The sequence below is a fragment of the Plantibacter sp. Mn2098 genome (assembly GCF_049319745.1).
Lineage (GTDB): Bacteria > Actinomycetota > Actinomycetes > Actinomycetales > Microbacteriaceae > Plantibacter.
Genome location: NZ_JBMOUH010000010.1, coordinates 57,157 through 114,827, shown reverse-complemented (window position 1 = coordinate 114,827; position 57,671 = coordinate 57,157). Strand labels below are relative to the sequence as shown.

The 57,671-nt window shown below is 68.2% G+C and carries 50 protein-coding genes (2 of these 50 only partly in view); 14 read left to right on the top strand and 36 right to left on the bottom strand.

From position 1 onward, the window contains the following. Positions 1–874, bottom strand: partial view of a phosphodiesterase gene (locus ACL9RL_RS16055; protein ID WP_422781284.1) — the 5' portion only. 95 nt of this gene lie to the left of the window's left edge; 874 of the gene's 969 nt are visible here — the first part of the coding sequence; the start codon lies at positions 872–874; its stop codon lies off the left edge, out of view. Between the two features lie 154 nt (positions 875–1,028). Beyond that, on the bottom strand, positions 1,029–2,507 hold the full coding sequence (locus ACL9RL_RS16050) for an NCS2 family permease (RefSeq protein ID WP_422781283.1): 1,479 nt from the start codon (positions 2,505–2,507) through the stop codon (positions 1,029–1,031). A gap of 248 nt (positions 2,508–2,755) precedes the next feature. Between ACL9RL_RS16050 and ACL9RL_RS16045 the strand changes: the two genes are divergently transcribed. Then, positions 2,756–4,033, top strand: coding sequence for a uracil-xanthine permease family protein (locus ACL9RL_RS16045; protein WP_422781282.1), 1,278 nt, complete (start codon positions 2,756–2,758; stop codon positions 4,031–4,033). A 131-nt stretch (positions 4,034–4,164) separates the two neighbouring features. On the opposite strand, the gene ACL9RL_RS16040 is transcribed toward ACL9RL_RS16045, so the two are convergent. The 4 genes from ACL9RL_RS16040 to ACL9RL_RS16025 all read right to left on the bottom strand — a co-directional run bounded on the left by ACL9RL_RS16040 (position 4,165) and on the right by ACL9RL_RS16025 (position 8,780). Beyond that, positions 4,165–4,497 carry a peptidase gene (locus tag ACL9RL_RS16040; protein ID WP_422781281.1) on the bottom strand — a complete coding sequence of 111 codons (333 nt, stop codon included), beginning with the start codon at positions 4,495–4,497 and terminating at the stop codon, positions 4,165–4,167. Further along, on the bottom strand, positions 4,494–5,648 hold the full coding sequence (locus ACL9RL_RS16035) for an inorganic phosphate transporter (RefSeq protein ID WP_422781280.1): 1,155 nt from the start codon (positions 5,646–5,648) through the stop codon (positions 4,494–4,496). The genes ACL9RL_RS16040 and ACL9RL_RS16035 overlap by 4 nt, the downstream gene beginning before the upstream one ends. Positions 5,649–5,872: 224 nt before the next feature. Continuing rightward, entirely contained in the window at positions 5,873–7,834 is a 1,962-nt protein-coding gene (locus ACL9RL_RS16030; protein ID WP_422781279.1) for a DUF2207 domain-containing protein, read from the bottom strand. 88 nt (positions 7,835–7,922) lie between these two features. After that, positions 7,923–8,780 carry an aldo/keto reductase gene (locus ACL9RL_RS16025; RefSeq protein ID WP_422781278.1) on the bottom strand — a complete coding sequence of 286 codons (858 nt, stop codon included), beginning with the start codon at positions 8,778–8,780 and terminating at the stop codon, positions 7,923–7,925. A gap of 110 nt (positions 8,781–8,890) precedes the next feature. Between ACL9RL_RS16025 and ACL9RL_RS16020 the strand changes: the two genes are divergently transcribed. Beyond that, the gene (locus ACL9RL_RS16020; protein ID WP_422781277.1) at positions 8,891–11,056 is read left to right on the top strand and encodes a S9 family peptidase; all 2,166 of its coding nucleotides are present in this window, start codon (positions 8,891–8,893) and stop codon (positions 11,054–11,056) included. Positions 11,057–11,342: 286 nt separating this feature from the next. On the opposite strand, the gene ACL9RL_RS16015 is transcribed toward ACL9RL_RS16020, so the two are convergent. After that, entirely contained in the window at positions 11,343–12,371 is a 1,029-nt protein-coding gene (locus tag ACL9RL_RS16015; RefSeq protein ID WP_422781276.1) for a 6-phosphofructokinase, read from the bottom strand. A 129-nt stretch (positions 12,372–12,500) separates the two neighbouring features. On the opposite strand from ACL9RL_RS16015, the gene ACL9RL_RS16010 reads away from it, so the two are divergent. Continuing rightward, positions 12,501–12,767: a mycoredoxin gene (locus tag ACL9RL_RS16010; RefSeq protein WP_422781275.1), complete on the top strand. Its 267-nt coding sequence runs from the start codon at positions 12,501–12,503 to the stop codon at positions 12,765–12,767. An 88-nt stretch (positions 12,768–12,855) separates the two neighbouring features. Beyond that, positions 12,856–13,101, top strand: a complete 246-nt coding sequence (locus tag ACL9RL_RS16005) for a hypothetical protein (RefSeq protein WP_422781274.1) — start codon at positions 12,856–12,858, stop codon at positions 13,099–13,101. 36 nt (positions 13,102–13,137) lie between these two features. Here ACL9RL_RS16005 and ACL9RL_RS16000 read toward each other — a convergent pair whose 3' ends face one another. The 6 genes from ACL9RL_RS16000 to ACL9RL_RS15975 all read right to left on the bottom strand — a co-directional run bounded on the left by ACL9RL_RS16000 (position 13,138) and on the right by ACL9RL_RS15975 (position 22,455). Then, positions 13,138–15,324 (bottom strand): DEAD/DEAH box helicase, encoded by a 2,187-nt coding sequence (locus ACL9RL_RS16000; RefSeq protein WP_422781273.1) that lies wholly within the window; start codon positions 15,322–15,324, stop codon positions 13,138–13,140. Positions 15,325–15,547: 223 nt separating this feature from the next. Further along, on the bottom strand, positions 15,548–15,934 hold the full coding sequence (locus ACL9RL_RS15995) for a DUF779 domain-containing protein (RefSeq protein ID WP_422781272.1): 387 nt from the start codon (positions 15,932–15,934) through the stop codon (positions 15,548–15,550). A 224-nt stretch (positions 15,935–16,158) separates the two neighbouring features. Further along, on the bottom strand, positions 16,159–17,682 hold the full coding sequence (locus ACL9RL_RS15990) for an aldehyde dehydrogenase family protein (protein ID WP_422781271.1): 1,524 nt from the start codon (positions 17,680–17,682) through the stop codon (positions 16,159–16,161). Positions 17,683–17,864: 182 nt separating this feature from the next. Then, complete coding sequence (locus ACL9RL_RS15985) at positions 17,865–19,271, bottom strand: GAF domain-containing protein (RefSeq protein WP_422781270.1); 1,407 nt, start codon at positions 19,269–19,271, stop codon at positions 17,865–17,867. A gap of 349 nt (positions 19,272–19,620) precedes the next feature. Beyond that, positions 19,621–21,216, bottom strand: a complete 1,596-nt coding sequence (locus ACL9RL_RS15980; protein WP_422781269.1) for a DUF222 domain-containing protein — start codon at positions 21,214–21,216, stop codon at positions 19,621–19,623. A gap of 243 nt (positions 21,217–21,459) precedes the next feature. Beyond that, positions 21,460–22,455, bottom strand: coding sequence for a hypothetical protein (locus tag ACL9RL_RS15975; RefSeq protein ID WP_422781268.1), 996 nt, complete (start codon positions 22,453–22,455; stop codon positions 21,460–21,462). Positions 22,456–22,670: 215 nt separating this feature from the next. Here ACL9RL_RS15975 and ACL9RL_RS15970 point away from each other — a divergent pair, with 215 nt between their 5' ends. From ACL9RL_RS15970 to ACL9RL_RS15945, 6 genes are all read left to right on the top strand, one after another. After that, positions 22,671–23,411: an HAD family hydrolase gene (locus ACL9RL_RS15970; RefSeq protein ID WP_422781267.1), complete on the top strand. Its 741-nt coding sequence runs from the start codon at positions 22,671–22,673 to the stop codon at positions 23,409–23,411. Between the two features lie 223 nt (positions 23,412–23,634). Beyond that, positions 23,635–24,615, top strand: coding sequence for a phosphate/phosphite/phosphonate ABC transporter substrate-binding protein (locus ACL9RL_RS15965; RefSeq protein ID WP_422781266.1), 981 nt, complete (start codon positions 23,635–23,637; stop codon positions 24,613–24,615). A gap of 3 nt (positions 24,616–24,618) precedes the next feature. Continuing rightward, positions 24,619–25,443: a phosphonate ABC transporter ATP-binding protein gene (gene phnC / locus ACL9RL_RS15960; protein WP_422781265.1), complete on the top strand. Its 825-nt coding sequence runs from the start codon at positions 24,619–24,621 to the stop codon at positions 25,441–25,443. Continuing rightward, complete coding sequence (gene phnE / locus ACL9RL_RS15955) at positions 25,440–26,315, top strand: phosphonate ABC transporter, permease protein PhnE (protein ID WP_422781264.1); 876 nt, start codon at positions 25,440–25,442, stop codon at positions 26,313–26,315. Before phnC ends, phnE (ACL9RL_RS15955) begins: the two co-directional genes overlap by 4 nt. Continuing rightward, complete coding sequence (gene phnE, locus ACL9RL_RS15950; protein WP_422781263.1) at positions 26,312–27,205, top strand: phosphonate ABC transporter, permease protein PhnE; 894 nt, start codon at positions 26,312–26,314, stop codon at positions 27,203–27,205. Before phnE (ACL9RL_RS15955) ends, phnE (ACL9RL_RS15950) begins: the two co-directional genes overlap by 4 nt. Beyond that, positions 27,186–28,046 (top strand): MurR/RpiR family transcriptional regulator, encoded by an 861-nt coding sequence (locus tag ACL9RL_RS15945; RefSeq protein WP_422781262.1) that lies wholly within the window; start codon positions 27,186–27,188, stop codon positions 28,044–28,046. Before phnE (ACL9RL_RS15950) ends, ACL9RL_RS15945 begins: the two co-directional genes overlap by 20 nt. Positions 28,047–28,220: 174 nt before the next feature. Here the strand turns inward: ACL9RL_RS15945 and ACL9RL_RS15940 are convergent, their stop codons facing one another. The 10 genes from ACL9RL_RS15940 to ACL9RL_RS15895 all read right to left on the bottom strand — a co-directional run bounded on the left by ACL9RL_RS15940 (position 28,221) and on the right by ACL9RL_RS15895 (position 40,530). After that, the gene (locus tag ACL9RL_RS15940) at positions 28,221–30,008 is read right to left on the bottom strand and encodes a hypothetical protein (protein WP_422781261.1); all 1,788 of its coding nucleotides are present in this window, start codon (positions 30,006–30,008) and stop codon (positions 28,221–28,223) included. After that, the gene (locus ACL9RL_RS15935) at positions 30,005–30,664 is read right to left on the bottom strand and encodes an ABC transporter ATP-binding protein (RefSeq protein WP_422781260.1); all 660 of its coding nucleotides are present in this window, start codon (positions 30,662–30,664) and stop codon (positions 30,005–30,007) included. The genes ACL9RL_RS15940 and ACL9RL_RS15935 overlap by 4 nt, the downstream gene beginning before the upstream one ends. A 109-nt stretch (positions 30,665–30,773) precedes the next feature. After that, on the bottom strand, positions 30,774–31,772 hold the full coding sequence (locus ACL9RL_RS15930) for a malate dehydrogenase (protein WP_422781259.1): 999 nt from the start codon (positions 31,770–31,772) through the stop codon (positions 30,774–30,776). Between the two features lie 288 nt (positions 31,773–32,060). Continuing rightward, positions 32,061–32,690 (bottom strand): DUF4232 domain-containing protein, encoded by a 630-nt coding sequence (locus tag ACL9RL_RS15925; RefSeq protein ID WP_422781258.1) that lies wholly within the window; start codon positions 32,688–32,690, stop codon positions 32,061–32,063. Between the two features lie 81 nt (positions 32,691–32,771). Next, the gene (locus tag ACL9RL_RS15920) at positions 32,772–34,349 is read right to left on the bottom strand and encodes an SDR family oxidoreductase (RefSeq protein ID WP_422781257.1); all 1,578 of its coding nucleotides are present in this window, start codon (positions 34,347–34,349) and stop codon (positions 32,772–32,774) included. A 41-nt stretch (positions 34,350–34,390) separates the two neighbouring features. Further along, the gene (locus tag ACL9RL_RS15915) at positions 34,391–35,251 is read right to left on the bottom strand and encodes an aldehyde dehydrogenase family protein (RefSeq protein WP_422781256.1); all 861 of its coding nucleotides are present in this window, start codon (positions 35,249–35,251) and stop codon (positions 34,391–34,393) included. Continuing rightward, positions 35,248–36,879 carry an aldehyde dehydrogenase family protein gene (locus ACL9RL_RS15910; protein WP_422781255.1) on the bottom strand — a complete coding sequence of 544 codons (1,632 nt, stop codon included), beginning with the start codon at positions 36,877–36,879 and terminating at the stop codon, positions 35,248–35,250. The genes ACL9RL_RS15915 and ACL9RL_RS15910 overlap by 4 nt, the downstream gene beginning before the upstream one ends. An 8-nt stretch (positions 36,880–36,887) precedes the next feature. Beyond that, the gene (gene deoC, locus ACL9RL_RS15905) at positions 36,888–37,919 is read right to left on the bottom strand and encodes a deoxyribose-phosphate aldolase (protein WP_422781254.1); all 1,032 of its coding nucleotides are present in this window, start codon (positions 37,917–37,919) and stop codon (positions 36,888–36,890) included. 126 nt (positions 37,920–38,045) lie between these two features. Next, positions 38,046–39,005: a sugar-binding transcriptional regulator gene (locus tag ACL9RL_RS15900; RefSeq protein WP_422781253.1), complete on the bottom strand. Its 960-nt coding sequence runs from the start codon at positions 39,003–39,005 to the stop codon at positions 38,046–38,048. A 280-nt stretch (positions 39,006–39,285) separates the two neighbouring features. Next, positions 39,286–40,530, bottom strand: a complete 1,245-nt coding sequence (locus tag ACL9RL_RS15895; protein WP_422781252.1) for a CynX/NimT family MFS transporter — start codon at positions 40,528–40,530, stop codon at positions 39,286–39,288. Positions 40,531–40,552: 22 nt separating this feature from the next. On the opposite strand from ACL9RL_RS15895, the gene ACL9RL_RS15890 reads away from it, so the two are divergent. Beyond that, positions 40,553–41,209 (top strand): maleylpyruvate isomerase family mycothiol-dependent enzyme, encoded by a 657-nt coding sequence (locus ACL9RL_RS15890; protein ID WP_422781251.1) that lies wholly within the window; start codon positions 40,553–40,555, stop codon positions 41,207–41,209. A 9-nt stretch (positions 41,210–41,218) separates the two neighbouring features. Here the strand turns inward: ACL9RL_RS15890 and ACL9RL_RS15885 are convergent, their stop codons facing one another. The 6 genes from ACL9RL_RS15885 to ACL9RL_RS15860 form a co-directional block, all read right to left on the bottom strand. Further along, positions 41,219–41,896, bottom strand: coding sequence for a hypothetical protein (locus tag ACL9RL_RS15885; RefSeq protein WP_422781250.1), 678 nt, complete (start codon positions 41,894–41,896; stop codon positions 41,219–41,221). Positions 41,897–42,013: 117 nt separating this feature from the next. Continuing rightward, positions 42,014–42,946 carry a bifunctional riboflavin kinase/FAD synthetase gene (locus tag ACL9RL_RS15880; protein ID WP_422781249.1) on the bottom strand — a complete coding sequence of 311 codons (933 nt, stop codon included), beginning with the start codon at positions 42,944–42,946 and terminating at the stop codon, positions 42,014–42,016. Further along, on the bottom strand, positions 42,943–43,362 hold the full coding sequence (locus ACL9RL_RS15875; protein WP_422781248.1) for a hypothetical protein: 420 nt from the start codon (positions 43,360–43,362) through the stop codon (positions 42,943–42,945). Before ACL9RL_RS15875 ends, ACL9RL_RS15880 begins: the two co-directional genes overlap by 4 nt. 74 nt (positions 43,363–43,436) lie before the next feature. Further along, entirely contained in the window at positions 43,437–43,805 is a 369-nt protein-coding gene (locus tag ACL9RL_RS15870; RefSeq protein ID WP_422781247.1) for a hypothetical protein, read from the bottom strand. Next, entirely contained in the window at positions 43,802–44,758 is a 957-nt protein-coding gene (truB, locus tag ACL9RL_RS15865; RefSeq protein WP_422781246.1) for a tRNA pseudouridine(55) synthase TruB, read from the bottom strand. Before truB ends, ACL9RL_RS15870 begins: the two co-directional genes overlap by 4 nt. Positions 44,759–44,970: 212 nt before the next feature. Next, the gene (locus tag ACL9RL_RS15860) at positions 44,971–45,645 is read right to left on the bottom strand and encodes a uridine kinase (RefSeq protein ID WP_422781245.1); all 675 of its coding nucleotides are present in this window, start codon (positions 45,643–45,645) and stop codon (positions 44,971–44,973) included. Between the two features lie 130 nt (positions 45,646–45,775). On the opposite strand from ACL9RL_RS15860, the gene ACL9RL_RS15855 reads away from it, so the two are divergent. After that, a complete protein-coding gene (locus ACL9RL_RS15855) occupies positions 45,776–46,639 on the top strand; it encodes an A/G-specific adenine glycosylase (RefSeq protein WP_422781398.1) in 864 nt (287 codons plus the stop codon). Positions 46,640–46,946: 307 nt separating this feature from the next. On the opposite strand, the gene rbfA is transcribed toward ACL9RL_RS15855, so the two are convergent. From rbfA to nusA, 4 genes are all read right to left on the bottom strand, one after another. Next, positions 46,947–47,384: a 30S ribosome-binding factor RbfA gene (rbfA, locus tag ACL9RL_RS15850; protein ID WP_422781244.1), complete on the bottom strand. Its 438-nt coding sequence runs from the start codon at positions 47,382–47,384 to the stop codon at positions 46,947–46,949. A 115-nt stretch (positions 47,385–47,499) separates the two neighbouring features. Continuing rightward, positions 47,500–50,259 (bottom strand): translation initiation factor IF-2, encoded by a 2,760-nt coding sequence (gene infB / locus ACL9RL_RS15845; protein WP_422781397.1) that lies wholly within the window; start codon positions 50,257–50,259, stop codon positions 47,500–47,502. 370 nt (positions 50,260–50,629) lie between these two features. Continuing rightward, entirely contained in the window at positions 50,630–50,983 is a 354-nt protein-coding gene (locus ACL9RL_RS15840; protein WP_422781243.1) for a YlxR family protein, read from the bottom strand. Positions 50,984–50,991: 8 nt separating this feature from the next. Further along, a complete protein-coding gene (gene nusA / locus ACL9RL_RS15835) occupies positions 50,992–51,993 on the bottom strand; it encodes a transcription termination factor NusA (protein WP_422781242.1) in 1,002 nt (333 codons plus the stop codon). 191 nt (positions 51,994–52,184) lie between these two features. On the opposite strand from nusA, the gene ACL9RL_RS15830 reads away from it, so the two are divergent. Both ACL9RL_RS15830 and ACL9RL_RS15825 read left to right on the top strand, forming a co-directional pair. Further along, on the top strand, positions 52,185–54,068 hold the full coding sequence (locus tag ACL9RL_RS15830) for a sensor histidine kinase (RefSeq protein ID WP_422781241.1): 1,884 nt from the start codon (positions 52,185–52,187) through the stop codon (positions 54,066–54,068). Then, positions 54,065–54,799 (top strand): response regulator transcription factor, encoded by a 735-nt coding sequence (locus tag ACL9RL_RS15825; RefSeq protein ID WP_422781240.1) that lies wholly within the window; start codon positions 54,065–54,067, stop codon positions 54,797–54,799. The genes ACL9RL_RS15830 and ACL9RL_RS15825 overlap by 4 nt, the downstream gene beginning before the upstream one ends. Positions 54,800–54,836: 37 nt before the next feature. Here ACL9RL_RS15825 and ACL9RL_RS15820 read toward each other — a convergent pair whose 3' ends face one another. The 3 genes in view from ACL9RL_RS15820 to ACL9RL_RS15810 are tightly spaced (at most 52 nt apart) and all read right to left on the bottom strand, a layout consistent with a single transcriptional unit that may run on beyond the window. Beyond that, a complete protein-coding gene (locus ACL9RL_RS15820) occupies positions 54,837–56,597 on the bottom strand; it encodes a proline--tRNA ligase (protein WP_422781239.1) in 1,761 nt (586 codons plus the stop codon). A 52-nt stretch (positions 56,598–56,649) separates the two neighbouring features. Then, a complete protein-coding gene (locus ACL9RL_RS15815) occupies positions 56,650–57,651 on the bottom strand; it encodes a hypothetical protein (protein WP_422781238.1) in 1,002 nt (333 codons plus the stop codon). After that, positions 57,648–57,671, bottom strand: partial view of a vWA domain-containing protein gene (locus tag ACL9RL_RS15810; protein WP_422781237.1) — the 3' portion only. The gene runs 1,020 nt beyond the window's last position; only the last 24 of its 1,044 coding nucleotides appear in the window; its start codon lies off the right edge, out of view; the stop codon is at positions 57,648–57,650. Before ACL9RL_RS15810 ends, ACL9RL_RS15815 begins: the two co-directional genes overlap by 4 nt.

Sequence of the window (57,671 nt, the reverse complement as noted above, 5' to 3'; positions counted from 1 at the left end):
GGTCGCCGAGCGGGACCACCGAATGCGTGATGCCGTCCTCGTACACGTGGACGAGGTTGAAGGACTGTCCGCCGAACATCCCGTTGACCTCGTACGGCGGAAGCGACAGGTTCATCGAGTAGCACGTCGCACTCGCGACCGAAACGGGGATGCCGGCGAAGGTGCCGCTCGTGGAGTAGTGCAGGTGGCCGCCCAGAATGGCGCGGACGTCGCTGCCGCGGAGCACCTCGGCGAACCTGTCCTGCTCGCGCAGTTCGAGGATGTCGAAGAACGGCATTGGCGACGGCACAGGCGGGTGGTGCATGGCGACGATCGTGCCGAGCGGGGCCGGGGTGGCGAGGATCGAACGCAGCCAGTCGAGCTGTGCATCGGTGAGTTCGCCGTGGTGCCAGCCGGGGACGGTCGAGTCAAGACCGATGAGCCTCAGTCCACCGAAGTCCCAGACGCCGTCGATCGGCTCATCGGATGCGGCGAGACCGAGCAACTCCGTGCGCATCACTGCACGTTCGTCATGGTTGCCCATCAGCCAGACGATGGGCGCGCCGATGCGGGCGGCCGCCGGCTCGACGTGCGCACGCAGCCGACGGTAGGCGTCGGGTTCGCCGAGGTCGGTGAGGTCGCCCGTGAAGACGAGCGCGTCCGGGACGATCCCCATCCGCTCCACCTGGTCGAGCGCCTGCAGGAGATTCGCCTCGACGTCGAGTGCGTCGTAGAGGCGCTTGCCGTCTGCGAGGAGGTGCGGATCGCTCAGGTGGACGATGACGCGCGATGCCGGTGCGTACTGGCCGAACCGGACGGTGCTGCGGGTGTTCTCGTTCGCGGCGGCGTTCTCCGCCTCGTTCCCAGCCTTGTTCACAGCCTCGTTCCCAGTCATGTTCCGAGTCTACGAGTCCCGCCCCGATGGCGCCTCGCCCGGGAACGACGAAACCTCCGTCCTCGTGCGGGAGACCTCGATGGACGCTGGTCCGCACGAGAACGGAGGTTTCAAGCGTTGCGGCGAGGAGCGCCGAAGGCTATCCGACGCCGAACTATCCGACGCCGAGCAGGTGCTCGATCGGGCCGCGTGCGAAGTAGATCAGGAATCCGGCCGCGACGATCCACAGCAGCGGGCTGATCTGCTTGGCCTTGCCGGACAGCGAGCGGATGACGACCCAGGCGATGAAGCCCGTGCCGATGCCGTTCGCGATCGAGTAGGTCAGCGGCATCACGACGATCGTGAGGAACACCGGCAGCGACGCGGAGAAGTCGGTCCAGTCGATGTCCTTGATCTGGGCCATCATCATCGTTCCGACGATCACAAGCACGGAACCGGCGACCTCGGACGGCACGATCTGCGTCAGCGGCGTGAAGAACATCGCGAGCAGGAACAGGACACCGGTCACGATGTTCGCGAGGCCAGTGCGGGCGCCCTCGCCGATGCCGGCGCCGGACTCGACGAAGACGGTGTTGGAGGAGCCGGACGCGACACCACCGGCGACGGCGCCGATGCCCTCGACGACGAGCGCCGACTTCAGGCGGGGGAAGTCGCCCTTCGCATCCGCGACGCCGGCCTCCTTGGACAGACCCGTCATGGTACCCATCGCGTCGAAGAAGTTCGTGAACACGAGAGTGAAGACGAGCATAAGGCCGGCGAGGACACCGATGCGCTCGAAGCCGCCGAACGAGAACTGACCGAGGAGGCTGAGGTCCGGGATGCTCGCGATCTGCGTCGGGAGCCCCGGAACGCTGAGGTTCCAACCGCCGGGGTTCTCGCCGCCGTTGGAGGGGCCGACCTTGAAGATCGCCTCGGCGATGATCGCGATGACCGTGCTCACCACGATGCCGATGAGCAGCGCGCCCTTGACCTTGCGTGCGACGAGCACACCGGTGATGAGCAGCGAGATGATGAAGACGACCGTCGGCACGGAGGCGATGGAGCCGTTGATGCCGAGACCCACGGGCGGCGAACCGACGCCGGTGGAGCGCACGAAGCCGGCGTCCACGAAGCCGATGAACGCGATGAAGAGGCCGATGCCGACCGTGATCGCGACCTTCAGCTGCAGCGGGACTGCACCGAAGATCATGGCGCGCAGACCTGTGGCGGCCAGCAGGACGATGATCAGACCGTTGATGACGACGAGACCCATCGCCTCGGCCCAGGTGACCTGGCCGACGACGCTCACCGCGAGGAAGGAGTTGATGCCGAGGCCCGCCGCGAAGGCGAACGGCAAGCGGGCGACGAGACCGAAGAGGATCGTCATCACGCCGGCGGTGAGGGCCGTGACCGCCGCGACCTGCGGGAAGCCGAGGCTGCCGCCGGTGACGTCCTGCGAACCGCTCAGGATGATGGGGTTGAGGATCACGATGTACGCCATCGCCACGAAGGTGACGAGACCGCCGCGCACCTCGGTACCGACGGTGGAGCCGCGCTTGGTGATCTCGAAGAAGCGGTCGAGGCGCTGCTTGAAGCCTCTCGCGTCGCTTGGGGCGGTACCGGTATCGGTCGGATCGGTGGGGGTCGTTGTCACGAAGGCCTCCGGGCAGGGTCGCGGGTGATCGCGGATGGGTGCGGGTGGGGCTCGACTGGCACTCTTCGACGACGACGGCGCGGCGTACCGGGCGAATACACAGCTTACTGTGGGATGGGCCCGCAATGCGCATCAAAGCGTGAGGGTGCTCTCCAGTGGTGCTGGACCCCTCGTCCATTCGCTACGATCGGCTGAGCCCGAGCCAGAGCCCGGCCACACACCACCGACCCAACTGAATCGAGGAATCCATGGCGTTGCCCTGGACACTGCACGGAGACGGCAAAGCCGTCGGAGCCAACGAAGTCGTCGCCCCTGGTGCGCGGCTGACCTGGCCGCGGACTATCGGTCTCGGCATGCAGCACGTCGTCGCGATGTTCGGCGCCACGTTCCTCGTGCCCGTGCTCACCGGGTTCCCGCCCACGACGACGCTGTTCTTCTCCGGTATCGGTACACTGCTCTTCCTCCTGATCACGAAGAACCGCCTCCCCAGCTACCTGGGTTCGTCGTTCGCCTTCATCGCGCCGATCACGGCGGCGGTTGCCAGCGAGGGCATGGGCGGAGCACTCTTCGGCGTGCTCGCCGTCGGTGTCCTGCTCGCGCTCGTCGGCGTCATCGTGCAGCTGACCGGAACCGGTTGGATCGATGCGCTGATGCCGCCCGTCGTCGCCGGCGCGATCGTCGCGCTGATCGGCTTCAATCTGGCTCCGGCAGCGAAGAACAACTTCGTACAGGCGCCGCTGACGGCGATCATCACCCTCGCCGCCGTCATCCTGTCCACGGTCCTGTTCCGCGGGATCCTCGGTCGCCTGTCGATCGTGATCGGTGTCGTCGTCGGCTACATCGCCGCGGTGATCTCCGGCGAGGTGAAGTTCGAGGCCGTCGAGAAGGCGGCCTGGATCGGTCTGCCCGAGTTCCACCTGGCCGGCAACCCGTTCGCGAACCCGGCGCTCTGGGGCGTCCTGCCCGCGTTCCTGCCCGTTGTGCTCGTGCTCATCGCCGAGAACGTCGGTCACATCCGCGGTGTCGCCCAGATGACCGACCCCTCCGTCAACAAGCTCACCGGTCGTGCACTGCTGTCCGATGGCGTCGCGACGGTGCTCGCCGGGTTCGGCGGCGGTTCGGGCACAACGACCTACGGCGAGAACATCGGCGTGATGGCGGCGACGCGCGTCTACTCCACGGCCGCCTACTGGGTCGCCGGCATCTTCGCGGTGCTGCTCGGCCTCTCCCCCAAGGTCGGCGCCGTCATCAACACGATTCCGGCCGGTGTCCTCGGTGGTGTGACGACCGCCCTCTACGGTCTCATCGGCATCATCGGTGTGAAGATCTGGCTCGACAACAAGGTCGACTTCTCGAAGCCCGTCAACCAGTTCACCGCTGCGACGGCGCTCATCATCGGCATCGCCGACTACACCTGGGTCACCGGGGGCGGTGTGAGCTTCAACGGCATCGCGCTCGGCACGATCGCCGCGATCGTCATCTACCACCTGATGACGCTCATCGCCCGCTGGCGCAAGACCGCTTAGGCGACTCCCGCCCCACAACCCGGCCCGCGAGGGGTCGCATACGCACAGTCAGACACCCTGACAACTGGCCGTATGCGACCCCTCGCGGGCTTCGTGTTGTGAGGAGGCGGGACGGCCAGGGGCCGAGGGGGTCAGCGGTGGAAGAGCGGCACAATCAGGTAGATGCCGAAGAGCACCGCGGCCCCGCACAGGACGAAGCAGGCGTAGGCGCCGTACCGGGCGAGGAGCTTCTGCGAATCCGTCAGAGGGTTCTTCCTGGCAGCCTTCGCAGCACGTTTCGCAGCTCGCTCCGCCTCCTCCGGTGTGATCACGGTGATGGCGTCGGTGAACTCGGCCGGCGTCACAACAGGCACCCGGCCGGCGGTGGTCAGCAGACGAAGTCCGAACGAGTAGAGGCTGACCACGGCGGTCGCAGCGACGAGCGACGTGACGGCGACGATGAGGAACGCACCCCAATCGATCATTTCTTCACCTTCTTGGGCTTCGGGTTGCGCTTGATCTTGACGGCCTTGCCCGACGCGGCGACCTCACTCACGACGTTGTGGTGGCTCACCTCGTTGCGGCGGGAGATGATGAAGATCGTGAGGATGACGCCGACGCCGACGACGGCGTCGATGATGATGCCCCAGATGCCGAGGTGGGCGACGGCCGCAGCGAGGGCGCCGACGATGCCGGCGGCCGGAAGCGTCATGAGCCAGCCGAGACCGATGCGGCCGGCGGTTCCCCAACGCACCTTCGAACCACGACGGCCGAGGCCGGAGCCGATGACGGAGCCGGAGGCGACCTGCGTGGTCGAGAGCGCGAAGCCGAGGTGGCTGGACGCGAGGATCGTGGCCGCGGTGCTCGTCTCGGCTGCGAAGCCCTGAGCCGGCTTGACGTCCGTCAGGCCCGTGCCGATCGTCTTGATGATGCGCCAGCCGCCCATGTAAGTGCCGAGGGCGATCGCCAACGCGCAGACGATGATGACCCACAGCTCCGGGCCGGTGCCGACAGCCTGGAATCCGACGGCGATGAACGTGAGCGTGATGACGCCCATCGTCTTCTGCGCATCGTTCGTTCCGTGCGCGAGGGCGACGAGGGAGGAGGAGAAGATCTGCGCGTAGCGGAAGCCGTCCCGGCCGTCCGGCTTGCCGTCGTATCGTCTCGTGATCGCGTAGGCGAGCTTCGTCGCCGCATACGCGACGAGACCGGCGACGACCGGTGCGACGAGCGCGGGCAGGATGACCTTCGACAGCACAACGCCGAAGTCGATCGCGTTGAGCCCGGCACCGACGATGGCCGCGCCGATGAGCCCGCCGAACAGCGCATGGCTTGAGCTGGACGGCAGACCGAGCAGCCAGGTCAGCATGTTCCACACGATCGCGCCGATGAGCCCGGCGAAGATGAGCTCCGGACCGATCTGGATCCCGCCCTGCCCCTCACGGATCAGGCCGCCCGAGATGGTCTTCGCCACCTCGGTGGACAGGAACGCACCGACGAGGTTGAGGATCGCGGCGAGGAGCACGGCCGTCTTGGGCTTCAGCGCGCCGGTCGCGATGGGCGTCGCCATCGCATTCGCCGTGTCATGGAACCCATTGGTGAAATCGAAGAACAGAGCCAGTGCGATGACCAGCACGACAGTCAGGGTAACGAATTCCACTGGCGTCTTTCTCTGAGGCGGGCACTTCAGGCACACTCGTCCCTCGGCGAAAGATTCAGAGGGGATTCATGTGGAGGATGACGACGGTTAACCCGCCGTACACGATACTTACACCCCCTCGCGCCGAGGTCAACTTGATGGTTGCGCTTCGGCGCGGCGGCCCGCCCGAGCGCCTCGGGATGCATCCCCACCGGTTGGCTTCAGCGGCCGCCGCCGCCCCCGCCACCGCCACCGCCGCCCGCGAATCCGCCACCGGTCGATCCCCCGGACGAGCTCGCACCGCCTGAGGTCGACCATGATGCCGTTGTGCTGGAGGCGCCCCCTGCGAACCCGGAGAACGAGTTGATGAACAGGGCCGTCGTGAAGGGGGAATTCGAGCCGTACCAGCCCGGGGTCTCGCCGATCCGCTCGTACCTGATCGCCAGTTCACGGACCCATTCGCGTTCGACGCCCCACAGCACGGCGAACGGCAGGAGCTTCTCGTACAGTTTGACGACCTGGGTCGGATCCCCCGGGTCCACGTGGTCGGTCCGCGCGGTCCGCTCGGCGCCCTGCGGGCTCTGCAGCACCCGGAACCGATCGGCTTCCGCGAGCTTCAGGTAGTCGCGCATGCCGATGAGGTAGTCGCGCTCGTCCGCCCCGGTCTCCGTGAGCGGTTGGGGTGCGATGGCGAGCGCCGCAGCGACGAACAGCGCCCCGCCGCACACCAAGAGGCCGATGATCGTGATGCCACCGCCTGCATGGAGGGAGTCCGCGATGCCGTGCACAACGAACGCGGCGACGCCGACGAGCAACAACGCTCCGACGACGATCCAGGACGTGACCGCGGCCACCCTGCGTCTGAACCCGCGGTTGACGGCGGCCGTGTGGGTGCGGCTGATCTCGGTCCTGACCGCCTGACCGAGCGTGGTGTCGACGACACCCATCTCCCTGATCGTACGACCGCCGGGGAACAGCATCCCGAGGACGGTTCGTTCCTGCTCGTCGAGACCGGGGATCGCCGCGATGTCGGGGCGGCCGGTGCCGTCGTTCAGCACCGGGGCGAGCAGCTGCAGGGAATACGCCCTGCCCTGTTTCGCGACTTTCGCACCCTCCGCCGTGACGGGATAGTCGAGGATGCGGACGGCCCCGCGCACGGCGAGACTCACGATCGTCGCAGCCATGGCCGATCCGGATCGGCCGATGAGATCACCGGACATCATGAGGTTGATGTCCTTCGGCACCGAGTATTGGGGGACGATGATGCCCCGGCCGGGGTGGTCCCGCCAGAGTCGCACCCTGATCGTGCCGACGATCGCGAGCCCGGCCGCGGACAGCGTCAGCAGGACGACTGGGAGGATCTGGAACACCGGCCAGTCCCTCGGCCGTTCCGGCTGGGTGAAGGTGCCAGGGGCGAAGCCGATCGCGACGGTGAGCGTCTGCCTCGGCGCGAGCGCGACGTCAGGCACCACGAACGACGCCCCGGCCGTGCTGGTGTCGCCCGACGAACGTGTGATGTCACACGACGAGCTGTCGTCCGGGTTGCCGCGGTAGCAGGCCGCATTGCCGGTCAGCGCGTCGCTCACCGCACGGTCGACGTGCACCGAGACCGATGCCGCCGCGAACGGCTGATCCCAACCGGTCCCCGGGGCGTCCCAGTAGAACTCGTCCGCCCTCGTGTCCTGATACGCGCCGACCACGTTCTCCTGCGTGTATGTGATGACGTAGCTCTGCGTCCCTCTGACGTAGTCGTCGCTGCCGAGGGACAGGGTGACGAAGTCGCCGTCGCGATCCGCGTCCCACTGGACGGGGGTCCCGGCGTCGTCGGTCACGGAGACGACCTTCGTGTGCAGCGGGGCTCCGTTGAAGACGTCGGGGATCGCTCGCACGATGCCCTTGTTCTGGTCGAATTCCGGGAACTCGGCGACGAAGCTCTCGACCGCACGGAGATCGGCTGCGCCGGTGGAGCCGCGGGAGATCGTGTAGTCGCCGTGGAAGGACGCGAAGGTGAAGTCGCTCACGTCCTGGCGGGCGCCAGAATGCGCGCTGGACACGAGGCCAGGCGTTGCCGCGCTCGCACTCGGGGCGCCTGCTGGACCGGTGGCGCCGAGCAGGACGAGCACACCGGCCAGGAGTGCGAGGCCGGTCGTGGTGATCACTCTGGTCAGGCGTCTGTGCTTCACCCGTCCAGTCTAGGAGGGCGCATCCCCCGAGTGTCGGGGCCTGTCCCGTGCGTCGGTTCGAGCGAGCCGATGCGCGCGAGGCCGCGCGCTACATCTCCTCGTGCGTGTTGGGGTCGCCGTCGAAGAGGCGCCCGCCGGCGTGGCCCAGACCGGTGATCGCTTCGACCTCGTCATCGGTGAGTGCAAAACCGAACAGGTCGATGTTGGTGCGCTGGCGCACGGGGTCGCCGGACTTCGGGATGGGGAGCACACCGCGCTGGTGGTGCCACCGGAGGATGACCTGCGCCGGCGTCACATCGTGTGCGGCGGCCGCTACGGCGACCGGGCCCTCCTCGAACGGCGCGTTGCGCTTGCCGAGCGGGCTCCACGCCTCCGTCTGGATGCCGTTGGCCGTGTGGTACTCGAGGAGCTCCTCCTGCGGGAAGTACGGGTGCAGCTCAACCTGGTTGACCGCCGGCAGGACACCGGTCTCCTGCGCGAGGCGATCGAGGAACGCCTCGGTGAAGTTGGAGACGCCGATCGTCCGGACGAGCCCCTCCTTCTGCAGCTGGATCATCGCCTTCCAGGACTCGACGAACTTGTCGACGCTGGGGTTCGGCCAGTGGATGAGATACAGGTCGAGTGTGTCGAGGCCGAGCGCCTGGAGGGAACCGTGGAAGGACGTGATCGTCTCCTCGAAGCCGTGGTCGCGCCCGGGGAGCTTTGTCGCGATGACGAGCTCGTCACGCGAGATCTGGCGTTCACGACCCGCAGTGGCCTCGCGGACCGCGGCGCCGACGGCGTCCTCGTTGCGGTAGTTGACGGCGGTGTCGATGAGGCGATAGCCGGCGTCGATGGCGGACAGGACGGCGTCTGTGCCCTCCCGGCCGCGCAGCGGGTAGGTGCCGAATCCGACGGCCGGCAGGCTGGATCCGTCACTGAGCGCAAAGCTGGGAATGGTCGTCATGGCTCGAATGTACGCCCACAGCGCGCTCCCAGGCTCCATACGCGCTGAGAGTGGCGAGGTCCGGTCGATTTCCAACATGCCCGCGGGTTCCTCTCGACTACCGTTGGATCATGTCGAAGCTCCCTGCACCGAGTGCCCGCATCCATCCCCACGAACGCGTCTTCCACGGTGACACGTTCATCGATCAGTACGAGTGGCTCCGGGAGAAGGAGTCGCCAGAGGTGATCGAGCACCTCGAAGCCGAGAACGCGTATACCCAGCAGGAGACGGCACACCTGGAGGGGCTCCGCGAGCGCATCTTCGACGAGATCAAGTCGCGGACGCTCGAGACCGACCTCTCTGTGCCGAGCCGATCCGGCCAGTGGTGGTACTACGGCCGCAGCATCGAGGGCAAGCAGTACGGCCTGCAGTGCCGGGTGCCGATCGCATCCCCCGACGACTGGACGCCGCCGGTCCTCCCGGCCGAGGGCACGATCGAAGGCGAGCAGATCATCCTGGACGCCAACGTCGAGGCCGACGGCCACGAGTTCTTCTCCCTCGGCAGCTTCGACGTCTCGGACGCCGGGACGCACCTGCTGTACGGCGTCGACACGGAGGGCGACGAGCGCTACACGCTCCGCATCCGCGACCTCGCGACCGGTGAGAACCTCGACGACGTCATCACGGACACGTCCGGCGGGGCGGAGTTCTCCCCCGACGGGACCGCCGTCATCTACACGACCGTCGACGACTCCTGGCGTCCGGACACCGTGTGGCTGCACCTCGTCGGAACGACGCAGGCCGACGACGTCCAGCTGCTCCACGAGCCGGACGAACGCTTCTGGGTCGGTGCGGGATACACACGATCCAAGGCGTACCTGCTGCTCGAGGTCGGTTCATCGATCACGAGCGAGACCAGCTTCGTTCCGGCGGACGACCCGACCGCGACCCCGCGCATCGTGTGGCCGCGCGTCGACGGTGTCGAGTACTCCGTCGAGCATGCGATCGTCGAGAATGCAGGAGCCGATGGCGCCGCCGACGCGGGTGCCGTGGGCGCCGCGGGTGCCGCCGGCACGTCCGACCGGCTGCTCATCCTCCACAACGCGGATGCGATCAACTTCGAACTCGTCGACGTCTCCGTCGACGATCCGCAGGGCGAGCGACGGGTGCTCCTCCCCCACAGCCCCGATCGTCGTCTGGAGGACGTCGAGGCGTTCGCCGCAACGACGACGGTCTCGTACCGTCGTGACGGGCTGACCCGCATCGGCCTCCTCGACGTCGCGACGGGTGCGCTCGACGAGATCGACTTCGACGAGCCGCTCTACACCGTCGGCTGGTCCGGCAACCCGGAGTGGACGCAGCCGACGCTGCGGTTCGGTTTCGGCTCGATGCTCACCCCGTCGACCGTGTACGACCTGGTCGTCGCGACGGGTGAACGGCACCTGCGCAAGCAGCAGGTCGTGCTCGGCGACTACGACCCAGCAGGGTACGAGCAGCGCCGAGAGTGGGCGACGGCCGTGGACGGTACGCGTGTCCCCGTCTCTATCGTTCGTCGGCGCGATGTCGTCGCGCCGGGCCCACTGCACCTGTACGGCTACGGCTCCTACGAGGCGTCGATCGACCCGGGGTTCTCCATCGCCAGACTGTCGATGCTGGATCGTGGCGTGACGTTCGCGATCGCGCACATCCGCGGCGGCGGCGAGCTCGGCCGCCACTGGTACGAGGACGGCAAACTCCTCAACAAGAAGAACACCTTCACGGACTTCGTCGATGTGGCGAGGCACCTCGTCGCCGACGGCTACACCACGCCGGAGCAGCTCGTCGCAGAGGGCGGCAGCGCCGGTGGACTCCTGATGGGTGCGGTGGCGAACCTCGCGCCGGAGCTCTTCGCGGGGGTGCTCGCGGCCGTGCCGTTCGTCGACGCGCTCACGAGCATCCTCGATCCCGAGCTTCCGCTCACGGTCATCGAGTGGGACGAGTGGGGGGATCCGCTGCACAATGCCGACGTGTACGCGTACATGAAGACGTACACGCCGTACGAGAACGTGCGTGAGGGTGTGCGGTATCCGCGGATCCTCGCCGTGACGAGCCTCAACGACACGCGGGTCCTGTACGTGGAGCCGGCGAAGTGGGCCGCTCGGTTGCGGGCCGTCGGCGCTCCGGTGCTGCTGAAGACCGAGATGAGTGCGGGACACGGTGGTGTCAGCGGGCGCTACAACTCCTGGCGTGAGCGCGCGTACGAGCTCGCCTGGTTGCTCGACGTGCTGGGTCTCGCCGACGCAGAGCCGCAGCGCTAGCCGCAGCACGAGCTGCAGCACGAGCTGCACCGAGTGGCCGGGCCGGGACCCGGCCACTCAGCACCCGAGGCGTCATTCGAGCACAACTCCTTCGATTCGGACGGCCGCCGAAACCGACACCCCGGAAAGACGGGGATCTCGGTCGGCGCCATCGACGAATCGAAGGAGTTGTGCTCGATGAGGGGCGCGCGTCAGCGCGAACGGGGTGGATGTGGGCGGGTGCCGGCGGGTGCCAGCGGACGCAGGCGAGTGCCAGCGGACGCAGGCGAGTGCCGGCGGATGCCGCTCAACCGAAGAGGATGGCCGCTTCGTCGTAGCGTGCGTCGGGGACCGTCTTCAGCTTGCCGAGGGCTTCCTCGAAACGGCAGTTGACGAGTTCGGTGCCGCGGAGCGCGATCATCGTGCCCCATTCCTCGGCCATGACGGAGTCGATCGCCGCCATGCCCAGGCGCGTCGCGAGGACTCGGTCGTAGGCGCTCGGGACGCCGCCGCGCTGGAGGTGGCCGAGGACCGTCGCACGCGACTCGATCCCGGTGCGCTCCTCGATGGCCGGCGCGAGGACGTCGGCGATGCCGCCGAGACGCGGGCGGTTGAAGGCGTCGAGACCCTTCTCGGAGTGGGCGGTCTCCATCGTGTCGAGCGTGAAGCCCTCCGACACGACGATGACGGGAGCGCGGCCGCGCTTGTAGACGCTGTCGGCCCACTCGCAGATCTGCTCGATGGACTGCGGCTGCTCGGGGATCAGGATGGCGTGGGCGCCGGCGGCCATTCCGGCGTGCAGTGCGATCCAGCCGACGTGGCGACCCATGACCTCGACGACCATGCAGCGCTTGTGCGACTCACCGGTCGTGCGGAGACGGTCGATGGCCTCCGTCGCGATCTCGACAGCCGTGTCGAAACCGAACGAGTAGTCGGTGGCGTCGAGGTCGTTGTCGATGGTCTTCGGGACGCCGACGATCTTGAGACCAGCATCGGTGAGGCGCTTGGCGGCCGCGAGCGTTCCTTCGCCACCGATGGCGATGAGGGCGTCGATGCCGAGACGATCCATCGTGTGCTGGACGTTCTCCGGACCGCCGTGCGGACCTTCGAACGGGTTCGTGCGGCTCGTGCCGAGGATGGTGCCGCCCTGACGGGACAGGCCTCGGACGCTGTGACGATCGAGCGGCATGGTGAGGCCCTCGACGACGCCGCGCCAACCGTCACGGATGCCCACGAACTCCTGGTTGTGGATCTTGGTGCCCTTCAGCACGGCACCACGGATCACTGCGTTCAGTCCGGGGCAGTCGCCACCGCTCGTGAGCACGCCAATTCTCATATTCGACTCAGTTCCTCATCGGGTCGGGGCACATCGCGGTACCGCATCGTTTCAACGAGAATACCGTCTCACGGGGTGCGGGACGTCCGCAGGGGGCGTGCACCAGGATCGAGCGGTTAGGCTGCTGGTATGAGCGGCGACGACTTCACTCCGGCAGCAGGCAGCATCACCATGTTCACGACGTCCTGGTGCGGCTACTGCCAGCGGCTGAAGCAGCAGCTGAAAGGCGCCGGCATCGCGTACACCGAGGTCAACATCGAAGAGGTGCCTGGAACGGCGGAACTCGTCGCAGCGGTCAACGGCGGCAACCAGACGGTGCCGACCGTGATCTTCCCTGACCGCTCCACGGCGACGAACCCGTCGCTCGCCGATGTGAAGGTCAAGCTCGGCGTCTGAGCCGCACACCGGAGGGGCCCCCACCATCCGGTACATGCAACTGCATGAACGATCGCTAGGCTGAACGGACGCGACATTGGGGGATGTCTTGAGCAAGACCGTCATCATCGTTGTGTTCTGCGTTGCCACGATCGTGGTGGTCGCAACGATCGGCTTCATCGTCGCGCACGCCCATGAGCGGTCCGAAGCGCTCTTCCAGGCTCGCAAGCAGGCCGAGCACGATGCGCGGATGTCGCGTGCAGCCGCTGCCGATCACGCCGCGACGAGCCCCATCGACGACGATCTCCGAACAGCCTGCGCCAACGACGAACCGCCCGCCACCGAACATCGGTGACGGGCGGTTCGACCGTGTGTGCGCCGCTTTCCGCGATCAGCCGCCGAGCGCCTCGCGCAGCAGGTGGATGAGGGCGTTGAGCTGCACGGAGTCGACCGATGCGATGTCCTGATCGCTGCCATCGAGCGCACGGGCCGCGAGACCCTGCTTGCTGTCGATGAGTTCAGCGACCTTCGCGTCGATCGTGTGAGCGGCGATGATCCGCCACGCCGTGACCGGCTCCTCCTGACCGATGCGGTGCACGCGGTCGATGGCCTGCGTCTGCTCGGCGGCCGTCCAGGACAGCTCGGCGAGGACGACGTTCGACGCCGCCTGCAGGTTGACGCCGACGCCGGCCGCCGTGAGCGAGCAGACCGCGACGGACACCTCAGGATCGGTGTTGAAGGCATCGATCGCCGTTTGGCGGGCTTGGGCCGTCTGGTCGCCGCGGAGGGAGACCGTCTTGAGCCCACGACCCGCGAACAGCTGCTCCGCGGCGTTCATCACGTCGATGTGCTTCGCGAAGAACACGACCTTGCCGACGGAACGAGCCAACTGAGCGGTGTAGTCGGACGCGAGGATCGCCTTCGCCTGACCGATCTTGCGGATCATGGTGAAGACGTTCTCGGTGCCGCCGGCGGCCTTCGACTCGTCGAGTTCCGCCTGCGCGACCATCCGCATGAGTTCGACGTTCGGCTCGTGCAGACCGTCGACCTTCTCGCCGCGCGCTTCGATGACACGCACGTAGCGGTTGCGCAGACGCAGACCGAGTTCCTTCTCCGCCTCGCGGATGGAGCGGCTGGCTTCGTCGTCGAGCTCGACGGGGAGGTCGGCGACGAGCTTCGACGGCAGGTCCTTCGCGACGTCGATCTTCTTGCGACGCACGATGCCCATGTCGATGACCGCTGCACGAGCGGCGGAGTAGAAGCCGTGGTCGGCCGGCGTCAGACCGGTCTCCTCCAGGCGTTCCATCAGCTCTGCCGCCGGCTTGCCGTCCTTGACCCAGCCGAGGAACTGCCAGATGGCGTTGAAGTCCTCGACGTCGTTGATGAGCGGGGTGCCGGTCAGGGCGAGGAGCAGCGGGTCGCCGCCGGGGGTCGCCTTGCGGATCCGGTTGGCGAGCGACAGCACACGCTGCGAACGCTGTGAATGCAGGTTCTTGATGAAGTGCGCCTCGTCGACGACCATGCCGCGGAACCCGAGGGTGCCGAGCCAGGCCAGGTGGCGGTCGAGGACCTCGTAGTTGACGATGATGACGTCGGCGAAGGCGTCGAGCGTCGCTCCGTCACCGTGGATGACCGTCGCCCTGCGGTTCGGCGTCCATCGCTCGACCTCGCGCGCCCAGTTCATCTTGACGACGTTCGGGACGATGACGAGCAGCGGATAGGCGTCGGCGACCGATGCGGCGAGCACCGACTGCGCGGTCTTGCCGAGGCCGGGTTCGTCGGCGAGGAGGAAGCTGCGGTGGCCCTCCTTGACCGCTTCGACGAAGCGCGCCTGGTGCTTCATGACCTCGAGGCCCCGCGGCGACAGACGGTCGATCTTCGGCGCCTCCGGCAGCTCCATCGACGCGGCGCCTCCGCCGGACCCGAGCTCGAACGCCTTGTACAGCGGAGCCATCAGCTCCCAGCTGTCGAGTCGGCGACGCGAGGTCGTCTGCGGCTGTGCCTGGCTGAAGTCAGGCGCCAGGAACGGGTTCGCCAGCTGGCGGGCCTTGACGGACTGCGGGATGACCTGCTTCTCGGCGAGTTCGGCGGGGACGACGGGCTCCACGGTCGGCTTCTCGACCGTGATGATGAGTTCGTCCGCGCTGAGTTCCGCACCGGATTCGAGCAGCCAGTCGCGGCGCATGCGCTGGGCGACGGGACTCGTGGCCGCATCCGCTTCGAGCAGCTGGATGAGCGAGGTGTCGCGCGCGGCGGTCTTGGCGAGGATCGTCGCGACGCCGTCGAGACGCTTGAGCAGCTCGGCACGGGTCGAGTCGCTCATCGTCGTGTCGGCCTTGACCTTGGCGCGCTCCTCGCGGACGAGGAAGGCGATCACCTGGTACTTGGTGCGGTTGGTGGGACCGACCTTGCCCTTCTGGGCTTTGGCCTCCACCTCCCTGACCTTGCGGGCGAGGATGGGGATGATGGGTGCTTCATCGTCGTGACGCGACGATGATCCGCGGGTCGATGATCCACGCGTTGCAGAGCCACGGGCGTTGGAACGGCCCGATGAACGGCGTTGGCCGGTGTACGGCATGCTCCTCCTGAGCAGTCGAAAAGCCTCGTCGGCCGACGGGCCGGAAGACACGGGCGCTGAGCGTCCGGCCGATCAACGCGATGTGCCTGTCCGGCGACACGGCCGATGGAACGACTCGTGACGACGACGCGGCACCCTTCGCGGATCGCGGCGGATTCCCAGCGGGCGTGCGAACAGTCTACGACATCGCCGCTGGATGCGTGTCGAGCGTTCGCCGGAGTGTTCAGGAGGACGATTCGACCAGTCCGAGGTGCTCGAGTTCTGCGTCGTCGAGCATCCTCGACCGGATCAGGAACCGCTGCCCGGTCGGTGCTTCGACGCTGAACCCGCTCCCCCGGCCGGCGACGACGTCGATCGTGAGGTGCGTGTACTTCCAGTATTCGAACTGCGATCTCGACATGTAGACCTCGATCGGGTCGAGGCCGTCGATGTGCAGGGTGTCGAGGAGGATGTCGGCCGCGCCCGTGCGGAACATGCCGACGGGATAGCACATGGGTGAGCTGCCGTCACAGCAGCCGCCGGACTGATGGAACATCAGCGGACCGTATTGGGCGGCGAGTTCTCGCAGCAGCGCGGCTGCGGTATCGCTGACGTCGACGCGTTCGTTCATAGTGTGTCGTCCCTCCTGCGTTGGAGTGGAGCTGTTCCTGCTGCGAGTGTACGCCGGGCCTGCCCCGCGGTCCCGGTACCCGTCGAAGGGCCCGACCCTTGGACCCCGGTCCCTGAGCTTGTCGAAGGGCCCACTTCGACAAGCTCAGTGACCGGGAACGCACCCCAGGGACCGGGAACGCACCTCAGTGACCGGGGACGCAACCGTGCCCACCATCCCCCGACCTAGAAGAACCCCATCGGCCCTTCCGCATAGCTGACGAGGAGGTTCTTCGTCTGCTGGTAGTGGTCGAGCATCATCTTGTGGTTCTCCCGGCCGATGCCGGACTGCTTGTACCCACCGAATGCGGCGTGTGCCGGGTACTGGTGATAGGTGTTCGACCACACCCGACCGGCTTCGATTGCTCGTCCCGCGCGGTAGAGCGTCGTCGCCTCCCGGCTCCAGACACCGGCGCCGAGGCCGTACAGCGTGTCGTTGGCGATCGAGATCGCTTCGTCATAGGTGTCGAAGCTCGTGAGCGCGAGGACGGGGCCGAAGATCTCCTCCTGGAAGATCCGCATGTCGTTCGTGCCCTCGAACACGGTCGGCTGGATGTAGAAGCCGCCGCTCAACGCACCGCCGAGGTCGGCTCGTTCACCGCCGATGAGCAGCTTCGCGCCACCCTGTTTTCCGATGTCCATGTAGGACAGGATCTTCTCCAGCTGGTCGTTGGAGGCCTGGGCGCCGATCATCGTGTCCGTGTCGAGCGGGTTGCCCTGTTTGATGCGGCGGACGCGTTCGATGCCGTCGCCGACGAACTGGTCGTAGATCGACCGTTGCACGAGGGCGCGGCTGGGGCAGGTGCACACTTCGCCCTGGTTGAGGGCGAACATCGTGAACCCCTCCTGCGCCTTCTCGTAGTACTGGTCCTGCGCGCGGGCGACGTCTTCGAAGAACACGTTCGGGCTCTTGCCGCCGAGTTCCAGGGTCACCGGGATGAGGTTCTCGCTCGCGTACTGCATGATCAGCCGACCGGTCGTCGTCTCCCCTGTGAACGCGATCTTGCGGATGCGCGGGTGGGAGGCGAGCGGCGCGCCGGCTTCGATGCCGAATCCGTTGACGACGTTGAGGACGCCGGCCGGCAGGAGGTCCTTCACGAGGTCGACGATGACGTGGATCGACGCCGGCGTCTGCTCCGCCGGCTTCAGGACGACGCAGTTGCCGGCGGCGAGAGCGGGAGCGAGCTTCCACACCGCCATGAGGATCGGGAAGTTCCACGGGATGATCTGCCCGACCACACCGAGCGGTTCGTGGAAGTGGTACGCGACCGTGTCGTGGTCGAGTTCGGAGATCCCGCCCTCCTGCGCGCGGATCGCGCCGGCGAAGTACCGGAAGTGGTCGATCGCGAGGGGGATGTCCGCGGCGAGCGTCTCCCGCACGGGTTTGCCGTTCTCCCAGCTCTCGGCGACGGCGATCTCCTCGAGGTGCTGCTCCATCCGATCGGCGATCTTGTTGAGGATGACGGCGCGTTCGGCGACGCTGGTCCTGCTCCAGGCGGGGAACGCCTTCCAGCCCGCTTCGACGGCGCGGTCGACGTCTTCCGCGGTTCCGCGGGCGATCTCGGTGAACACGTCACCGGTGACCGGTGTCGGGTTGTCGAAGTACTGGCCCTTCGCGGGGGCGACGTATTCGCCGCCGATGAAGTGGTCGTAGCGGGGTGCGTAGCTGAACACGGCACCATCGGTGCCCGGGTTCGCGTAGACGGTCATGTTGCTCCTTGTCGACGTCGTTGTCGTGGCCATCACCGGTCCGGATGTGGCACGTCCGACGCTACGTCGTCCGACGTTGCAAGACGTTGCATCCGTGTTCGTCCGCCCTCTCGAAGCCCGCGAACTGGCAGTTGTGGCGCCATTGGACAGGCCGAAAGCAGCCACGACTGCCAGTTCGGGGGCTACAGGGAGGCGTTGATGGACTCGATGCGCTCGACGAGACCGGCACGTTTGGGCGAGCGGGGCGGAAGCAGACGCAGGCACGCGAGGAGGACATCGGTGTCGTCCGGGGCGGCGACCGTCGTCGCGTACTGGAAGAGGACGTCGCCCGACGCGTCCGACAGGATCGATTCCCGGAGACGGCCGGCGACCGTGGTGCGGAGATCGACGATACCGGGCGCGACGGATTCCGGGAGCACGGGTCCCGGATAGGCGGCGAGGGCAGCACGATGCGCGCCGCGGTCCAGCAGCGACAGCACCTGGTGGACGTCGAGTTCGAGCGCGATCGGCAATCGGTACGGGCGCGATTCCGGCACCAGCGACGGCGCAAGACGTCCGAGTACTTTGCGAAGCCGCACGAGTTCGGCGCGGAGGGTGACCGGCGCCTCATCTGCCTCGTAGAGCAGGTCCGTCAGTCGGTCGGCGGACAACCCCTGTTGGTGCCATGCCAGGAGGGTCAGGATCTCGGCGTGCCTCGGGCTCAGGGCGCTGGGGCTGGGGCTGGGGCCGTTGGGGTTGGAGCCGGTGGATCTCGGGGCGTTGGGGCTCAGAGCGTTGGGGACGGCCGTGTCGAGCGATGCCGCCGTCAGCAGGCCGGTGCTCCGGCCAAGGATCTGCAGGGTGCCGCGTTGTGGACGCGATGCGGCGGACGTCGAGGTTGCAGCCGATCGGGTTCCCCGCGCGGTCGTCGACGTGGATCTCGAAGACCTCGACGATGCGCGCCCGCCCGGCGGCGCAGCGGCCCCGGCGCGGAGTCGTTGCACGAGGATCTCCGATTCGACGGCCGCAGCGGTCGCCTCCATGAGCGGGAGTGCGTGCGCGGCGACGGCCTGTGCACCACCCGTGATGTCGATGACGCCGATGATGCGACCCGACTCAGGATCGTGGACGGGGACCGCGGTGCAACTCCACGGATGGACGAGGCGGTTGAAGTGTTCGGCGGCGTGGATCTGGATGCCGTGATCGAGTTCGAGTGCGGTGCCGGGGGCGCTGGTGCCGACATCGCGTTCTGACCAGGCGGCTCCTTCGACGAACAGCATGCCTTCTGCGAGGCGGCGGAGGTGGCGGTCGCCGTCGATCCAGAGGAGTCGGCCCATCGCATCGCCGACGGCCACGAGAATGCCGGAGTCGTCGTCGGCGTCCTGGACGAGGAGTTTGCGGATGACGGGGAGAACTCCGGCGAGTGGATGGCTGAGACGGTGATCGCGGAGTTCGGCCTCGTCGAACGCGAGTGGTGCGAGGAGATTGTCCGGGTCGAGGTGGTGGAGAGTCGAACGATGCCACGATTCTCGGACGAGTCGTCGTGGGCCGGGCATGACCGGCGCAAGCGGCGCAGGGGCAGCCGGAATGGCGAGCCACGGATTGCTCATCTGGTGCACCGCCCATCATCGTCGATCGGTTCGGAGTGTGGATTCAGTGTACGTGGGGCATAGGGCAAACGGTCCCTGAGTGCGGCGAATCGGGCCCTTCGACGAGCTCGGGGACCGGGTGTTGGGGTCCGGTCGTGCGTCGGTCCCTGAGCCTGTCGAAGGGGCTGCGGTTTCGGACACTTCGACAAGCTCAGTGACCGGTGCTCTGGACGTCTGGCCGTGCTTCGGTCCCTGAGCTTGTCGAAGGGGCTGCGGTTTCGGGCACTTCGACAAGCTCAGTGACCGGGTTCTCGCGTCTGGGGAGGTCGGTCCCTGAGCCTGTCGAAGGGCAGGGGCGGACGACGCCCAGTTAGCCCGGGCGTTCCAGTCGTACCCGTCCGCCACGCTTGGGTGTGCGGGTACGGTCCAGGTGTGCGGGTGGGATGAACCACGGGGACCCGTCCCTGACCCGGATGCCCCATCCGTCGGCGTGGACGCGGTGGTGATGGTGGGTGCAGAGCATCACCCCATTGCCGAGATCTGTTCGGCCACCGGCCGACCACCAAGTGATGTGGTGGGCTTCCGTGTATGCGGGCGGGTGCGGGCATCCGGTCCAAGCACACCCGCCGTCCCGCTCGGTCAGCGCCAACCGTTGCGCCGGGGAGAACAACCGCCGGGACCTCCCGAGGTCGAGGATCTGTGATGGGCCGTTGAGGACCGCGGGGAGGAGGTTCGCGTCTCCGGAGAGGCGCCTCACGGTGCCGGCACTGACCGGTTCCGTGACCCCATCGATCGTGGCGTGGCCGAGCCCGGCCTGCAGCTCAGTGAGGTTCATCCGCACGACAATGCTCACCGGTGCCAACGTGGTGGCGGCTTCCGTGCATCCGGCGGTGTGTCTGCAGACGTCGATCAATGCGTCCAGGCGCAGTTGCTCGATCGTTCGCGGATCCGGCATGTCATCCGCGGGGTCTGGGGCATCACGATCGGTGAGTTCTTCCTCGGGTGCGGGTTGTTCGACGAAGACCGGAGTGCGCAGGTTCTTGCCGACGATCGCGTCCAGGGCGCCACGCACCCACATCGCGGACTCCGGATCCAACACCGCAGTGAGCCTCGTCATCCCATCCGGTTGCTCCACCAGGCGCAGGGACCGGCGCGACTTCAACACGTGCTCACGGGGTTCGGTGCCGTCCTCATCCAGGATCGTCCGCCCGACGACAGCAGCCCGGCGGGCAGTGCTCACGCCGACGCCGGTGCAATGATCGACCAGCGTCTCCTCGATCGCCGCGACCTTCACAGGTTCCGATACCTTCGCACCGAGTCGGAGCTCCCGCACGATCGCCGCCGCAGCATCCACCGTCAACGCGACCGGGGCACCCACCCCGCACCCGATGCCGTCTCCGACGACACGGCCACTGTCACCAGCAGGATCGGACAACGGTTCGACCGGCGCAGACAGGTGGGAGCCTGGGCGGATCGCGACCGCGACTTTCGGGAACTCACACTCCTGCACCACCCCCAGGAATGAGCGTTTCGGGACGATCGCGGAACCGACATCAACCAGGGTGGCGGCACGGGCGGTTGAGACCCGCCAGCGCTCCGACACGACCACCGCAGCAGACGCATGACCGAGCCGTTTCGCGAGCCCGTCACCACCACGATCCTTCCCCGACCGGGCCGCCACCGTCCCCGCCGCAGCGGCCTGCAACGCGTCGAGGGTGTGTTGCAGGCCGCCGAGGCGATCCACCACCCGGATCAGCCCGGCATCGGTCATCGTGTCCAACTCGACTGCAGCACGACCACTGGACGACAACACCTCGGAAGGGACGACTGCGTCGTCGTTCGTGGTGAACGCGGGCACGGCACCGGTCCATGCCACCTGAAGTTCGTCAAGCGCTGCCACGACGTCCTCGAACACCGGCGGCTCGGTGAACCCGGCCGGATGTGAAGATGGGGAGGAGAACGACATGAGATAAGCATCGCATCGACCACTGACACTGCAACAGGTGGAGAATATGATGCTGATCTGGAGTTTATGGGCGACAGGTGTGGGGTGAAACGAGGGCTCTGGGGCGACGGGTGACGGGCAAACAGGGTGGACCCTTCGACAAGCTCAGGGACCAGGGCGGCGACGACTTGCGAGGCTGCCCTTCGACAGGCTCAGGGACCGGGGCGACGACAGGGCGGGGTCGACCGGGCGGGGTCGACCGACTCAGGGGCGATCGACGGCGAGCTGGGTCATCGGAGCGAGATCCGGGAAGGCCGCGTTGTACCGTAGGCGGGACTCGGCAGCGAAGAGCGCCTCGATGGCCGCATCGTCAGGCACTGCGATCGGAAAGACCGTGATCGGTCGAATGGAGACGCGAACACTAGCCCGGCCCGAGCCGCTCGACACCGCAGTCACATCTGCAGCACCCGCAGCGGCCGCATCCGACGCCGCCTCGACCGACGAGACCCGCCCGTAGACGAGCGCAGCATGAGCAGCACCCGGCCGCGAGACGACGACGGTCCGCATCACGTCACGTGCGGCGCGCTCCCCCGCATCATCAACCGAGTCGTCGACCCGATCGGAATCCCGACCCGAAACGACAGGCTCGTCACGCACGAACCGAACCGCACTACCCGCCACCTCACCGGCGAGCGCCGCCAACACGAGTCGTTCCACACGCGCGAGCATCGTCGGGCCAGCCCCTGGATGCACCACGCCAGCCCAGTGCCAGGGCGTCAAGAACGCCGGATCCTCCCCGAACGCGCGCGCAACATCGCCACCCACCCACCGATCGCGTTTCGCACCCCAGGGCGTTGCCGCCGTCGACAACAGATACCCGTAGACATGCAGCAACCCCGCATTCCCGACCGGCCAGACGACGTCACGGCGAGCAGCATCTCCGTCAGCATCAGCGGCGCCATCATCCACCCCGCCCAACCCGGCGATCCGATGCAACGCCTCAAATGTCGCCCGGTCGAGCACAGCTTCCCCGGTGAACTCGTCCACCACGGTCGACAAGCTCCACCGGGCGAACCGACCCTCCTCGGCATCGGCACGGATGTCCGCCACCAGCCACGGCAAGCGAGTCTCGATCAACGCTTCCGCACCGAATGCGGCGTCAGCTACTCCGGCCTGCAACTCAGCTGCCCCGGCCTGCAACGCGGCCGACACGGCGAGCAGGTCCGCCAGTCGAGCAGCCGCGATTCCATCGTTCATCATCCGCACATCGTATGCACCGACCCCCGGACCGGATCGCTCCACGAGCCCCAGCGCCGCCACCCCGGCCGTGATTTCACCCGTTGTTCACCCCAGATGGTCTTTCCGTCCACATCTCGCTCTTATTCTGGACGCATCGTCCACGGCGGTCCTCACACCGTTCCGACGCGGACGCTCCGGCATCCAGCCATCACCCACCCCGAAAGGAAACCCACCGAGTGAGCACGCGCACGAACACCCTGGTCTTCGACTTCGACGGGACGATCTCCCTCGGCCACGGACCGGTGCTCGCGTACGCGAACGGCATCGCCGAAGCGTTGCCGGCCGACAGCGCCACGACCCTCCTCGACGAACTCGCGACCGGCCTCGCAGCCCACCCGTCCGGCCGCGTCCCAGGCACCGATGCCATCGACGGATACGGGTACGTCCGGGAACTCGCCATCACCCACGGCGCCACCGAGGACACCCTGAGCACCGCCTACCTCGCCAGCCGCGAACGCCTCGCAACCCTCGACGCCGCCATCAGCGCACCGGACGGCCTGGCAGCGTTCCTCGCTGAAGCCCGCGCATCGGCGAACCTCATCCTCGCGACGAACGCGCCGGCGACGCGCATCCCCGAAGCCCTCGAACTCCTCGGGCTCACCGACGCGTTCGACGAGATCCACACCTCGGTGGGCAAACCGGCCGGCCTCGACGCGATCCTGGACCGCTGGCTGCCAGAGGGACGCGTCCTCGCGATCGGCGACGTCTGGACGAACGACCTCGAACCTGCCCACCGCCGCGGCGCGAGCACGGCGCTCGTCACCGGCACCCTCCCGGATGTCGACGGCGCGGTTGCAGCGGGCGCGAGCGACGACGACGCCGCTTCGGAACGGACCATCACACCAGACTTCGCGGCCGCGACCCTCGACGAGCTCTACCCCGTGATCCTCGACTGGCTCGCGTGGGAGTTGAGGTGAGGTTGCGACGCTTCGACAAGCTCAGCGACCGGGCCAGGAAGCTCAGCGACCGGGCCAGAGAGCCCGGTTACCGGGTCAGACAGCTCAGCGACCGGGCCAGGGAACCCGGTTACCGGGTCAGACAGCGAAGCGACCAGGCCAGACACCTCAGCGACCGCACCACGACTTCTCCCCTCTCCACCTAGCTCAACCTTCATCCCACCTCAACCGCAAAGGCAGAACCGTGATCTCCAAGAAGCACCTCACCATCGTCGGGGCGACCGTCGCCGCGGCGCTCGCCCTCGTCGGCTGTTCGGCATCCGGCGGTTCCTCCGCGGCCGACACCGCCGCGCCGAAGGCCGACCCGACGTCGATCGTCCTCGCGCTCGTCCCCTCACAGGACCAGGGCGCACTCGTCGACACCGCCAAGCCCCTCACCGACTACCTGACCAAGGCACTCGGCATCGACGTCACCGGTGTCGTCTCGAAGGACTACCAGGCGGCCGTCGAAGCGATGGGCGCCGGCCAGGCGCAGATCGGCTTCCTGCCGTCGCTCCAGCTGTGGCAGGCGAAGGACATGTACAAGGCGTCCGTCGTCCTCCAGACCGAACGCAACGGCAACATCACCTACCCGGGCCAGTTCATGACGAACAACCCTGACAAGTACTGCAAGGACAAGCCCGTCGAACGCGACGGCAAGATGTTCTGCAACGGCGCGGACGCACTCAAGGGACCGGCCGGCCTCGACAGCATCACGAAGATGAAGGGCGCCAAGGTCTCCGTCCTCGGACCGGGCTCCCCCGCCGGCTACATCTACCCGATCCTCGCACTGAAGGAAGCCGGTCTCAACACGGACACCGACATCCAGCAGGTGCCCGTCACGGCGAACGACGCGAGCGTGCTCGCCGTCTACAACGGTGACGCGGAAGTCGGTTTCAGCTTCTGGGACGCCCGCGACATCGTCAAGAAGGATGTGCCGGACGTCGGCAAGAAGGTCACCGTGTTCGCGCTGACCGATGAGATCCCGAACGACGGCGTCGCCGTCTCCGCCGACCTCTCGAAGGGTCTTCAGGACAAGATCACGAAGGCGCTCGAGGACTACTCGAACACGCCTGAGGGCAGCAAGGTCCTGACCTCGATCTACTCCATCACGAAGCTCGCACCCGCCGACCCGTCGACCCTCGACGTCGTCGCCCGCGCAGCGAAGAAGCTCGGACTGGTCTGATCCATGACCGACTCCACGTCGGGTGTCGAGGCCGGGGCTGCTGCCCCGGCCTCGGCGCCGTGGTCCATCAGGGCCAGAAATCTGACCGTCCGCTACCCCAACGGCGTGACGGCGCTGCGCGAGGTCGACCTCGACATCGCGGCGGGAGAGATGGTGTCCGTCGTCGGGTTGTCCGGCTCGGGCAAGTCCAGTCTCATCCGCACGATCAACGGGCTCGTCCCGGTGTCGAGCGGCACGCTGGAGGTCGGCGGCACCGCGCTGCATGGCGCAAAGCCCAGGGAGCTGCGACGCCTGCGCGGCGACATCGGCATGATCTTCCAGGGGTTCAACCTCGCCAAGCGCACGAGTGTCCTCAACAACGTCCTCGTCGGCCGGCTCGCGCACACGCCGACGTGGCGGACGCTGCTCGGCGCGTACACGGCAGCGGACAAGCAGATCGCGTTCGAAGCCCTCGAACGGGTGGAGATCCTCGGCAAGGCCTGGGATCGCGCGTCGAGTCTGTCCGGCGGACAGCAGCAGCGCGTCGCGATCGCGCGAGCCCTCAGCCAGGAGCCCCGGCTCGTCCTCGCCGACGAACCCGTCGCGAGCCTCGACCCGCCGACCGCCCGCGGGGTCATGGAAGACCTCAAGCGCATCAACCAGGACCTCGGGATCACGGTGCTCACGAACCTGCACCTCATGGACCTCGCGCGCCGATACGGTTCGCGCATGATCGGGCTGCGTGCGGGCGAGGTCGTCTACGACGGTCCGGCCGCGACTGCGACCGACGAGGACTTCGCCGCGATCTACGGTCGATCGGTGCAGCGCGAGGACGTGCTGGAGGCATGAACGCGCCAACCGCCACGAGCGATGCTGCACCGGCATCTGCACCGGCAGCCGCAGCCGCAGCCGCAGCCGCAGCCGCAGCACGCGTGATCGTCCCTCCCCCGCGCCCGGCCGGACGCTGGAAGCCGTGGGTCGCCCTCGCCGTCGTCCTGGGCATCACCGCCGTCGCGATGAGTCCACAGTGGGGCATCGCGTTCGGATTCGACGCCATCGCCCGCAACTGGATGAACGGGGTCGAGAAGATCCTCAAGCTCGTCCAACCGGACTGGTCGTTCTTCCCGCGGACCGTCGCCCCGCTCATCGAGACCGTGCAGATGGCGGTCATCGCGACCGCCATCGGTGTGATCATCTCGCTCCCACTGAGCCTCTGGGCCGCGAGACTCACCAATCCGAACCGGGTCGGACGCGGCATCCTCCGCACCCTCCTCAACATCGTCCGCAGCATTCCCGAACTCCTCTACGCATCGATCCTCGTCGCGATGGTCGGTGTCGGAGCGCTGCCAGGCATCATCGCGATGCTCCTGTTCACGATCGGCATCGTGGTGAAGATGGTGTCGGAGGCGATCGAGGCGAACGATGCCGGTCCCATCGAAGCTGGCCGCGCCGCCGGCGGCACCCAACTGCAGATCAACCGGGCCGTCGCGCTGCCGGACGTGTGGCCGTCGTTCATCGGGCAGTCGCTCTACGTGCTCGAACTCAACGTCCGCGCCTCCGCCGTCCTCGGACTCGTCGGCGCCGGCGGCCTCGGACTCCTCATCGATGCGGTGCGCACCTACTACCGGTACGACCAGCTCGCCCTCATCATCCTCGAGATCCTCGTCATCGTCGTTGCGATCGACCTGCTCTCCGCCGCTGTCAGAAAGCGACTCGTATGACCGCCACCGTCCCGCAGCGAGCCGCACTCCCGAAGCCGCCGAACCGTTCGGTCGCCCCGGGTGGTCGACGCACCTCCGGCTTCCCAGGCGTCCCGCCGAAGCCGCGGCACCCGGCGGTCGCCATCGCCTGGGTCGTCGTCACCCTCGTCGTCGTCGCCTCGTTCTGGTCCATCGAGATCGCCTGGGGCCGCCTCGCCGACCTCCCCGCCGCGATCGTCCGATACACCTGGCTGATGTTCTCGAACCCGGACTGGTCGAAACTCCCCGAAGCGCTCCTGCAGACCTGGCGCTCGCTCGAGATGGCGTGGGTCGGCACGATCCTCGGCATCATCGTCGCGACCCCGTTGAGCTTCCTCGCCGCTCGCGGATTCGGTCCGGCTCCCAGCCGCTGGTTCCTGCGGGTGCTGTTCAGCGTCATCCGCGCCGTCCCGGAGATCATCACGGCCATCATCATCCTGTCGGTGACCGGCCTCACCCCGCTCACGGGCGCACTCGCGCTCGCCGTCGGCAGCGTCGGCACACTCGGCAAGTGGGGATACGAATCGATCGAGGGCATCGACCCTGGACCGGTGGAAGCCGTCAGGGCGGCAGGCGGACGCACGAGCCAGGCGATCCGTTGGGGCGTCTGGCCCCAGGTCACGCCTGATTTCCTGTCGTTCTGGCTGTACCGGTTCGAGATCAACGTCCGCGCGTCCGCCGTCCTGGGGCTCATCGGCGTCGGGGGCATCGGCGACATGCTGACGTCCTACACGCAGTACCGGGAGTGGTCGACTGTCGGTATGTTGCTTCTGGTGGTGATCGTCGTCACCATGTCGATCGACGCCGTCTCCGGATTCCTCCGGCGTCGGATCACCGAGGGGGTGCCGGTCCGTGAACTGGTCGGGAACTGACGAAGCGGGTCCGACGACCCGCATCGCCGCCGTGCTCAATGCGCTGCAGCCGAGCGAGCGACGGGTCGTGGACCTGATCCTGCAGGACGCGGCGGGGATGGTCGAGATCACGGCGCAGGAACTGGCGGATCGCGCCGGCGTCGCCCGCTCGACCGTCGTCCGGACCTGCCAGACGCTCGGCTACCGCGGGTATCCGCAGCTCCGCGTCGCGCTCACCCGGGAACTCGCACAGTCCCCAGGGCGGGATCAGGACTACGGTTCGACGGCCCTCGGTCGCATCAGAGGCGACGTCGACGCCCTCGCCCTGAGCCTCCCGCAGATCACCAGCCTGCTCGACGAGACGACCGTCGAGCGAGCGGTCACCGGCATCGTCGGCGCCAGGCGTGTGCTCGCGCTCGCCAACGGGCTGTCCTCACCGCTGGCCACCGATGTCGCGATGCGGCTCACCGCCATCGGCCGGCCGGTCGAATTCGTCGCGGACCCCATCGGGCAGCAGATCGCCGCCCGTGGTCTCTCGGCCGACGACCTCGGCCTCGTGATCAGCGGCAGCGGCGCAAACGACGCCAGCCTGCGCTCCGCGAACGCCGTGCGGGCCGCCGGCGCGAGCGTCGTCGCGGTGACGTCGTTCGCCCGTTCCCCGCTCGTCTCGATCGCCGATGTCGCCCTCGTCGTCGCGCCGGCGAGCGGGTCGTTCCGCCACGAGCTCGAGCATACCTCGCGCATCCCGCACGCCGTGTTGCTGGAGGCGCTCGTCGACGTGGTCGCGTCCCGCCTCGGAGACGTCGCTCGGACGAGTCGTTCCATCGTGCTCGACATCCTGAGCGACAATCTGAGCGACTAGCCCGCAGCTCCCCTGCACCGCACATGCCCACCGCAGCTCCCCTGCACCGCACGAGGAGAACCGCACGGGAGAGGGCCGGTTTCTCGGCCGAGGACCTTCTCTCGCGCGGTTCTCCTTGTGCCATGCGGCGACGGGCGACCGGCTGACTGGTCAGCTCAGCCGTCCCCGGTCGGCTCAGTCCTGCGCGGAGAGCTTCCGCAAGCGATACGCGGCGATGAGCCCCACGAGCACCGTCGCGACGGCGAGCCACACGTACGCGACCACGCCGAGCGATGACGCGAACGCCGACAACCCGCCGCCGACGACGACTGCGAGCAGCACTGCGTCAGACTGCCAGAGCAGGACGTTGATGTACGAAACGTCGCCGAGCGGCGTCGGGATGGGCATCATCAGACCGATCGGCAGCGGCCCCTTCGCCGCATCGAACACCCGCAACACTACGCTGAACACCGCGAGCGCGCACCACCAGCCGAGCGCCTGGATCGGGGCCCCGAACGCTGCAACAGCAATCCCTGCGCCGACGCCGCCGAACACGACTGCGGCGATGAGCGGGGCGATCGATGCGACAACGACGAGTTCACTCGGCGGGCGGCCGTAGAGCGTGGGTGCCCCGGCGCTCGCAACACCCTGTCGGATCCCGTCGCACCACACGCCGACGGCGAGGAACACCACGAGTCCGGCCGGTACGACAAGTACCCAGCCGACGCCGGCCGCGGCATTCGCAGACGAGGCGACGACGATCCCGCACACCACGAGTACCGCTGAACCGGTGATCCCCCTGCCCGGGTAACGCAGCAACCCGACGACCGACCGGACGATCGCGGCGAGCGCGAGCGAAGCCGGCATGGCCATCGGGATGCGACGTCCGCGCCTCGGCGGCGGACGCAAGTGCCCGGCGGCACCGGCCGCGTCCCCCGTCTGCACGAGCATCGCGACGGACTGCCAGCGGCGCGACTGGTCCAGGAGCTCCGCACTCCTCAATCCATCCAGCAGGCGCGGAACCGCGAGCACCGTGAACGCGACGAGCACCAGCGCGATGGCCGGCCACCAGATCGTGGTCCCCGCAACGAACGCGAACTCACCGCCGCCAGCGCCCCAGAACCCCGACATTCCGAGGACGAGCCGACCGCCGATCCCGCCGATGAGCTGCGACCACAACAGCCCGACCCAGCCCCACGGGGTGAACAGCAGCACCACCGGAGCAACCAGGGCGAGCGCCGAGGTGACGACGACCGCTCCACCGAGCGCCCAGACCACCGGGCGAAGCCGACGTTGGGCCGCGAGCCACACGACGGCGAGGAACGCCGCGAACGCGATGACGCCGAGGAGGAACGCGATCACCACGTCCGGTGGGACCGCCCCGCCTGGCCCCGCCGCAATGCCGACGACCATCGCCGAGCCGAGATCAGACCCCGCCGACACGATTTCGGATGGCGCCTGGCCGGACGCCGAGCCGCCAGAGACGCCGATGAGCCGCGAGAGCGCCACGATCCCACCGATGATGAAGACCACGATGACGAGCCCGGCGACCGAGAACAGGAACGGCCGGCGCAGCGTCAGCCGCCTGGGCAGCGGCGAATCGGCGAGGAACTGCACGGCGGACGGCCGCGGGACCACCGGCCCGCGCACGGCCCCGCCGAGGACGACGACGAGCACCGCGAGGCCCGCCACGATCGACGCGCCGACGCCGAACACGTCGGCGCCGATCGCCGCGAACGCATCCGGTTCGATGAGCCCCAGCACGGCGAGCCGCACGAGCGGCGCACCCGCGATGAGGACGGCGAGTCCGCCGGCATAGGCCAGATAGGCGATGTCGGCGATGCTCGGCCGCCCGTTGCGGCCGGCGAGCACCATCCGTGCGCTGCGGAACACACGGCGGTCCTCCGCACGCGACGGCAGACCGCCACGCCTCTCCGGACGCGTGTCATCGAACGCGCCGTCCGGCGCCGAGGCACCGCTCACGGCGCTTCGACGGTGATCGACTCGTCGGCGATCCGCTCGATCAACTCGGCGTTGTGGCTCGCGAACACGACCGCGGCGCCTCCCGCCTTCGCGACGTTGACCCGATCGGCGACGACCGTACGGCGCTCGGCGTCGAGTCGCTGCTCCGGCTCATCGAGGATGAGCACGTCGAACGGGCGGACGAGGGCCGTCGCGAGTGCGAACAATTGGGACTGACCCGACGACAGCTCGTGGGCGAAGCGACGCGAGAGGGCGTCGAGGTGCAGGGCTTCCAGGAGCTCATCGGATGCATCGTCCGCGGCGTCCCCCGTCACACCCCAGGTCGTCGAGATGTACCGGAGGTGCTCGCGGACCGTGAGGTCCGGCGCGAACGCGGGCGTCCCGATGAGCGCGGAGACGGACCGGCGGATGGCACGGTCGCGATCGTCGACGGCGCGACCGGCGATGGTCGCATGCCCGCTGGACGGTCGCAGCCGACCGCTCAAGATGCGCAACAGTGTCGTCTTCCCCGAACCGTTCCGCCCCCGGACGGCGAGAGCGCTCCCCGCGCCCACCGCGACATCGGTCGGCGAGAGCAGCACCTCGTCGTCGATCGTGGCGCCCACCCCGCGCGCATCGACCAGTGTGCTCCCGAGCGCATCGTCAGTGATCCCCATACGGACCATCCTCGCATCCGGAGGCTCACTCGCCCAGGAAGACGACGATGTACTACAGCTGCGGTCGAACAGCTGCGGACGATCCGCCGTCGCACCCGGCACGGTCAGATCACGGCAACAGGCCCAGGTCCCGCACGGCGTCGCGTTCTTCGACGAGCTCAGCGACGGACGCGTCGATCCGTTCCTGCCACGCGGGGGCGATGTCGAGGCCCTCCACGACCTCCCAACGTCCACCGACGGATCGTGCCGGGAAGGAGCTCACGAGCCCCTCCGGAACGCCGTACCAGCCCTCCGACGGCAGCGCGACGGACGTCCAGCGGTCCCGGTTCGCGAGGGTCGCCGTCCCGTTCACCCAGTCGTGCACATGGTCGATGGCTGCAGCAGCAGCGGAGGCTGCGGAAGACGACCCGCGCACCGCGATGATCTCGGCGCCGCGCTTCGCGACCCGCGGAATGAACTCGTCAGCGATCCACGCCTCGTCGACGAGTTCGAGCGCCGGACGACCCTCGACCGTCGCATGGGAGAGGTCCGGCACCTGCGTGGCGGAGTGGTTCCCCCAGATCACCACACCGTCGATGTCCTGCACGCGGGCGCCGGTCTTCGCGGCGAGCTGGGCGACGGCACGGTTGTGATCGAGTCGCGTGAGCGCCGTGAACCGCTCGGCGGGGACACCCGATGCGGAACCCGCTGCGATGAGCGCGTTCGTGTTCGCCGGGTTGCCCACCACGAGCACCCGGACGTCCTCAGCGGCTCGTTCACCGATCGCTGCGCCCTGCGGACCGAAGATCTGGCCGTTCGCGGCCAGGAGGTCCGCCCGTTCCATGCCGGGTCCGCGCGGTCGCGCGCCGACGAGGAGCGCGATGTTCGTGCCGTCGAACGCCTCGCCTGCGTCCGTTGTGACCGTGACCGATTCGAGCAGGGGGAACGCGCCGTCCTGCAATTCGAGCGCCGTGCCCTCCGCCGCGCCGACCCCCTGCGGGATCTCGAGCAGTCGCAAGGAGACCGGGCGATCGGTGCCGAGCAGCTGCCCGGACGCGATGCGGAAGAGGAGCGAGTAGCCGATCTGGCCACCGGCTCCCGTGACAGTGACGACGGTCGATGAGCTCATGCCTGAGATGCTATCCCCTAGCGCTGCACCCCTGCTCCGAGCCGCAGCCCGGTCCCTGAGCGGTGCCACGGTCAGCTCCCCGGTCCCTGAGCTATGGCTCCGGTCCCTGAACGCTGCCACAGTCAGATCCCCTGTCCCTGAGCTATGGCCCGGTCCTTGAACGGTGCCCCAGTCAGAGCTCCGGTCCCTGAGCTTGTCGAAGGGCGCACTTCGACAAGCTCAGTGACCGGAGGAACACCATCAGTGACCGGGCGGCACCATCAGTGACCGGCGCAGCACCGCCCCACCTCAGAACCCCTCGGACTGCACCGATCCGACCGTCATCCACACCACATCGGTGCTGCACGCCGGCACCCCGGCCGATGCCACGAACACGGCGGTGAACGAGTGCGGCGGGTACACCCGGTATCCGTCACCGGCGACGGGGGCGCACCCGTCCAGCGGGCCGCCATCGGTGCCGATGTTCACGGCGGTCAGTACGGAGTGCGCGAGCTTGCCCGGCGCGAGCTGCACCTCCTCCGGGTCCGCCGCCGTGTTCTGCCTGGCAGGCTTGCCGAGCTGGGTGCCGTTGCCGTCACCGACGACCGACACACCAGGGGTCCCACGGAGCACACAGCTCGTGCTGCCCGTGTTGGTGAAGGCGACGTCGAAGGAGATGTTGCCTGCTCCCGCATCGAATTCGGTCACGCTGACCCCGATCGAAGCGTCTGCGCATTGACCGGCCGGCGCGTTCGGGTCGACCTGCCCGGCCGTTCCGGACGGCGATGGCGACGCGCTGACTGAGCTGGACGGGCTCGGCGATGCAGACGCGGTCGCGGTCGCACCGCCGCCGCTGTCGCCGCTGTCCGCGCACCCGCTGAGCAGCAGCATCCCGACCACGGTCGGCAGGATGAGGGCTGGCAGCAGGCGTCGTCGCATCGCACCACGCTATCCGACGACACCTGTTGTCCGACAGCCCCTCCAGCGCACCTGCCTGCTCAGCGCACCGACCAGGCCCGCTCAGCGCACCGACCCGGCCTCCGACTCCGCCTGATCGACCGCCGCGTGTTCCTCAGGCGAAACGGCCTCCATCGCCTTCGACCGCTTCGGGGCGTCCCCGAGCGCCACGGCGGCCGCCGTGATCCGGTTCGCCATGCCACTGAAGATGATGCCGTGGAATGGCAGGATCGCCCACCAGTACAACCTGCCGCCGAGGCCCTTCGGGAAGTAGATCGCGCGCTGCCGGTAGACGGAACCGCCCTCGACGGGCGTCGCGCTCATCTCCAACCAGGCGAGCCCCGGCAGTCGCATCTCAGCACGCAGCCGCAACAGCCGACCCCGGTCCAGGTGCTCGACCCGCCAGAAGTCGAGCGCATCGCCCGTGTTGAGCGTGTGCGGGTCCGTCCGCCCACGCGACAGCCCGACCCCGCCGACGACCTTGTCAGCCCATCCGCGCAGCGCCCAGGCGAGTGGGAACGAGTACCAGCCGTTGACCCCGCCGATGCTCTCGATCACGGAGAACAGCCGCTCCGCGGTGGTCGCCGTCTTCCGTTCGCGGACGTCGGTGTAGACGGTGTGCCCGGCCCAGTCCGGGTCGCTCGGCAGCGGATCGCTCGGCGCACCGTCGACGGTCGCGTTGCGCCAACTGGTCTCGACCTCGCCGTCCCGCATGCGCTGCAGCGCGAGGCGGACCGCGCGCCGGTACCCCGTCAGACCGCCGGCCGGCGGTGGGATCACGTCGTCGATGTGGTGCTCGCGCACCACGCAGTCCACCTGCAGCGACTCGATGATCGGCACCGCGAGTCGCCGCGGAATCGGCGTCACCAGATTCACCCACTGCGATGCGAGCCACGGTGTGAAGACGGGGAGCGACGCGATCGGCCGCTGTTTCAGGCCGGCTTCGAGCGCGTACCCGTTCATCATCTGTCCGTAGCGGAGGACGTCCGGCCCGCCGATGTCGAATGCCCGGTTCACGTCGCCGGGAACGCTCGCGCTCTCCACGAGGTAGTGCAGCACATCGCGCACGGCGATCGGCTGGATGCGGTTGCGCACCCATTTCGGCGCCGGCATGTACGGGAGCACCTCGGTGAGGTGTCTGATCATCTCGAAGGAGGTGGACCCTGAACCGATGACGACACCGGCCTGGAGGACGATCGTCGGCACGCCGGAGTCGAGCAGGATCCGCCCGACCTCCGTCCGGGAACGCAGGTGTTTCGAGAGGGCGACCCCGTCGGGGTGCAGTCCGCTCAGATACACGATGCGGGCGACGCCGGCCGCAGCGGCACCGGCTGCGACGTGTTCGGCTGCGGTTCGCTCGATCGCTTCGAAGTCGCCCCGTCCGCCCATCGAGTGCACGAGGTAGTAGACGACGTCCATGCCCTCGCAGGCGACGGCGACCGCATGTGCATCCGCGAGGTCGCCCTCCACGATCTGCACCCGGTCGCGCCACGGGACGTCGGTCAGTTTCTGCGGCGACCGGACGAGCACGCGGACGCTGTGCCCGGCTTCCAGCAGGCGGGGCACGAGTCTGCCGCCGATGTATCCGGTCGCCCCGGTAACGAGGATGCGGCGGGGCGAAGGTGCAGCATGTGAAGCCATGCCTGCACGCTACGCCCCGCCCGCCAGGGGCTGCACCGCCTTTACAGGAGCGCCTTCGTGTGCCAAACGGTCTTGACCTCGGTGAACGCGGTGATGCGGTCGAGGCTCGGTGCGACGGACACGCCTGAACCGTCCGGGCGGACCACGCGCTTGAGCGTGTCGGCTGCTGCGATCTCGAGATCGATCCAGTCGAGGGCGCCTGCGCCGGCGAGGTCGATCGCGTTGACGTCGGCGTGCGATGCGAGCCACGGTGCGATCTCGGCTGCGGATCCCGTCAGGATGTTGACGACGCCCCCTGGGACATCGCTCGTCGCGAGCACCTCGGCGAGGCTGATCGCGGACAGCGGGAGGCTCTGCGATGCGACGACGACGACCGTGTTCCCGGCGACGAGCGCCGGAGCGACGACACTCACCAGACCGAGCAGCGACGATCCCTGCGGAGCGACGATGGCGACGACCCCGGTGGGCTCGGGAACCGACAGGTTGAAGTACGGGCCGGAGACGGGGTTCGCCCCGCCGACGACCTGCGTGTACTTGTCAGCCCAGCCCGCGTACCAGACCCACAGGTCGATCGCCGCGTCGACCTGCTCGGTCGCGACGGCTGTCGAAACACCCTCCGCGTTCACGATCTCGTCGACGAACTGCGCCTTGCGCCCCTCGAGGAGTTCGGCGATGCGGTAGAGGACCTGGCCACGGTTGTAGGCGGTCGCCCCCGACCATCCGGAGACGGCGGAACGGGCCGCGACGACGGCGTCACGCGCGTCCTTCCGCGATGCCTGCGCTGCGTTCGCGAGGAACGCGCCCTTCGTGGAGGTCACCTCGTACGTCCTTCCGGATTCGCTGCGGGGGAATTTGCCACCGATGTAGAGCTTGTACGTCTTCGGAACGGCGAGACGCGTCATGCGCGTGCTCCCTTCTTGCTTGAGGCGGGCTTGGCGGCGGCTTTTGCTGCCGGCTTCGCGGCGGCTTTTGCTGCCGGCTTGGCCGGTGTCCGAGCAGCCGACGCGGCGACTGCCGTCGCATCGTCTTCAGCGATCCAGGTCTCCGGAGCAGAGCCGGACGAAGACGAGGACGCTGCCAGGGACGGCAGGCTGCCGGCCGCGGCGAGGTACGCTCCGAGACCGTGACGACCTCCCTCACGCCCGTAGCCGGACTCCTGGTAGCCGCCGAAGGGGCTGGCCGGGTCGAAGCGGTTGAAGGTGTTGGCCCAGATGACACCCGCGCGCAACTTGTCGGCGACCGCGAGGATGCGGCTGCCCTTATCGCTCCAGATGCCGGCCGACAGGCCGTACGGGGTGTTGTTCGCCTTCGCGATGGCCTCCGCCGGCGTCCGGAAGGACAGCACGGACAGGACGGGTCCGAAGATCTCGTCCCGCGCGATGCGGTGGCTCGTCGACACGTTCGTGAAGATCGTCGGCGGGAACCAGAAGCCGTTCTCAGGCAGTTCGCACGAGGGGCTCCAGCGCTCTGCGCCCTCCAGCTCGCCAATGTCGCTCAGCTCACGGATGCGGGCGAGCTGGGCGGCGGAGTTGATGGCTCCGACGTCGGTGTTCTTGTCGAGCGGGTCGCCGATGCGCAGCGTCTCGAGTCGGCGCTTCAACCGGTCGACGACCTCGTCGTGGATGCTCTCCTGGACGAGGAGTCGCGATCCGGCACAGCAGACGTGGCCCTGGTTGAAGAAGATGCCGTTGACGATGCCCTCGACAGCCTGGTCGATGGGGGCGTCGTCGAAGACGATGTTCGCAGCCTTGCCGCCGAGTTCGAGCGTCGCACGCTTGTCGGTTCCGGCGATGGCCTTCGCGATCTCGCGACCGACTCCGGTCGAGCCAGTGAAGGCGACCTTGTTGACATCGGGGTGACGGACGATCGATGCGCCCGTCGCGCCTGCGCCCGTGAGGATGTTCACAACACCCGCCGGGAGCTCTGCCTGCTGGAGGATCTCGGCGAAGATGAGCGCCGTGAGCGGCGTCGTCTCTGCAGGCTTGATGACGACCGTGTTGCCCGCGGCGAGCGCTGGGGCGACCTTCCACGCGAGCATCAGCAGCGGGAAGTTCCACGGGATGACCTGACCGGCCACGCCGAGCGCACGGGGATTCGCGCCGAGGCCAGCGTAGTCGAGCTTGTCCGCCCATCCCGCGTAGTAGAAGAACCACGCTGCGACGAGCGGCACGTCGACGTCGCGGCTCTCCTTGATGGGCTTGCCGTTGTCGAGGCTCTCTGCCACGGCCAGCTCGCGGGCGCGCTCCTGGACGAGGCGGGCGATGCGGAACAGGTACTTCCCGCGGTCGGCTCCCGACATCTTCGACCACACACGGTCGTAGGCGCGACGGGCAGCGATGACGGCACGGTCGACATCCGCCTCGCTCGCTGCGGAGACGGTGGCGATATGCTGCTCGGTCGACGGGGAGATCGTGGCGAAGGTGCCGCCGGTCCCCTCGACGAACTCGCCGTCGATGAAGAGGCCGTACTCGTTGCGGAGGTTCAGAACGGCCGTGGACTCTGGTGCTGGTGCGTATTCGAGAAAGCTCATCATGGGTCCTAGTCGATGGTCACGTAGTCGGCGCCGGAGTAGTGCCCGGTGGAGAGTTTCTGCCGCTGGAGCAGGACGTCGTTGAGGAGGCTGGACGCCCCGAAGCGGAACAGGTGCGGCTGGAGCCACTCCTCCCCCACGGTCTCTGCGACGGTCACGAGGTACTTGATCGCATCCTTGGAGGATCGGATGCCGCCGGCTGGCTTCACACCGATCCGCACACCGGTCTGCAGGTGCCAGTCGCGGACGACCTCCAGCATCAGCAGGGTGACGGGCAGTGTGGCAGCCGGTGCCACCTTGCCCGTGGACGTCTTGATGAAGTCGCCGCCGGCGAGGATCGCGAGCCAGGAGGCGCGCTTGACGTTGTCGTAGGTGTTGAGTTCACCGGTCTCGAGGATGACCTTGAGGTGCGCGGACGTGCCGTCCGGCCGGCGGCAGGCGTCCTTGACGGCGACGATCTCGTCGAACACCTGGCCGTAGCGGCCGGCGAGGAACGCGCCGCGGTCGATCACCATGTCGATCTCGTCCGCGCCGGCCCGGACGGCGTCGGTCGTGTCCGCGAGCTTCACGGCGAGCGATGCGCGACCGGACGGGAACGCGGTGGCGACGGCGGCGACGTTGATCCCGGCGGCCTCACCCGATGTGGTGTGTGCACCCGGCCTGGTGTGGGCGGCGCCGAGGGCCTCGACGGCCGTCGGCACCATGTCGCCGTAGACGCACACTGCCGCGACGCGGGGCGTCGATGCGTCGCCTGCGTCCGGCGTGATCGCCTTCGCGACGAGCGAGCGCACTTTGCCGGGGGTGTCTGCGCCTTCGAGTGTCGTGAGGTCGATGAGCTTGATGATCGTGTCGAGCGCCCACGCCTTCGACGTCGTTTTGATCGAACGGCTGCCGAGGTCGGCCGCACGCTGCTGCAGGCCGACGGCGTCGACCCCTGGCAGTCCGTGCAGGTAGCGGCGCAGGCTCTGGTCGGTGACTGGGCCGCCGATGACGTCGAGCGCTGACGATTGGGCGACGAGGTCGCCTGGAGGTGTGTTCATGCTTGGTCCTTCCGAGCGGGTCTCGCTCCGGTTGGTTGGGTGCGTATCGGGTGCTGCACGGCGTATCGGCCGCTCGTCTGCTCGTCGATCTACTTTGTCGATCTGTTCATGGATCTGCTGCTCGGTCTAGTGCTGTCTGGTGCTCTGGTCTGCGGCGATGAGCGACGCCGCGGTGCGTTCGTCGGTCACGAGCACGGTGCAGAGGCCGCTGCCGACGACGGCGCGTGCGATCGCGTGCTTCTCGGCGCCTGCGATGACGGCGATGCTCGTCTCGGCCGCGCGCAATGCTTCGAGCCCGAGCCCGACGGTGCGGTCATCGAGCGACGGGTCCACGATCATGCCCTCTGCGTCGATGTAGCGGCCGACGACGTCGCCGACGGCTCCTCGTGCGACGAGCACGCCCACCTCCGACTGGGTCAGGTAGCCGCTGTGCACGAGTGCGGAATCCGGCCCTGCGACGCCGGCGCTGTAGAGGTAGGCATTCGCGTTGGCGGCCGTGGTGAGGACGTCGGCGACGGTGCGGTCGGATTCGATGGAGAGTTTGGTTTCGAGGCGTTCCAGGATGGCGGGGCTCGGCAGGAGGCGCACCTCGCCCGAGGCCTTCTCCGCGATACGGGCGGCCGTCGATGCCGCGGTGCCGGAACGCTGGTTGATGCTGACGCCGCCGTTGATCTGGACGACGGTCACACCGGACGCCCAGCCGTCTGCGAGGTGGTCCGCGACATCGCGGAGGGTGCGTCCCCAGCTGACGCCGAGCGTCCGCGGGACGGGGCGCATGGCGCTCAGGTAGTCGGCTGCCGCGCGGGCGACGCGTTCGTTGAGTTCTGCCGGGGTGTTCGCGGCGGGGACCACCACGGCGTCCTTCAGTCCGAAGCGATCGCGCAGGGCTCGTTCGAGCGGCAGACGCCTGGCCCTCGGGTGCACGATCTCGATGCGGATGTAGCCGAGCTCGCGTGCCTGGGCGAGCAGCCGGCCGACCTTCCACCTCGTGATGCCGAGGAGGGCGCCGATCTCGTCCTGCGTCTTGGTCTCGTCGTAGTAGAGCTCCGCGGCGCGGACGGCGAGGAGTTCGTCGCTCTCGATCACGTGCTGCCCTCTCGCTGGATGATCACCTCGATCGCTCCAAGTTTAAGAGGTTCAGCACCCCGCACTCAACGTTCGTTGCCCCCCGTGCTCATATGAGCACACGGCGCTCGCGCCCCCGCGCATGTGCGCAACCGCGGCGCGATGCGCTCGCGCGAGCGCACCCCTGCCCCGCGAGCGCGGGTCGCACCCGCACCGCGCTCGCGCGAGCGCATCGCGCTACCCCGAACCGACGAGCGCGTCGCGCTACCCCGAACCGACGAGAGCGTCGCGCTGCCCCGGGCTACGGACGCGGATGGCGCCGAGCACGCGCCGCGAGGTCTGCCTCGATCGTCGTCCGCTTGCCGACGAGCACACCGGCGAACGCACACGCGACACCCGTTGCCAGCAGGAACAGCAGCGGAACCGTCCAGGCCCCGGTCAACTCGTGCAGCAGGCTCACGAGGATGGGGCCTGCCGCACCGATCGTGTACCCGGCGCTCTGCACGAAGCCGCTCAGCGCGACGGCGCCATCGCGGGTGGCCGTCCGCAGGTTGATGAGGATGAGGGCGAGCGGGAACAGCAGCGGCCCGAGACCGATGAACGCGACCCACAGCCAGGTGAGCGTCGTCGGCCAGAGGATGAGTCCGCCGTACCCGAGCACGAAGCACACGCTCGCGATGTACACGAGCAACCCGACGTTCTTCATCTTCGCGACGAGGACTGGGATGAGCAGGCTCGCGGGGACGCCCATCGCCGCCATGAGCGAGAGCAGGATGCCGGCATCGGCCGCCGACACTTTCGACACGTCGCGGAGGATCTGCGGCAGCCAGGCGAACATCGCGTACGCGTTGAGGGCGGATGTCGCGAACACCGCCGCGACCGCCCAGGCGATCGGCGAATGGTGCACGAGCACCCGGTCGGCTGGACTGGCCTCGTCGAGATCGGGGTCGGCGAGGCGCTTGCGCTTCCGCTCCTGCACCAGCAGCGTGAGCCACGGGAACACCGCGAGCACCCCGAGCACGCCCCACAGCCCGAGCGACAGGTGCCACGAGGTCGCATCCGCGACGGGGACGGCGATGAGCGGCGGGATGAACGTGCTGAACGACATCACGGTCGCGTACAACGAGGTCACGAGGCCGATGCGGTCCGGGAAGTACTTCTTCACGAGCGGCGGCAGGACGACGTTGCCGATGCCGATGCCGGCGAAGCACGCAGCGCTGCCGATCGCGAGGATGGTGAAGTTCGGCGCTGCTGCACGGGTGAAGTGTCCGGCCACCAGTGTCACGAGGGCGATGACGAGCACCGGTTCGAGGCTCAGCCTGCGCACCATGCGCGGCGTGAAGACGCCGAACAGCGCGAAGCACAGCGGGGGCAGCATGCCGAGGAGGCCGAGACCGAGCGAGCCGACGCCGATGTCGCCATCGATTTCGGCGAAGATCGGAGACAGCGCCGCGACGGCGGTTCTGAGGTTGCCTGCAACGAGCAGGACTCCGAGGAGCGCGAGGGTCCGGCCCCGCCAGAGGGACGGGACACCGGTATGATTCATCGATCTAGTCTAGGCTCACCCCATGGGATCGACTGCCACAGTGCGCGGTTCCGAGATCGCCGAGGTGCTCGGTGCTCTCGGTGACGTCCTGGATGCCGCGCCGCAGACCGTCTGGGAGCTCCCCAGCCTGTGCGAGGGCTGGCGGGTCAAGGACGCGCTCGCGCACCTCGTCTGGCGGGTCGGTACGCCGTCGTTGGAGTTCGCAGGCGACATCGTGCGGGAGAGCGTCAAGGGGCGGCACCTCAATCCGATGAACGCGATGGACGACATCGCGATCGAGCTCGCAGCAGCCCACAGCACGGATGAACTGCTCGCGATGCTCCGCACCACGGAGGCGGACAAGCGAGCCGGCCGTGGACGGCTGAACGCCGGCGAGCTGACCGAGTCCGTGGTGCACGGGTACGACGTCGCGCATCCGTTCGCCCGGCTGCCGGTCGCTCCCGATGTCACACGTCGCGTTGCGAAGGCCGGCCTGATGATGGCGCCGCACCGGGTCCGCATCACGGTGCGGCACCGCACGCTCGTCGCGTCCGACGCCGGCTGGACGATCGGCGACGGCCCGGATCTCGTTGCGACGGCCGAGAGCATCGTCCTGTTCATCTTCGGGCGTCGGGCGATCGACGACGGCTACACCCGCATCCTCGCCCCGGCTCCCATCCAGCCGCCCAAGCTCGCCTGAACGCTCAGCTCACACCCCGAAGTCACCCGAGGGTGCGATGAGGTTCGTCACAAGACCGTCGGTCTTCCCGAGAACGGCGACCGCCCAGGAACGTTTCTCCGGCTTGTCACCCGTCGGTGGGATGTCGACGCGATCGGCACGCACCATCAGCAACTCGCCGCCCTCGGTCAACGTGTACCGGGAAACCTCGTCCGGGTAGGTCGTCGCGACCGCTTCAGCATTGTCGCCGACGGCGTACCCGCCGACCGTCTCGACCCGGATGCCGTTGACCTCCGGAACGATCACATACGCGGTGATCGCCGGATCGTAGGGCTCCTGCTGGTCGATGTCACGATCGACGATGAAGAAGCCGCTCCAGGTGTACCGCGTGCCTGGCGGCGTCTCGATGCCGCCCTCATCCGGTTCGACGACCGGTGCAGCACCGAACGCCGCCGTGAGCATCTCCGTGAACGTCGACGCGGCATCGAAATACGTCGCCGATGCGATCGTCGACCCGTCGTCTCCGAGCACCTCGACGGCTTCCGCCCGGACGAGCACCGACGCGACGACGGGCGGAGCGGTCGGCGTCGCACTGGGTTCGGTCGCATTCGTCGCGGACGACTCCGGCGCAGCGGCCTGCGGCGTGCAGCCGGTCAAGGCCACCAGTGCCGCGATGACAGCCGGCAGGACGAAACGACGTGAACGCATGTGGGACTCCCCCGGTACCGCAGCACCTCCCGTGCCGCTCCGGCCAGACTAACGGGTCGCCCGCCCCATTTCCGACGCAGCCCGAGTGTGCCCGCCGGATGTTCAGAGCAGCTCAGCTCAGCTCAGGGTGCGCCGCACCCGTTCGACGTCGTCGGTCATCTGCACGATGAGCGGGTCGATGCCGGTGAACGCGACCATGCCGCGGATCCGTTCGACGAAGGAGATCTCCACCTCGTCGTCGTACAGGTCGAGCTCCGTCTCGTCGAGCACGTACGCCTCGACCTGCTTCTGCGGGACGCCGTCGAACGTGGGGTTGTTGCCCACGGAGATCGCCGACGGCAGTCGACGGCCGCGCCAGGTCAACCAGCCGGCGTAGACGCCGTCCGCCGGGATGAGCCCCTGCGACTCCGGCGACAGATTCGCCGTCGGGAACCCGAGTTCACGACCGCGCTTGGCACCGTGCACCACGATGCCGCGGACGCTCGGCGGACGCCCGAGCAGTCGGGCGGCCTCTGCCACGTCGCCATCACCGAGGAGTTCGCGGATCCAGGTGGAGGAGACGCGGCGTCCGCCGGCCGGACGCACGTCCGGGATGGTGCGGACGGAGAATCCGTAGACGTCGCCGAGGGATTCGAGTGTCCTGACGTCGCCGGCCCCGCGATGCCCGAATCGGAAGTCCTCGCCGACGAGCACGATCCTCGCGTGCAGTGCACCGACGAGGATCGTGGTGACGAACTCCTCCGGCGTCAGCTGGGCGAGCGCGGCGTCGAACCGGAGCAGGAGCGTCGCATCGACGCCCGTCTCGGCGAGCAGCGACAGCTTCTGCGGATTGCCGACGAGCGACTCAGGGCAGGCGTCCGGCGCGATGAGACTGAGCGGGTTGCGATCGAACGACACGGCCGCAGAGATCAGGCCACGGTTCGCGGCCTCCTCCAGGAGCGCCGCGATGACGGCCCGGTGCCCGGCGTGCACACCGTCGAACTTGCCGATCGTGACCGCCGACGGTCCGAAGCCGTCGGGGATCTCGTCGAGCTCGGTGAACGTGATCATGCCGACTGGCGCCGATGCTTCGACAGCCACCACAAGCCGAGGATCGGCAGTACGAGCGGGATGAAGACGTAGCCGCGACCGAAGTAGGACCAGACGGTGTCGTGCGGGAACAGCGCGGGATCGAACAGGCTCAGCGATCCGACCACGAGCACCCCGACGAGTTCGAAGGAGATGGCGATCCACGCAACGCGCTTCCACACGTCTCCGCGGGCGACGAGCGAGACCGTCGCGACGATGTAGACGACGCCGGCCAGTGCCGACAGCACGTACGCGACGGGAGCCTCGTCGAACTTCGTCAGGATCTGGAAGACGGATCGGCCCGTGGCGGCGAGGGCCAGGATGCCGTAGACGGCGACGAGGACCACGCCGATGCCACTGAGTCGGGGGCGGGCGGGAGCGGTGGACGTGTCAGCCATAACCTGTCGATTCTATGCGACCCGGCGCACGCCGGGCTCCCTGTGTGACGCACTTCGTTGGACGGGGAAGCGGGTCATGCGCCCTGGACCGTCCAGATCTGCAGCATGCGATACAGCATGACCGCGATCGCGAGGCACACGACGCCGAGGACGACCGTGCTCCACCTGCTGCGTTCCACGAGTGCCCAGAATCCGCCGGCGAGCGGGAGGATGATCGCGGAGATCAGATAGACGTAGAACTCCGGGACACTCCCGGTCGCCTGGTTGCCGACGGCCGGCGCGATGATCGCCACGACGAGTTGGGCGATGAGGAGCACGAAGACGAGCGCGGTGGCGCCCATCGTCAGGTCGCTCGGCTTCCGTCCGGCCAGCCCGAGGACGACGCACAGGAGCCCGCCTGCGACGGCGACGGCGATCTGCGCGTAGGTGAACCACTCGATCATGCGGATGCCTCGTCGCTGGGGAAGTTGACGATCGACTTCAGGCTCGTGCCCTTCGCCTCGACGAGCCCGATCAGGCGGCCGTCGGGACTGACGGCCGCGATCGGTCCGGTGTGTCCGTCCGGAAGCGCCCTGGCGAGTCGTTTGCCGTGGCCGAGGTCGATCGTCTCCTGCTCGGTGAGGTCGAGGGCGCCGAAGAGCGCCGTCGCAACGTCGGTCGGGGTGTGGAGCGATGCCGCGGGGTCGAGTTCTTCGAGCGTCGAGGCGTCCTCGATGCGGAACGGACCGATGCGCGTCCGCCGCAGCACGGTCAGGTGGCCGCCTGCACCGAGCGAGCGACCGAGGTCTCGCGCGAGCGCCCTGATGTAGGTTCCCGAGGAGCAGACCACTCGGACGTCGACGTCGATGACCCCTGCCCCGTCATCGGCTCGCGTTCGCCGGATGTCGAGGACCTCGAACTCGCTGACGGTGACGGCTCTGGACTTGAGCGTGACCTCGACGCCCTCCCGGGCCAGCGCGTACGCGCGTTTCCCGCCGACTTTGATGGCGCTCACGGTGCTCGGCACCTGCTCGATGTCGCCCGTGAGCGGCACGATGCCGGCGAGGATGTCGGCGTCGGCGATGGCGTCGACCACGGCCGGATCCGCCGTCGTCGTGACGTCGCCCTCCGCGTCGTCGGTCGACGTCTCCTGACCGAGCCGGATCGTCGCCGTGTACTCCTTGTCGAGGCCGACCACGAACGTCAGCAGGCGGGTCGCCGAGCGGGTCCCGAGGACGAGCAGACCGGTCGCCATGGGGTCGAGTGTGCCGGCGTGACCGACTTTGCGGGTGCCGGCGAGGCGACGGACGCGGGCGACCGCATCGTGGCTCGTGAAGCCCTGCGGCTTGTCGATCAGGAGGATTCCGGGTGCCGTCGTCTGCGACGCGTTTCCGCCGACCGTACGTTCTTCTGCCACCAGGCAACGGTACCAGCCGCCGGGCGTCGCCCCCGGTCTCCGTCCCCCACGGCTCCGGTCCCCCGGTCCCTGAACTTGTCGAAGGGCCCGACAAGCTCCGACCCCACCCCGGTCCCTGAGCCTGTCGAAGGGCCCGCCACACTCAAGCTCCGACCCCACCCCGGTCCCTGAGCTTGTCGAAGGGCCCGACAAACTCAACGACCGACCTCAGCTCAGCACGAGTCGGCGAAGATCCGCTCGGGGTGGTCCTCGTCGCTGTTGTCGATGAGCGCACCGGCGAATCGGCGTGGATCGTCGTCCGCCTGATACAGCCGCTGCCCGCCGACGTACCTCGCGTTCGACTCCGCGTACGGATCCGCGTCGACGCCGAGCCGGTCGTGCAGCCGAGCGTATGCAGCCTCGAGCGGCACCTCGAGCCAGACGGAGGTGTGCCAGATCCCGCGGATCTCCGGCCGGTGCAGGAACACGCCGTCGACGATCAGCACGGCGTCGACCGGTGCCGTCGTCCACCGCGCCTGCGCCTCCGTGTTCCGTCCCTCGTCGAACCCGACGAGCTGGAATCCCGCGCTCCCACCGAGACGGAACGGTTCGATGAGCACCCGGCGGAAGAGGGAGTAGTCGAAGGAGTCGAGGAAGTAGCCCTCGGCGGAGTTGCGCCCGCGGGCGTACCTCGCCTCACGCGGTCGGTGGAAGTCGTCGATCGATGCTCGGAACGCTGCACGACCCGCCTCACGGAAGACGTCTGCCAGACCGTCCGCGAACGCGGCGGTGCCGGAGCCGCTGATGCCGTCGACGGCGATCATCGTCCGACCGACGGGATAGTGCTTCGACATGTCGTCGCGGAGCCCTCGGAGCAGCTCGACGCGCGGGGTGTTCACGAGCCTCATGACCCGAGCCTACGCCCTGATCTCGTAGGCTGGAACGGTGAGCAACAGCCGTGGATCAGCATCGCCTGGGCCCGCATCGCATCTGCCGGCGCCGCACGAGTCTGCTCCGACCGCCGCATTCGCCGGCCCCATCGCCCCGCTCGTCACCGACTGGTTCCGCCAGAACGCGCGAGACCTCCCGTGGCGCCGCCCTGGCTTCCCTGCCTGGGGCACCCTCGTGAGCGAGTTCATGTTGCAGCAGACCCAGGTGAGCCGGGTGATCCCCCGGCTGGAGGAGTGGTTGGAACGCTGGCCCACGCCCGTGCACCTCGCCGCGGAGCCGCCGGCTGAGGCCGTCCGTGCGTGGGGCCGGCTCGGCTATCCGCGGCGCGCGCTCTGGCTGCACGCCGCCGCGACCCAGATCACCGAGCGGTTCGACGGAACCGTCCCTGACGACGTCGACGATCTCCTCTCGCTCACCGGCATCGGCGACTACACGGCCAGGGCCGTCGCGGTGTTCGCGTACGGCAGGCGGCACCCGGTCGTCGACACGAACATCCGTCGGGTCATCGCGCGCGCGGTCGACGGCGACGCGGAGCCCGGTCCACCGAACGCCAAGCGCGACCTGCCTGCCATGGAAGCCCTGCTGCCGGACGACCTCGCCGAAGCGGCTGTCTTCAACGCCGGGATGATGGAGATCGGCGCGATCGTCTGCGTGGCTCGGTCTCCTCGCTGCGATGACTGCCCGCTCGTCGCGCGGTGCGCCTGGCGTGCGGCCGGATACCCGGAGTACACCGGCCCGGTCAAGGCGAAGCAGAAGGCGTTCGCGGGCAGCGACCGGCAGGTGCGCGGTCTGGTGATGGCGGAGCTGCGCTCGACGCATCGGCCGATCGGCGCAGCTGAGCTCGCCGGCGTCTGGTCCGATCCGGAGCAGTTGGCGCGCGCCATCGCGGGTCTCGTCTCCGACGGTCTCGCCGTCCACTCCCCCGACGGCTACGCCCTCCCGCACGAGTAGCGCCCTTCCGCGCCCCCGGTCACTGAGCTTGTCGAAGTGCCCGCCCCCGGTCACTGAGCCTGTCGAAGTGCCCGGGGGCGGACACTGAGATTGTCGAAGTGGCCCTTCGACAAGCTCAGGGACCGGCTTCCTTCGACATGCTCAAGGACCGGCGTCCCTCGGACATGCTCAGGGCCCGACGTCCCTCGTTCACGCTCGAGGGCCGGCGCCACCGCTCAGAACTCAGGACGCCCCCGGCGTGTCGCGTCCGGTCACGGGAGTGAACGGGGCGACGCGCCGGGGGCGTCCTGAGTTGTGAACCGAGTTGCTACTCCTCGTCGTCCGCCTCACGCGGCTTGACGTACGGGTCCTCGTCGCCGGCGTACGCGGCGCCCTGCGCGAGTCCGGCAACCTCGGTGTCGCGGTTGCGGGCCTCACGCAGCAGGTCCTCGATGTGCTGGGCGTTCTCGGGGATCGCGTCCAGGAAGAAGTCGAGGCTCGGCGTGAGCCGCGAGTTGATGTTCGCGCCCACCTCCTTGCGCAGCAGACCCTTCGCGGATTCGAGGGCGGCCTTCGTGCCCTCCCGCTCCTCCTCGGTGCCGTAGACCGTGTAGAAGATGTTGGCGTGTTGGAGGTCGCCGGTCACCTGGACGTCGGTGATCGTGACGAAGCCGAGTCGAGGATCGCGGATCCCCTTGTCGAGACGCTTCGCGATGATCTCCTTGATCCGGTCGGCCAGTTTCCGTGCTCTCGGGTTCTCTGCCATCTCGTCCTCCTCTGATGACCGTCGGGGCACGAACGCCCGACGGATGCTGCACACAATACAAGCAGGAATCCCCGCCGCCCTCCCGAAGGAGGGCGACGGGGATCAGCCGGGCGGATTAGCCGCGCGGCTTCTCCTTGAGTTCGATCGTCTCGATCTCGTCGCCGATCTGGATGTCGTTGAACTTGCCGAGGCCGATACCGGCTTCGAAGTCCGTACGGACCTCGGTGACGTCGTCCTTGAAGCGACGCAGCGACTCGATGGCCAGGGCATCGCCCACCACGACGCCGTCGCGGATGACGCGAGCCTTGGCGTTTCTCGTGATGGTTCCCGAGCGGACGATGACACCCGCGATGTTGCCGAACTTGGAGGAACGGAACACCTCGCGGATCTCGGCCACACCCGACTGCACCTCTTCGAACTCGGGCTTGAGCATGCCGGTGAGGCTCTGCTCGACGTCCTCGAGTGCGTTGTAGATGACCGAGTAGAACCGGATGTCCACGCCTTCGCGAGACGCACGGTCGCGCGCCTTCGGGTCGGGGCGGACGTTGAATCCGATGATGATCGCGTTGTCGATCGTCGCCAGGTTCACGTCGGACTCCGTCACCGCACCCACACCGCGGTGGATGATGCGCAGCTGCACGCTGTCGTCCACATCGATCTTGAGGAGCGATTCCTCGAGCGCCTCGACGGCACCCGACACGTCACCCTTGATGATGAGGTTGAGCGATTCGACCTTGCCCTCTTCGAGTGCACGGGTGAAGTCTTCGAGGCTGATGCGCTTGCGGGCCTTGGCCAGCTGGGCGTTGCGCTCTGCTGCTTCACGCTTCTCGGCGATCTGACGTGCCGTGCGGTCTTCCTCGGTGACGAGGAAGGTGTCGCCGGCGCGCGGGACGCTCGAGAGGCCCTGCACCTGGACGGGACGCGACGGTCCGGCCTCTGCGACCGTCTCGCCGTTCTCGTCGACCATGGCGCGGACGCGGCCGTACGCCGTGCCTGCCACGATCGCGTCGCCGACGCGGAGCGTTCCGGACTGGATGAGGACGGTGGCAACCGAACCGCGGCCCTTGTCGAGCTTCGCTTCGATGGCGACACCGCGGGCGTCCTTGTTCGGGTTCGCACGCAGGTCGAGGCCGGCGTCCGCGGTGAGCAGCACGGCATCGAGCAGCTGCTTGATACCCGTGTTGTTCCGCGCGGACACGTCGACGAACATGACGTCTCCGCCGTACTCTTCAGCGACGAGGCCGTATTCGGTGAGCTGCTGGCGGACCTTGGCCGGGTTTGCGTCCGGCTTGTCGACCTTGTTCACCGCTACGACGATCGGGACGTTCGCGGCCTGGGCGTGGTTCAACGCCTCGACCGTCTGCGGCATGATGCCGTCGTCGGCCGCGACCACGAGGATCGCGATGTCGGTGACCTGCGCACCACGGGCACGCATGGCGGTGAACGCCTCGTGACCAGGGGTGTCGATGAAGGTGATGGGACGTTCGACGCCCTCGTGCTCTGCAACGACCTGGTACGCACCGATGTGCTGCGTGATGCCGCCGGCTTCACCTGCGACGACGTTGGCGTTGCGGATGGCGTCGAGGAGTCGCGTCTTACCGTGGTCGACGTGACCCATGACCGTGACGACGGGGGGACGGACGACGAGGTCCTCGTCGGACTCGTCTTCCAGCTCCTGGTCGAGGTCGATGTCGAAGCCTTCGAGGAGCTCTCTGTCCTCGTCCTCCGGCGACACCATCTGGATCTTGTAGCCGAGCTCTGCACCCAGCACGTCGAACGTGGCCTCGTCGAGGGACTCCGTTGCCGTCGCCATCTCACCGAGGTGGAACAGCACGGTGACGAGGTTTCCGGGGCTCGCGTCGATCTTGTCGGCGAAGTCCGAGATGGATGCGCCGCGACGCAGACGGATGACGGTGTTGCCGTCGCCGCGGGGGACGCTCACACCACCGAGCGACGGGGCTTCCCGCAGCTCGAATTCTGCTCTCTTCGTCCGCTTCGACTTCCGTGCCTTGCTCTTGCCGCCACCGCGACCGAAGGCACCAGCGGTACCACCGCCAGGGCCACGACCGCGACCGCCGCCGCCACCTGGACGACCTGCGAAGCCACCGGCTGCCGGAGCTCCCCCGGGAGCGCCGCCTGGACGGAAGCCGCCACCGGCGCCTGCGCCTGCACCACCCGGACGGAAGCCACCGCCGCCTGGACGGCCTGCGCCGCCCGGACGACCTGGGCCGCCTGGACGCTGACCCTGGCCGACGCCCGGACGGGGCGAGCCGGGGCGCGGAGCCTGCGGACGGGGGATGTTGCTCGGGTTGGGTCGCTGACCCATGCCCTGTGCAGCGGCAAACGGGTTGTTGCCCGGACGCGGCGTACCGGTCGGGCGCTGACCCATGCCCTGCGAGGATGCGAAGGGGTTGTTGCCCGGGCGGGGTGCGCCAGGACGGGGGATGCTCGGCTTGGAGTCGCCTGCTGCGTCACCAGAAGCCTCGCCGGCTGCTGCCGGAGCTGCGGGTGCCGCAGGAGCTGACGGGGCAGGGGCTGCCGGAGCGGGTGCTGCCGGGGTCGCTGCTGCCGGAGCTGCAGGTGCTGCCGGAGCCGCTGCGGCGGGAGCCGCAGGAGCTGGAGCGGCCGGGGTTGCCGCCGCAGGGGCCGGAGCCGGTGCTGGAGCGGCCTTCGGGCCGGGGACCACTGCGGGCTTCGAGCCGGGAGTCGGCGCACCGGAGGGGCGGGCCGACGGGGCCTTGGGGGCAGCGGGGGCGCCGGCCGGAGCCGTCACGCCTTCTGCTTCGAGTGCTGCGCGCAGCTTGCGGGCAACGGGGGGTTCGATGCTCGACGACGGTCCCTTGACGAATTCGCCCAGTTCTTTGAGCTTCGCCATGGCGACCTTGCTGTCGACACCGAGTTCGGATGCGATCTCGTGTACGCGTGGTTTTGCAGCCACAATTCTCCTGTCTGAGCTCGCACCCAGGCAGGGGCGAGCGTTAGTGGTGGACGGGTCTCATTTCGAGCCGCTCATGAGTTGTCCATTAGCCGTTCGCCTGTTCTCTCGGAATGCCTGATCGAAGGACCGGCATGCGCAGCGATCACCCGGAAAACCGGGTGTACTGCAGCGATGGGAAGTACATGCGCATCGAAGACGCGCGTCGGTACATCCTCAATGGTACACCCGTCGCTTGTCACGCCAATCCAATCGGCGTGATCGGAAGGCGCTTCTCAGCGTCGGATCGCCCGACACGCCGAGCCGCAGGTCATGCCTGGGCGGCGCTCCCGGCGCGTGGGGCGTGAGCGCCGACGTACTCCTGCACCTGGGTGGCGTCGAGCGCCGTCGTGACGCGGAGCGCCCGCCCGAACGCGCGCCGTTGGAGCGCCTTCTCCAGGCAGTCCTCCGAGACGTGCAGCCACGAGCCGCGGCCGGGCAGACGCACGGCCGGGTCGACCACGAGGGCGCCGGTCGGCTCCCCCGCATCGTCGGATCCGGCCACGACGCGCAACAGCTCGGAGCGCGCGCCCCGCCCGCGACAACCGATGCAGATCCGGACGGGACCGTCGATGTCAGGGGCGGGGCGCGCCGAAGCTCGCGCCGAGTTGCGCTGGGAACCCATACGGCCGATCAGTCCGCTTCGAGGATCGAATCCGGCTGGATGTCGATCTTCGCGCCCGTGAGCTTCGCGGCGAGGCGGGCGTTCTGGCCCTCCTTGCCGATCGCGAGCGACAGCTGGTAGTCGGGGACGAGCGCACGGACGGCCTTGAGCGACTGGTCGATGACGTACGCGCTCGTGACCTTGGCCGGCGACAGCGCGTTGGACACGAATGTGGGCAGGTCCGGCGAGTAGTCGACGATGTCGACCTTCTCGTTGCCGAGCTCGTCCGTGACGGCACGGACGCGACGCCCGAGCTCGCCGATGCAGGCGCCCTTGGCGTTGATGCTCGGGTCATTGGCCTTCACGGCGATCTTCGTGCGGTGGCCGGCCTCGCGGGCGAGCGAGACGATCTCGACGACGCCGGAAGCGATCTCGGGCACCTCGAGCGCGAACAGCTTGCGCACGAGCGACGGGTGCGTGCGCGACACGGTGATCTGCGGCCCCTTGAGCCCGCGGGTCACACTCGTCACGTAGACGCGCAGTCGCGCTCCGTGCGGGTACTCCTCGCCGGGGACCTGCTCCTCCGGCGGCAGGATCGCCTCGATCGTGCCGAGGTCGACGTGGATCATCCTGGGGTTCGGCCCCTGCTGGATGACGCCGGCGATGATGTCGCCCTCACGTCCCTTGAACTCACCGAGCACTGCCTCGTCCTGGATGTCGCGCAGTCGCTGGCTGATGACCTGCTTCGCCGCGAATGCCGCGATGCGTCCGAAGTCGTCCGGGGTGCTCTCCGACTCGCCGATGAGGACGTCCTCCTCGTCGAACTCCGGCACGAGCACTGCCACGTGACCGGACTTGCGGTCGAGCTGGACACGGGCCGGGGGCACTGCGCCCTTGCCGACTTCTTCTGCGCCAGGCGTGTTCTTGAGGTACGCGGTCAGGATGGCCTGTTCGATGATCCCCACGAGCTCTTCGAAGGGAATCTCCTTCTCCCGCTCGATCGACTTCAGCAAACTGAGATCAATGTCCATCGATGGTCTCCTCTATTCAGCTCTTCTTCGCCGCGTCGCCGCGGCCGGGCGCACCGGTGATGCACAGCCGGGCCCGTCCGTCTACGGTACCCGATGGTTGGCCGTTGGTCACCATCGTCCGCGCTCCCGGGCGGTTCCCGCACCAGCTGTCCGGGTGCGGGCTCACAGTCCGGGGAGCCATAATGGGCGGCATGGGGTTCGGCGAACGTCTTGGCGACCTGCGGGACCGTGTGCGCGACCGCCTGCAGGACACCGTGCAGAGCACTGCCAGGAACACGCGCGTGCGCATCCTCGCTGCGATCCTGCTGGCGACGACCCTCGCGATGACGCTCGCCGGCGTCTCCGCCGCGGTGCTCCTGCGGCAGCAGACCGTCGATGAGCTCGACGCCAGACTGGCGAGGACGGCTGAGGCGACCGCGTTCCTCGTCGCGGGCTCTGGCGACTCCGCGAACGCGCCGAAGTCGACGGCGGATGCGGTCGCGCTCGTGCTGGCCCGCTCGACGTTCCAAGCGGACGAGTCCGCCGTCGGACTGCCGCCGGCGGCGCAGGCCGCACCGGATGCACCGGCTGCACCGGCTGCACAGACGGCGGCTGTCTCGCCGACCTCGCCGACCGGGTTCCGGATCGACCGCGACGGCCGACTGATCGACCGGTTCGCACACGAGGCGGCCGGGACCGTCGTCGTCGGGACCGCGACGACGTCGGGAACAGGCGCTGGCACCGGCGCGGCCACTGTCGGCGCCAGGGACATCCGGTACGCCATCATCCCGGTCGCCGTCATCGGTGATCCGGCGGTCGGACACGTCGTCGTCGCAGCGGACCTCTCGGCGGCGATGGCGCGCGTGGACGAGGTCCTGACCGTGTACGTCGTCGTCGCCGTCATCACCCTCGTGCTCATCGGACTCGTCGGCTGGGTGCTCGCGAGCAGGCTCCTGCATCCCATCCGCCTGTTGCGTGAGACGGCGGCCCGCATCACGGAGTCCGACCTTGACGAGCGGATCCCGGTGGTCGGCCGGGACGACGTCTCGCAGCTCACGTCGACCGTCAACGACATGCTCGACCGACTCGATGACGCGTTCACGAGCCAACGACGACTCCTCGACGATGTCGGCCACGAGTTGAAGACGCCCATCACGATCGTTCGGGGGCACCTCGAACTGCTCGATCCCGCCGATCCGAGGGAGGTCGAGGCGACGAGGGACCTGGCGCTCGACGAACTGGATCGGATGAACACCCTCGTCGCGGACATCGTCGAGCTCTCGGCGGTCGGCGCAGGCGCCGTGCCGGCACGCGAACCGGTCGACGTCGCCGACTTCACGATGGCGGTGTTCGACAAGGCCGCAGCCATCTCCCCCGCCCACCGGTGGGTGCTCGGCGAACGTGCAGAGCTCATCGTCGAGGTCGACCCGTCGCGGATGGCGCAGGCCTGGCTGCAGCTTGCGGACAACGCCGCGAAGTACTCGCCGCCCGGGTCCACGATCGTGCTGTCGAGCGCGTTCGTCGACGGCGACGACCCACAGCTGTCGTTGTCCGTCGCCGACGAGGGCCCTGGCGTCCCGCACGCCATGCGGGAGCGCATCTTCGACCGCTTCACCCGCGGATCCGAGGGGCGCGGCATCGGCGGATCCGGTCTCGGACTCTCGATCGTGCAGGCCATCGCGACGGCCCACGGCGGCTGGGCGCAGGTCGATGACGATGTTCCAGACGACCACACCATCGACAGCGTCGACAGCATCGACGGAGACGGCGATGCCAGGCACGGCTCGGTGTTCAGCATCCGACTCCCGCTCGCCGTATCGGACGACGAACCGGGCGACGAGCTGGACGATGAACTGGATGACGGGCTGGACCAGGAACAGACCACGGGGCCGGACGACGCGCACAAGCCGCAGTCCCTGGATGGGGACACGGACGAAACCAGCGAGGACACAACACCCGCCACGCCGCCCCTCCCCGCCGACCGCCCGGCAGCCACACGGGAACCGCAGCCCGACGGCGAGTTCCCACCGCTCGTTGAGACACCGATGCCACGATGGAACCAGGACCCGAAGCACGGGAACGGGGGCATCGGATGAGCAGGATCCTCGTAGCAGAGGACGAAGTGCGGATCTCCGCGTTCGTCTGCAAAGGCCTGCAATCAGCCGGCCACACCGCCACCGTCGCCGTGAGCGGGACCGACGCACTCGATCTCGCGGAGAGCGGCGAATTCGATCTGCTCGTCCTCGACATCGGCCTCCCGGAACTCGACGGTTTCGAAGTGCTCGAACGGCTGCGTGCCGACGGGAGCGAGTTGCCGGTCATCATCCTGACGGCCCGCGACTCGGCCAGGGACCTCGTGGCCGGCCTCGACAGCGGCGCCGACGACTACGTGTCGAAGCCGTTCCGGTTCGACGAGCTGTTGGCGCGCATCCGCCGCCGACTCGCAACTCATCCGCCGACGGGAGCCATCGTGCGCCCCGATTCCGAACGGTTGACGGTCGGCGACCTCGTCCTGGAGGTGCGCGAGCGTCGCGTCGTGGTGCATGGCGTCCCCGTCGAGCTGTCGACCCGCGAGTTCGCCCTCGCCGAAGAGTTCTTCCGCCACCCCGACCAGATCCTCAGCCGCGAAGAGCTGCTGCGGCGTGTCTGGGGCTACGACTTCGATCCTGGCTCGAACGTCGTCGACGTCTACGTCCGCTACCTGCGCAACAAGATCGGCCGTTCCACAATCGACACGGTCCGAGGTGCCGGCTACCGCCTTGCGGCCCCCGCCATCCCCGCATCGGCCCGCGAAGGGTCGCATCTGGCGGGTCCGGACCAGGCCTGACCAACCATTCGCGACCCCTCGCGGGATGACATGCGGATTAGAGCAGGGCTGCGAGGCCCTCGATGGGGAGCTTGTCCTTCGTACCGGCGGCACGGTTCCACACCTCGGCGAAGCCCTCGGCCGCATCGCGACCGATGACGACGACCGTCGGGACGCCGATGAGCTCGGCGTCGCCGAACTTGACACCGGGCGAGACCTTGGGGCGGTCGTCGAAGAGGACGTCCTTGCCGGCTGCCTCGAGGTCTGCCGCAACCTGCTCGGCGATGGCGGCGACAGCTGGGTCCTTGCCCGTCGTGACGACGTGCACGTCGAACGGCGCGACGGCCTTCGGCCAGATGAGGCCGCGGTCGTCGTTGTTGAGCTCGGCGATCGTCGCGAGGATGCGTGTCACACCGATGCCGTAGGAGCCCATCGTGACGGTCACGAGCTTGCCGTTCTCGTCAAGCACCTTCAGACCGAGCGCGTCCGCGTACTTGCGGCCGAGCTGGAAGATGTGCCCGAGCTCCATACCGCGAGCGAGCTCGACCGGACCGGAACCGTCGGGAGCCGGGTCGCCTGCGCGGACCTCAGCTGCCTCGATGAACGCGTCCCCGGAGAAGTCACGACCGGCGACGAGGCCGAACACGTGCTTCTGGTCGACGTTGGCGCCCGTGATCCACTCGGTGCCGTCGACAACCCGGGGGTCGAGGACGTACCGGATCTCGGTCGCGCTCTCCTCGCCGAGCACGGCGCCCTGCGGCGACCACGGCCCGATATAGCCCTTGACGAGCAGCGACTGCTTCGCGAAGTCGGCCTCCGTGGCCGGCTCGACCTCTGCGGGCGCGAAGGCGACCTCGACACGCTTCATGTCGACATCGCGATCCCCCGGCAGGCCGATGACGACCAGTTCACGGGTGCCATCGAGGTGCGTGAGCGTCAGGACGACGTTCTTGAGCGTGTCCGCCGCCGTCCACGCACGGCCGTCGTCGCGCGGGTGGTTGGCGTTCGCCAGGTCCACGAGCGTCGCGATGGTGGGCGTGTTCGGGGAGTCGAAGACCACGGGATCCGCGAGGCCCTCGATGGGGAGGGCGTCGGGGACGGCCGTCGTGTACGCCTCGACGTTGGCGGCGTAGCCACCGGCCGAACGCACGAACGTGTCCTCGCCGATGGGCGTCGGGTGCAGGAACTCCTCGCTCCGCGACCCGCCCATCGCGCCGGCATCGGCCTTGACGATGGCGTATTCGAGACCGAGGCGCGCGAAGATGCGCTCGTACGCGTCGCGCTGCGCCTGGTAGCTGAGATCGAGACCGGCGTCCGTGTAGTCGAACGAGTACGCGTCCTTCATCGTGAACTCGCGACCGCGCAGGAGGCCTGCCCGGGGGCGTGCCTCGTCGCGGTACTTGTCCTGGATCTGATAGATCGACAGCGGCAGGTCCTTGTAGGAGGAGTACAGGTCCTTCACCATGAGCGTGAAGACCTCCTCGTGCGTCGGCGCGAGGAGCAGGTCGGATCCCTTCCGGTCCTGGAGGCGGAAGAGCGCGTCGCCGTACTCCTCCCATCGACCGGTGACCTCGTAGGGTTCACGCGGCAGCAGCGCCGGGAAGTGCACCTCGAACGCGCCGGCGGCCGCCATCTCCTCACGGATGATGGTCTCGATCTTGGCCTTGACCTTGAGCCCGATCGGCAGCCAGGCGAACACGCCTGGCGCCTGACGGCGGATGTAACCGGCGCGCACCAGCAGGCGGTGGCTCGTCACCTCCGCATCAGAAGGGTCTTCACGGAGGGTACGGAGGAAGTAGTTCGATAGACGCGTTACCACCCGTCCATGCTAGTGGTTGCCGCTGGAAGCGGTTCACGGCCTGAGCGGCCGCTCACCAGGGGCGCTCGGTGAAACCTCCCGTGCCGTTTCCCGACTGCCGTCCGCGTCCCTTCGCGTCCTCGGTGGACTTGCCCTGCTCCGCCTCCTGGCCGGAGTCCTTGAGCTTGTCGACCTTGCCGTCCAGCCCGGGGTCGCCCGTCCCGCTCGATCCGCTGCCGGGCTGAGGTTGGCCACTCCCTGGCTGGTCGTTCTGGCCGTTCTGACCGTTCTGACCGTTCTGGTTCTGCTGACCGTTCTGGCCCTGCTGGCCCTGCTGAGTGCCATCGCGCTGCTCGGTCGCACTCCGACTCTTGCGATCGAGGCGATCGCCGGTGTCCTCGAGGTTCTCCCCCGGTGTCGCCTTGGGGTCGATCTGCCCGGATTCGTCCTGCCCCTGCTGGTTCTGGTCCTGCTGCTGATTCTGGTCCTGCTCGTCCTGGGGCGGGAAGCACGCCGCTCCGCCGTCGACAATCTTCTTCGCCGTCTCGTACAGGTTGATGCCGCCCTGGAAGAACCCGCCCTTGACGTACTCGTCGCCCTGCGTCTCGTAGGCGCGCGCCAGGTTGACCCGCACGATGCACGCGGACGCCTCGTCCGGCGCGAGTTCGAGCGCTTTCGCGAGGTCGTCCGTCGCGAGCACCCAGTTGCGTCCGACGGCTGCGGCGGTCCCTCGGTCGAAGTAGGCGAGGTATCGCTCGACGATGTTGACGGTCTGCAGATGCCCGGCGCTCGCGATGCTGTCGGCATAGGCCCCGGATTCGTAGGATGCGATCGTGGACTGCGCGACGACGGGCAGGCTCACGAACTTGACGCCGAAGAACACGGCTGCGGCGACGAACGGCAACGACCACCAGAAGAGTCGACGACGGAGGCGCTTCGCCTCGCTCGGCGTGAGCGGCGGCTTCGTCGGTCGGCGAGGCGGAGGACCGGACACGGCCGGTGGCACCATCGACGGTTGCGACGGCGACGGTTGCGCAGCCGAGCCGCCGGCGGGGCGCGTCTCGAAGAGCGTCATGCGGAACCGCCCTTCACCCG

Coding starts and splice junctions, on each gene's coding strand:
- ACL9RL_RS16010 (WP_422781275.1), top strand. CDS start 12,501: ATGAGCGGCGACGACTTCACTCCGGCAGCAGGCAGCATCACCATGTTC.
- ACL9RL_RS15830 (WP_422781241.1), top strand. CDS start 52,185: ATGGGGTTCGGCGAACGTCTTGGCGACCTGCGGGACCGTGTGCGCGAC.
- ACL9RL_RS15870 (WP_422781247.1), bottom strand. CDS start 43,805: ATGATCGAGTGGTTCACCTACGCGCAGATCGCCGTCGCCGTCGCAGGC.
- ACL9RL_RS15930 (WP_422781259.1), bottom strand. CDS start 31,772: ATGAGCTCATCGACCGTCGTCACTGTCACGGGAGCCGGTGGCCAGATC.
- phnC (WP_422781265.1), top strand. CDS start 24,619: ATGACCGACTCCACGTCGGGTGTCGAGGCCGGGGCTGCTGCCCCGGCC.
- ACL9RL_RS16020 (WP_422781277.1), top strand. CDS start 8,891: ATGTCGAAGCTCCCTGCACCGAGTGCCCGCATCCATCCCCACGAACGC.
- ACL9RL_RS15995 (WP_422781272.1), bottom strand. CDS start 15,934: ATGAACGAACGCGTCGACGTCAGCGATACCGCAGCCGCGCTGCTGCGA.
- ACL9RL_RS15880 (WP_422781249.1), bottom strand. CDS start 42,946: ATGATCACGTTCACCGAGCTCGACGAGATCCCCGACGGCTTCGGACCG.
- ACL9RL_RS16040 (WP_422781281.1), bottom strand. CDS start 4,497: ATGATCGATTGGGGTGCGTTCCTCATCGTCGCCGTCACGTCGCTCGTC.
- ACL9RL_RS15860 (WP_422781245.1), bottom strand. CDS start 45,645: ATGAGGCTCGTGAACACCCCGCGCGTCGAGCTGCTCCGAGGGCTCCGC.
- ACL9RL_RS16025 (WP_422781278.1), bottom strand. CDS start 8,780: ATGACGACCATTCCCAGCTTTGCGCTCAGTGACGGATCCAGCCTGCCG.
- ACL9RL_RS15990 (WP_422781271.1), bottom strand. CDS start 17,682: ATGACCGTCTACGCGAACCCGGGCACCGATGGTGCCGTGTTCAGCTAC.
- ACL9RL_RS16000 (WP_422781273.1), bottom strand. CDS start 15,324: ATGCCGTACACCGGCCAACGCCGTTCATCGGGCCGTTCCAACGCCCGT.
- ACL9RL_RS15935 (WP_422781260.1), bottom strand. CDS start 30,664: ATGGGGATCACTGACGATGCGCTCGGGAGCACACTGGTCGATGCGCGC.
- deoC (WP_422781254.1), bottom strand. CDS start 37,919: ATGAACACACCTCCAGGCGACCTCGTCGCCCAATCGTCAGCGCTCGAC.
- ACL9RL_RS15925 (WP_422781258.1), bottom strand. CDS start 32,690: ATGCGACGACGCCTGCTGCCAGCCCTCATCCTGCCGACCGTGGTCGGG.
- ACL9RL_RS15915 (WP_422781256.1), bottom strand. CDS start 35,251: ATGACGCGTCTCGCCGTTCCGAAGACGTACAAGCTCTACATCGGTGGC.
- ACL9RL_RS15975 (WP_422781268.1), bottom strand. CDS start 22,455: ATGATGAACGATGGAATCGCGGCTGCTCGACTGGCGGACCTGCTCGCC.
- infB (WP_422781397.1), bottom strand. CDS start 50,259: ATGGCGAAGCTCAAAGAACTGGGCGAATTCGTCAAGGGACCGTCGTCG.
- nusA (WP_422781242.1), bottom strand. CDS start 51,993: ATGGACATTGATCTCAGTTTGCTGAAGTCGATCGAGCGGGAGAAGGAG.
- ACL9RL_RS16015 (WP_422781276.1), bottom strand. CDS start 12,371: ATGAGAATTGGCGTGCTCACGAGCGGTGGCGACTGCCCCGGACTGAAC.
- ACL9RL_RS15890 (WP_422781251.1), top strand. CDS start 40,553: ATGGGATCGACTGCCACAGTGCGCGGTTCCGAGATCGCCGAGGTGCTC.
- ACL9RL_RS15910 (WP_422781255.1), bottom strand. CDS start 36,879: ATGAGCTTTCTCGAATACGCACCAGCACCAGAGTCCACGGCCGTTCTG.
- ACL9RL_RS15985 (WP_422781270.1), bottom strand. CDS start 19,271: ATGAGCAATCCGTGGCTCGCCATTCCGGCTGCCCCTGCGCCGCTTGCG.
- ACL9RL_RS15920 (WP_422781257.1), bottom strand. CDS start 34,349: ATGGCTTCACATGCTGCACCTTCGCCCCGCCGCATCCTCGTTACCGGG.
- phnE (WP_422781263.1), top strand. CDS start 26,312: ATGACCGCCACCGTCCCGCAGCGAGCCGCACTCCCGAAGCCGCCGAAC.
- phnE (WP_422781264.1), top strand. CDS start 25,440: ATGAACGCGCCAACCGCCACGAGCGATGCTGCACCGGCATCTGCACCG.
- ACL9RL_RS15815 (WP_422781238.1), bottom strand. CDS start 57,651: ATGACGCTCTTCGAGACGCGCCCCGCCGGCGGCTCGGCTGCGCAACCG.
- ACL9RL_RS16045 (WP_422781282.1), top strand. CDS start 2,756: ATGGCGTTGCCCTGGACACTGCACGGAGACGGCAAAGCCGTCGGAGCC.
- ACL9RL_RS15875 (WP_422781248.1), bottom strand. CDS start 43,362: ATGGCTGACACGTCCACCGCTCCCGCCCGCCCCCGACTCAGTGGCATC.
- ACL9RL_RS15980 (WP_422781269.1), bottom strand. CDS start 21,216: ATGTCGTTCTCCTCCCCATCTTCACATCCGGCCGGGTTCACCGAGCCG.
- rbfA (WP_422781244.1), bottom strand. CDS start 47,384: ATGGCAGAGAACCCGAGAGCACGGAAACTGGCCGACCGGATCAAGGAG.
- ACL9RL_RS15825 (WP_422781240.1), top strand. CDS start 54,065: ATGAGCAGGATCCTCGTAGCAGAGGACGAAGTGCGGATCTCCGCGTTC.
- ACL9RL_RS15895 (WP_422781252.1), bottom strand. CDS start 40,530: ATGAATCATACCGGTGTCCCGTCCCTCTGGCGGGGCCGGACCCTCGCG.
- ACL9RL_RS15885 (WP_422781250.1), bottom strand. CDS start 41,896: ATGCGTTCACGTCGTTTCGTCCTGCCGGCTGTCATCGCGGCACTGGTG.
- ACL9RL_RS15840 (WP_422781243.1), bottom strand. CDS start 50,983: ATGGGTTCCCAGCGCAACTCGGCGCGAGCTTCGGCGCGCCCCGCCCCT.